Origin of the sequence: Vulcanococcus sp. DEBay_Sum29NL08_54, assembly GCF_017859255.1 — a bacterium.
Classification (GTDB): domain Bacteria; phylum Cyanobacteriota; class Cyanobacteriia; order PCC-6307; family Cyanobiaceae; genus Vulcanococcus.
Window position 1 is genome coordinate 1 of sequence record NZ_JAFMNJ010000005.1, and the last position, 54005, is coordinate 54005.

General features: G+C 65.8%; 59 protein-coding genes and 1 tRNA gene (1 of these 60 running past the window's edge). 25 read left to right on the plus strand and 35 right to left on the minus strand.

The features are described from left to right. Window positions 1-395: 395 nt before the first annotated feature. The 4 genes from ald to QZ186_RS02785 are packed head-to-tail and all read right to left on the minus strand — an operon-like array spanning window position 396 to window position 5201. Window positions 396-1529, minus strand: a complete 1134-nt coding sequence (gene ald / locus QZ186_RS02770) for an alanine dehydrogenase (RefSeq protein ID WP_296415692.1) — start codon at window positions 1527-1529, stop codon at window positions 396-398. Window positions 1530-1576: 47 nt separating this feature from the next. Then, a complete protein-coding gene (locus QZ186_RS02775; RefSeq protein ID WP_296415693.1) occupies window positions 1577-3262 on the minus strand; it encodes an NAD+ synthase in 1686 nt (561 codons plus the stop codon). Then, entirely contained in the window at window positions 3262-3846 is a 585-nt protein-coding gene (locus tag QZ186_RS02780) for a nicotinate-nucleotide adenylyltransferase (protein WP_296415695.1), read from the minus strand. The genes QZ186_RS02775 and QZ186_RS02780 overlap by 1 nt, the downstream gene beginning before the upstream one ends. Beyond that, window positions 3843-5201, minus strand: coding sequence for a GTP-binding protein (locus QZ186_RS02785; RefSeq protein WP_247477108.1), 1359 nt, complete (start codon window positions 5199-5201; stop codon window positions 3843-3845). The genes QZ186_RS02780 and QZ186_RS02785 overlap by 4 nt, the downstream gene beginning before the upstream one ends. Before the next feature lie 26 nt (window positions 5202-5227). Between QZ186_RS02785 and QZ186_RS02790 the strand changes: the two genes are divergently transcribed. After that, window positions 5228-6550, plus strand: coding sequence for an aminopeptidase P N-terminal domain-containing protein (locus QZ186_RS02790; protein ID WP_296415699.1), 1323 nt, complete (start codon window positions 5228-5230; stop codon window positions 6548-6550). On the opposite strand, the gene QZ186_RS02795 is transcribed toward QZ186_RS02790, so the two are convergent. Beyond that, a complete protein-coding gene (locus QZ186_RS02795) occupies window positions 6547-7299 on the minus strand; it encodes a TIGR01548 family HAD-type hydrolase (RefSeq protein WP_296415787.1) in 753 nt (250 codons plus the stop codon). The two genes, QZ186_RS02790 and QZ186_RS02795, sit on opposite strands and share 4 nt — an antisense overlap. Before the next feature lie 62 nt (window positions 7300-7361). On the opposite strand from QZ186_RS02795, the gene QZ186_RS02800 reads away from it, so the two are divergent. After that, window positions 7362-7838 (plus strand): 30S ribosomal protein PSRP-3, encoded by a 477-nt coding sequence (locus QZ186_RS02800; RefSeq protein WP_247477117.1) that lies wholly within the window; start codon window positions 7362-7364, stop codon window positions 7836-7838. 56 nt (window positions 7839-7894) lie between these two features. On the opposite strand, the gene QZ186_RS02805 is transcribed toward QZ186_RS02800, so the two are convergent. Genes QZ186_RS02805 through QZ186_RS02830 form a run of 6 tightly spaced genes read right to left on the minus strand, consistent with a single transcriptional unit; the run spans window position 7895 to window position 12972 of the window. Further along, window positions 7895-8809 carry a hypothetical protein gene (locus QZ186_RS02805; protein WP_296415703.1) on the minus strand — a complete coding sequence of 305 codons (915 nt, stop codon included), beginning with the start codon at window positions 8807-8809 and terminating at the stop codon, window positions 7895-7897. Beyond that, window positions 8806-9924: a PP2C family serine/threonine-protein phosphatase gene (locus tag QZ186_RS02810; RefSeq protein WP_296415704.1), complete on the minus strand. Its 1119-nt coding sequence runs from the start codon at window positions 9922-9924 to the stop codon at window positions 8806-8808. Before QZ186_RS02810 ends, QZ186_RS02805 begins: the two co-directional genes overlap by 4 nt. A gap of 32 nt (window positions 9925-9956) precedes the next feature. Further along, the gene (locus tag QZ186_RS02815) at window positions 9957-10688 is read right to left on the minus strand and encodes a VWA domain-containing protein (protein WP_010315348.1); all 732 of its coding nucleotides are present in this window, start codon (window positions 10686-10688) and stop codon (window positions 9957-9959) included. 3 nt (window positions 10689-10691) lie between these two features. Further along, on the minus strand, window positions 10692-12014 hold the full coding sequence (locus tag QZ186_RS02820) for a protein kinase (protein WP_296415705.1): 1323 nt from the start codon (window positions 12012-12014) through the stop codon (window positions 10692-10694). Continuing rightward, entirely contained in the window at window positions 12011-12700 is a 690-nt protein-coding gene (locus tag QZ186_RS02825; RefSeq protein ID WP_296415706.1) for an FHA domain-containing protein, read from the minus strand. Before QZ186_RS02825 ends, QZ186_RS02820 begins: the two co-directional genes overlap by 4 nt. Then, entirely contained in the window at window positions 12697-12972 is a 276-nt protein-coding gene (locus tag QZ186_RS02830; protein ID WP_010315354.1) for a hypothetical protein, read from the minus strand. Before QZ186_RS02830 ends, QZ186_RS02825 begins: the two co-directional genes overlap by 4 nt. Before the next feature lie 73 nt (window positions 12973-13045). Here QZ186_RS02830 and QZ186_RS02835 point away from each other — a divergent pair, with 73 nt between their 5' ends. Further along, window positions 13046-15295, plus strand: coding sequence for a transglycosylase domain-containing protein (locus QZ186_RS02835; RefSeq protein ID WP_296415708.1), 2250 nt, complete (start codon window positions 13046-13048; stop codon window positions 15293-15295). Here the strand turns inward: QZ186_RS02835 and QZ186_RS02840 are convergent. The 3 genes from QZ186_RS02840 to atpD all read right to left on the minus strand — a co-directional run bounded on the left by QZ186_RS02840 (window position 15270) and on the right by atpD (window position 18299). Continuing rightward, a complete protein-coding gene (locus tag QZ186_RS02840) occupies window positions 15270-16337 on the minus strand; it encodes a rhomboid family intramembrane serine protease (protein WP_296415710.1) in 1068 nt (355 codons plus the stop codon). The genes QZ186_RS02835 and QZ186_RS02840 overlap by 26 nt on opposite strands. Before the next feature lie 74 nt (window positions 16338-16411). Continuing rightward, window positions 16412-16822, minus strand: coding sequence for an ATP synthase F1 subunit epsilon (gene atpC / locus QZ186_RS02845; RefSeq protein ID WP_010315359.1), 411 nt, complete (start codon window positions 16820-16822; stop codon window positions 16412-16414). A 16-nt stretch (window positions 16823-16838) separates the two neighbouring features. After that, complete coding sequence (gene atpD / locus QZ186_RS02850; protein WP_296415713.1) at window positions 16839-18299, minus strand: F0F1 ATP synthase subunit beta; 1461 nt, start codon at window positions 18297-18299, stop codon at window positions 16839-16841. A 270-nt stretch (window positions 18300-18569) separates the two neighbouring features. Between atpD and groES the strand changes: the two genes are divergently transcribed. From groES to QZ186_RS02875, 5 genes are all read left to right on the plus strand, one after another. Continuing rightward, the gene (gene groES, locus QZ186_RS02855; protein ID WP_010315361.1) at window positions 18570-18881 is read left to right on the plus strand and encodes a co-chaperone GroES; all 312 of its coding nucleotides are present in this window, start codon (window positions 18570-18572) and stop codon (window positions 18879-18881) included. 47 nt (window positions 18882-18928) lie between these two features. Then, window positions 18929-20563: a chaperonin GroEL gene (groL, locus tag QZ186_RS02860; RefSeq protein ID WP_296415714.1), complete on the plus strand. Its 1635-nt coding sequence runs from the start codon at window positions 18929-18931 to the stop codon at window positions 20561-20563. A gap of 284 nt (window positions 20564-20847) precedes the next feature. Beyond that, window positions 20848-21207 carry a hypothetical protein gene (locus QZ186_RS02865; RefSeq protein ID WP_296415788.1) on the plus strand — a complete coding sequence of 120 codons (360 nt, stop codon included), beginning with the start codon at window positions 20848-20850 and terminating at the stop codon, window positions 21205-21207. A 59-nt stretch (window positions 21208-21266) separates the two neighbouring features. Continuing rightward, window positions 21267-21632 carry an MscL family protein gene (locus tag QZ186_RS02870; RefSeq protein ID WP_247477135.1) on the plus strand — a complete coding sequence of 122 codons (366 nt, stop codon included), beginning with the start codon at window positions 21267-21269 and terminating at the stop codon, window positions 21630-21632. Window positions 21633-21758: 126 nt separating this feature from the next. Then, window positions 21759-23084 carry an ammonium transporter gene (locus QZ186_RS02875; RefSeq protein WP_296415716.1) on the plus strand — a complete coding sequence of 442 codons (1326 nt, stop codon included), beginning with the start codon at window positions 21759-21761 and terminating at the stop codon, window positions 23082-23084. Between the two features lie 60 nt (window positions 23085-23144). Here QZ186_RS02875 and msrB read toward each other — a convergent pair whose 3' ends face one another. Genes msrB through gpmI form a run of 3 tightly spaced genes read right to left on the minus strand, consistent with a single transcriptional unit; the run spans window position 23145 to window position 25448 of the window. Further along, window positions 23145-23615, minus strand: coding sequence for a peptide-methionine (R)-S-oxide reductase MsrB (gene msrB / locus QZ186_RS02880; RefSeq protein WP_296415717.1), 471 nt, complete (start codon window positions 23613-23615; stop codon window positions 23145-23147). Between the two features lie 4 nt (window positions 23616-23619). Next, window positions 23620-23856, minus strand: a complete 237-nt coding sequence (gene secG, locus QZ186_RS02885; RefSeq protein ID WP_010315367.1) for a preprotein translocase subunit SecG — start codon at window positions 23854-23856, stop codon at window positions 23620-23622. Window positions 23857-23876: 20 nt separating this feature from the next. Next, window positions 23877-25448 (minus strand): 2,3-bisphosphoglycerate-independent phosphoglycerate mutase, encoded by a 1572-nt coding sequence (gpmI, locus tag QZ186_RS02890; RefSeq protein WP_296415718.1) that lies wholly within the window; start codon window positions 25446-25448, stop codon window positions 23877-23879. Window positions 25449-25687: 239 nt separating this feature from the next. Between gpmI and pyrR the strand changes: the two genes are divergently transcribed. Then, a complete protein-coding gene (pyrR, locus tag QZ186_RS02895; protein ID WP_010315369.1) occupies window positions 25688-26230 on the plus strand; it encodes a bifunctional pyr operon transcriptional regulator/uracil phosphoribosyltransferase PyrR in 543 nt (180 codons plus the stop codon). A gap of 9 nt (window positions 26231-26239) precedes the next feature. Here pyrR and QZ186_RS02900 read toward each other — a convergent pair whose 3' ends face one another. The 3 genes from QZ186_RS02900 to QZ186_RS02910 form a co-directional block, all read right to left on the minus strand. Continuing rightward, window positions 26240-26461 carry a ferredoxin-thioredoxin reductase variable chain gene (locus QZ186_RS02900; RefSeq protein WP_010315371.1) on the minus strand — a complete coding sequence of 74 codons (222 nt, stop codon included), beginning with the start codon at window positions 26459-26461 and terminating at the stop codon, window positions 26240-26242. 41 nt (window positions 26462-26502) lie between these two features. Then, window positions 26503-27333, minus strand: coding sequence for a hypothetical protein (locus QZ186_RS02905; RefSeq protein WP_247477144.1), 831 nt, complete (start codon window positions 27331-27333; stop codon window positions 26503-26505). Between the two features lie 80 nt (window positions 27334-27413). Continuing rightward, on the minus strand, window positions 27414-28967 hold the full coding sequence (locus tag QZ186_RS02910; RefSeq protein ID WP_296415722.1) for an Hsp70 family protein: 1554 nt from the start codon (window positions 28965-28967) through the stop codon (window positions 27414-27416). A gap of 86 nt (window positions 28968-29053) precedes the next feature. Between QZ186_RS02910 and QZ186_RS02915 the strand changes: the two genes are divergently transcribed. Genes QZ186_RS02915 through QZ186_RS02925 form a run of 3 tightly spaced genes read left to right on the plus strand, consistent with a single transcriptional unit; the run spans window position 29054 to window position 29998 of the window. Then, complete coding sequence (locus tag QZ186_RS02915; RefSeq protein ID WP_010315376.1) at window positions 29054-29359, plus strand: hypothetical protein; 306 nt, start codon at window positions 29054-29056, stop codon at window positions 29357-29359. A gap of 3 nt (window positions 29360-29362) precedes the next feature. Beyond that, the gene (locus tag QZ186_RS02920) at window positions 29363-29593 is read left to right on the plus strand and encodes a DNA-directed RNA polymerase subunit omega (protein ID WP_010315379.1); all 231 of its coding nucleotides are present in this window, start codon (window positions 29363-29365) and stop codon (window positions 29591-29593) included. Between the two features lie 27 nt (window positions 29594-29620). Beyond that, the gene (locus tag QZ186_RS02925; RefSeq protein ID WP_296415725.1) at window positions 29621-29998 is read left to right on the plus strand and encodes a DUF1818 family protein; all 378 of its coding nucleotides are present in this window, start codon (window positions 29621-29623) and stop codon (window positions 29996-29998) included. Here the strand turns inward: QZ186_RS02925 and QZ186_RS02930 are convergent. Beyond that, window positions 29961-30839 carry an NAD(P)-dependent oxidoreductase gene (locus QZ186_RS02930; RefSeq protein ID WP_296415726.1) on the minus strand — a complete coding sequence of 293 codons (879 nt, stop codon included), beginning with the start codon at window positions 30837-30839 and terminating at the stop codon, window positions 29961-29963. The genes QZ186_RS02925 and QZ186_RS02930 overlap by 38 nt on opposite strands. A 358-nt stretch (window positions 30840-31197) precedes the next feature. On the opposite strand from QZ186_RS02930, the gene QZ186_RS02935 reads away from it, so the two are divergent. Further along, complete coding sequence (locus tag QZ186_RS02935) at window positions 31198-31425, plus strand: DUF2811 domain-containing protein (protein WP_010315385.1); 228 nt, start codon at window positions 31198-31200, stop codon at window positions 31423-31425. Here the strand turns inward: QZ186_RS02935 and QZ186_RS02940 are convergent. The 6 genes from QZ186_RS02940 to QZ186_RS02965 all read right to left on the minus strand — a co-directional run bounded on the left by QZ186_RS02940 (window position 31406) and on the right by QZ186_RS02965 (window position 35488). Further along, entirely contained in the window at window positions 31406-32167 is a 762-nt protein-coding gene (locus tag QZ186_RS02940; RefSeq protein WP_296415728.1) for a hypothetical protein, read from the minus strand. The genes QZ186_RS02935 and QZ186_RS02940 overlap by 20 nt on opposite strands. Further along, the gene (locus QZ186_RS02945; protein WP_010315388.1) at window positions 32164-32622 is read right to left on the minus strand and encodes an EVE domain-containing protein; all 459 of its coding nucleotides are present in this window, start codon (window positions 32620-32622) and stop codon (window positions 32164-32166) included. The genes QZ186_RS02940 and QZ186_RS02945 overlap by 4 nt, the downstream gene beginning before the upstream one ends. Before the next feature lie 47 nt (window positions 32623-32669). Continuing rightward, window positions 32670-34049 (minus strand): UDP-N-acetylmuramoyl-L-alanine--D-glutamate ligase, encoded by a 1380-nt coding sequence (gene murD / locus QZ186_RS02950; protein WP_296415730.1) that lies wholly within the window; start codon window positions 34047-34049, stop codon window positions 32670-32672. A 30-nt stretch (window positions 34050-34079) separates the two neighbouring features. Then, window positions 34080-34151, minus strand: a tRNA-Val gene (locus QZ186_RS02955). 40 nt (window positions 34152-34191) lie between these two features. Next, on the minus strand, window positions 34192-34974 hold the full coding sequence (locus QZ186_RS02960; protein WP_296415731.1) for a photosystem II S4 domain protein: 783 nt from the start codon (window positions 34972-34974) through the stop codon (window positions 34192-34194). 10 nt (window positions 34975-34984) lie between these two features. After that, a complete protein-coding gene (locus tag QZ186_RS02965) occupies window positions 34985-35488 on the minus strand; it encodes a hypothetical protein (protein WP_010315393.1) in 504 nt (167 codons plus the stop codon). Between the two features lie 107 nt (window positions 35489-35595). On the opposite strand from QZ186_RS02965, the gene serA reads away from it, so the two are divergent. The 4 genes from serA to QZ186_RS02985 all read left to right on the plus strand — a co-directional run bounded on the left by serA (window position 35596) and on the right by QZ186_RS02985 (window position 39074). After that, window positions 35596-37182, plus strand: coding sequence for a phosphoglycerate dehydrogenase (gene serA, locus QZ186_RS02970; RefSeq protein ID WP_247477158.1), 1587 nt, complete (start codon window positions 35596-35598; stop codon window positions 37180-37182). A gap of 5 nt (window positions 37183-37187) precedes the next feature. Next, window positions 37188-38099 carry a 50S ribosomal protein L11 methyltransferase gene (gene prmA / locus QZ186_RS02975; RefSeq protein WP_296415733.1) on the plus strand — a complete coding sequence of 304 codons (912 nt, stop codon included), beginning with the start codon at window positions 37188-37190 and terminating at the stop codon, window positions 38097-38099. Window positions 38100-38278: 179 nt separating this feature from the next. Continuing rightward, complete coding sequence (locus tag QZ186_RS02980) at window positions 38279-38578, plus strand: ferredoxin (RefSeq protein WP_010310832.1); 300 nt, start codon at window positions 38279-38281, stop codon at window positions 38576-38578. Between the two features lie 133 nt (window positions 38579-38711). After that, window positions 38712-39074 (plus strand): hypothetical protein, encoded by a 363-nt coding sequence (locus QZ186_RS02985; protein WP_296415734.1) that lies wholly within the window; start codon window positions 38712-38714, stop codon window positions 39072-39074. A 65-nt stretch (window positions 39075-39139) separates the two neighbouring features. Here QZ186_RS02985 and psbV read toward each other — a convergent pair whose 3' ends face one another. Further along, window positions 39140-39649: a photosystem II cytochrome c-550 gene (gene psbV / locus QZ186_RS02990; RefSeq protein WP_010315401.1), complete on the minus strand. Its 510-nt coding sequence runs from the start codon at window positions 39647-39649 to the stop codon at window positions 39140-39142. 106 nt (window positions 39650-39755) lie between these two features. Beyond that, on the minus strand, window positions 39756-40706 hold the full coding sequence (gene rnz, locus QZ186_RS02995) for a ribonuclease Z (RefSeq protein WP_296415736.1): 951 nt from the start codon (window positions 40704-40706) through the stop codon (window positions 39756-39758). A 102-nt stretch (window positions 40707-40808) separates the two neighbouring features. On the opposite strand from rnz, the gene QZ186_RS03000 reads away from it, so the two are divergent. Continuing rightward, the gene (locus QZ186_RS03000) at window positions 40809-42116 is read left to right on the plus strand and encodes a SpoIID/LytB domain-containing protein (protein ID WP_296415737.1); all 1308 of its coding nucleotides are present in this window, start codon (window positions 40809-40811) and stop codon (window positions 42114-42116) included. Window positions 42117-42127: 11 nt separating this feature from the next. Continuing rightward, entirely contained in the window at window positions 42128-42868 is a 741-nt protein-coding gene (locus tag QZ186_RS03005) for a glucosamine-6-phosphate deaminase (protein WP_296415738.1), read from the plus strand. On the opposite strand, the gene QZ186_RS03010 is transcribed toward QZ186_RS03005, so the two are convergent. Both QZ186_RS03010 and truB read right to left on the minus strand, forming a co-directional pair. Further along, window positions 42861-43622, minus strand: coding sequence for a YebC/PmpR family DNA-binding transcriptional regulator (locus QZ186_RS03010; protein ID WP_296415739.1), 762 nt, complete (start codon window positions 43620-43622; stop codon window positions 42861-42863). The genes QZ186_RS03005 and QZ186_RS03010 overlap by 8 nt on opposite strands. Window positions 43623-43640: 18 nt before the next feature. Then, window positions 43641-44516, minus strand: a complete 876-nt coding sequence (gene truB / locus QZ186_RS03015) for a tRNA pseudouridine(55) synthase TruB (protein ID WP_296415740.1) — start codon at window positions 44514-44516, stop codon at window positions 43641-43643. A 61-nt stretch (window positions 44517-44577) separates the two neighbouring features. Between truB and QZ186_RS03020 the strand changes: the two genes are divergently transcribed. Together QZ186_RS03020 and QZ186_RS03025 are read left to right on the plus strand one after the other, a co-directional pair. Then, a complete protein-coding gene (locus tag QZ186_RS03020; protein ID WP_247477175.1) occupies window positions 44578-45312 on the plus strand; it encodes a queuosine precursor transporter in 735 nt (244 codons plus the stop codon). A 6-nt stretch (window positions 45313-45318) separates the two neighbouring features. Then, window positions 45319-46065 (plus strand): methyltransferase domain-containing protein, encoded by a 747-nt coding sequence (locus QZ186_RS03025; protein WP_010315414.1) that lies wholly within the window; start codon window positions 45319-45321, stop codon window positions 46063-46065. 60 nt (window positions 46066-46125) lie between these two features. On the opposite strand, the gene rpmA is transcribed toward QZ186_RS03025, so the two are convergent. Then, window positions 46126-46389, minus strand: coding sequence for a 50S ribosomal protein L27 (rpmA, locus tag QZ186_RS03030; protein ID WP_010315415.1), 264 nt, complete (start codon window positions 46387-46389; stop codon window positions 46126-46128). Between the two features lie 41 nt (window positions 46390-46430). Next, window positions 46431-46784: a 50S ribosomal protein L21 gene (gene rplU / locus QZ186_RS03035; protein ID WP_010315416.1), complete on the minus strand. Its 354-nt coding sequence runs from the start codon at window positions 46782-46784 to the stop codon at window positions 46431-46433. A gap of 143 nt (window positions 46785-46927) precedes the next feature. Here rplU and QZ186_RS03040 point away from each other — a divergent pair, with 143 nt between their 5' ends. The 3 genes from QZ186_RS03040 (at window position 46928) to kaiC (ending at window position 49778) form a co-directional block, all read left to right on the plus strand. Further along, entirely contained in the window at window positions 46928-47773 is an 846-nt protein-coding gene (locus QZ186_RS03040; RefSeq protein WP_296415744.1) for a circadian clock protein KaiA, read from the plus strand. Between the two features lie 38 nt (window positions 47774-47811). Then, a complete protein-coding gene (gene kaiB, locus QZ186_RS03045; RefSeq protein WP_010315420.1) occupies window positions 47812-48159 on the plus strand; it encodes a circadian clock protein KaiB in 348 nt (115 codons plus the stop codon). Window positions 48160-48236: 77 nt separating this feature from the next. After that, window positions 48237-49778 carry a circadian clock protein KaiC gene (kaiC, locus tag QZ186_RS03050; protein ID WP_010315422.1) on the plus strand — a complete coding sequence of 514 codons (1542 nt, stop codon included), beginning with the start codon at window positions 48237-48239 and terminating at the stop codon, window positions 49776-49778. Here kaiC and nblS read toward each other — a convergent pair. Together nblS and purD are read right to left on the minus strand one after the other, a co-directional pair. Further along, the gene (gene nblS / locus QZ186_RS03055; protein WP_296415746.1) at window positions 49775-51787 is read right to left on the minus strand and encodes a two-component system sensor histidine kinase NblS; all 2013 of its coding nucleotides are present in this window, start codon (window positions 51785-51787) and stop codon (window positions 49775-49777) included. The two genes, kaiC and nblS, sit on opposite strands and share 4 nt — an antisense overlap. Before the next feature lie 24 nt (window positions 51788-51811). After that, a complete protein-coding gene (gene purD / locus QZ186_RS03060; RefSeq protein WP_296415747.1) occupies window positions 51812-53104 on the minus strand; it encodes a phosphoribosylamine--glycine ligase in 1293 nt (430 codons plus the stop codon). A 79-nt stretch (window positions 53105-53183) separates the two neighbouring features. Between purD and QZ186_RS03065 the strand changes: the two genes are divergently transcribed. Continuing rightward, window positions 53184-54005, plus strand: partial view of a hypothetical protein gene (locus QZ186_RS03065; RefSeq protein WP_296415749.1) — the 5' portion only. It continues 225 nt past the right edge of the window; 822 of the gene's 1047 nt are visible here — the first part of the coding sequence; it begins with the start codon at window positions 53184-53186; the stop codon falls past the right edge of the window.

Here is a 54005-nt window from a genome sequence, read left to right on the forward strand (position 1 = left end):
GTATGGAAGTGATGCACGAGCGCAACGCTCACAACTTCCCCCTCGACCTGGCTGCTGCTGAGTCCACCCCCGTGGCTCTGACCGCACCTGCCATCGGCTGAGGTTGATCCTCAAACCAAACGGTTCAATCTCGGTTGAACCAGAAGCCCCCTCGCAAGAGGGGGCTTTTTGTTGCTTGGTGAATCGGGAAGGCAGCCGTTGAAGCGCGTTTCTCACTCCGGTGCTGTCCTATGAAAAACCCCCCGATCCAAAAGAAGTGCGGGGGGTCGGATTTCAGGCACCCCCCCTTTCGGGGTTGATGTCAGTGTTGCCTTGGTTCAAGCCATCTCGATAGCCCCAAATAGGGACATCTCTCCTTCCAGGAGAGAGCAATAGAGAGTTTGGGAATCCGAGGCCTAGTTCAGGCAGGCCATCGGGTGACGGTTGCCTACTCCCAGGGCTTTGGCCACGCCGGGATGGCAGACGGAGCCGCCGACGGTGTTCAGGCCTGAGACCAGTTCGGGCCGGTCGGTGACCGCTTCGATCAGGCCCCGACCGGCGATCGCCAGGATGTAGGGCAGGGTGACGCTGACCAGGGCTTCGGTGGAGGTGTAGGGCACGGCGCCGGGCATGTTGCCGACGGCGTAGTGCTGCACGCCATGGATGGTCACCACCGGATCGGTGTGGGTCGTCTCCCGGCTGGTGGCGATGCAGCCCCCCTGGTCGATGGCGACATCGACGATCACGGAACCCGGTTGCATCTGCTTCACCAGCTCTTCGCTCACGAGGGTCGGGGCGCGATCGCCCGGACGCAGCACCGCGCCGATGACCAGGTCGGCGCTCGGGATCAACCGCTCCAGGCGGCCAACGCTGCTGACCAGGCTCACCATCCGCCCTTGGCGTGCCGGCTCCAGTTGCCGCAGTCTCTCGGGGGAGAGATCGAGCAGCAGCACCTCCGCATCCATCGCGGCGGCGACCCGGGCGGCGTTCCAGCCGACACTGCCGGCCCCCAGGACCACCACTCGGGCCGGCCGCACCCCGGTGCAGCCGCCCATGAGAACGCCGCGTCCGCCGTGGGGTTTCTCCAGCAGATGGGCTCCCACCTGGGCGGCGAGCCGGCCGGCGATCTCGCTCATGGGCGCCAGCAGCGGCAGGCTGCCGTCGGAGAGCTGAACCGTCTCGTAGGCGATGGCGGTGGTGCCGGCCTCGATCAGGGCTTCGCCGACGGCGGGGTAGGCGGCGAGGTGCAGGTAGGTGAAGAGCACCTGATCAGCGCGCAGAAAGGGGAATTCCTCTGTCTGGGGTTCCTTGACCTTCACGACTAGGTGCGCCCCCCAGGCCTCCTCGCGGCTGACCAGTTCCGCCCCAGCGGCGACATAGGCCGCGTCCTCAATGCCAGCGCCGGCGCCGGCCCGGTGCTCCACCCGCACCGAGAGGCCATGGCTCACCAGCTCGCGCACGGCATCGGGCGTTAGCGCGACCCGCTGCTCATCGGGCTTGATTTCCCGTGGCACGCCGATGCTGGCGATCGGTGCGATGGAGCCGGCCATGGCAGACCTTCGATCACCTCCAAGATGGCGAGCTCAGGCCCCTCTGGCTACTGAGCGGCAGCTGCGATGGGCATTCGCCAACCGCTGCCGAAGGCCCGCTGGCTGAGCTTGAGCACCGGCGGGGCCTGGCGTCGCTTGAACTCCGCCCGGCGCAGCAGCCCCATCACCCGCTCGGCCAGGGCTGGGTCGGTTCCCTGCTGGGCCAACTCCTCGGGGCTTTGGTGCTCCTCCAGCAGGGCCTTCAGCAGCGGATCCAGCACGGCGTAATCCGGCAGGGAGTCGCTGTCTTTTTGATCGGGGCGCAACTCGGCACTGGGGGGCTTGGTGCGAATGGCGGAGCCGATCAATTCCCCCTCCGCCGGTAGGCCCAGCTCCTGGCGCACCGCTTGTGCGGCCTCGGAATCAATCCAGTCGCAGAGGTGAAAGACCGTTGACTTGTAGAGGTCACCGATCACCGCCAGACCCCCATTCATGTCGCCGTAGAGGGTGCAGTAGCCCACGGCCAGCTCGCTCTTGTTGCCGGTGGTGAGCAGCAGCTGTCCCTGTTGGTTGGCCACCGCCATCAACAGGGTGCCCCGGATGCGGGATTGCAGGTTTTCCGCCGTCACCCCCGCCGGCGTGCCCCCCAAGGGAGCGATCAAGGCGGCATCGAATCCACCCATCAAGCCCTCGATCGGCACCGTCTGGGTGCTGATCCCTAGGCGATTGGCGAGCTCCAGGGAGTCGTTGATGGAGCCCTCTGAACTCCAGGGGGAGGGCATCAGCAGCGCCTGCACCTGCTTGGCGCCCAGGGCCGCCGCCGCCAGCACCGCCACCAGGGCGGAATCGATGCCGCCGCTCAGTCCAAGCAGCGCTTTGCCGAAGCCGCATTTGCGCGCGTAGTCCCGTACCCCCAGCACCAGGGCCCTCAGCAGCAGTTCTTCGTCGCAGGGGATCGGTGCTGCAGCGGTGGCGTTGCCGAGTGTCCAGCAGGCCAGATCCGCTTTCCCAAACGCCAGCTGAGCGGCCACCTCGCCGTTTGCTGTGGTGGCGAAACTCCCGCCATCGAAGATCAGCTCGTCATTGCCTCCCGCCTGGTTGACGTAGAGCACGGGAGCCCCCAGGCGCTGGGCGGCACTCTTGGCCAGCTCTCGCCTGAGTTGCGGTTTGCCTTGGCCGAAGGGGGAGGCCGAGAGATTGATCAGCAGGTCAGGCTTCAGCGCCGCCAAGTCCCCCACGGGATCGCCCCCCAGGAGCCGTTGGCTGTGGAGCTGCTCCTCCACCCAGAGGTCCTCGCAGATGGTCAGGCCCAGGCGCCAGCGGCGTCCCTTCCGCTCGAGCTCCAGCAGGCAGGGCTCTTCGGCCGGGCGGAAGTAACGCCGTTCATCGAAGACGTCGTAGCTGGGGAGCAGACGTTTGCGGGCCACGATCCGCCAGGCGCCCTTCTCCACCAGGGCCACGCTGTTGAACAGATCGGGCTGCTGGCCATCGCTGACCGTCTCACTCACCCCCAGCAAGAGGCTCTGGCCGGTTGGCAGGTCACGGGCTAGCCCGTCCAGCACCGCGTCTTGTTTGTGCCGCAGGGACGGGCGCAGCAGCAGGTCCCGCGGGGGGTAGCCCCAGAGCGCCAGTTCTGATGAGACCACCAGGTCGGCACCGCCCTCTGCGGCGTGGCGGCAGGCCTCAAGCAGTTGAGCCCCGTTGCCGCTCAGGTCCCCCACCAGGGGATTGATCTGGGCCAGGGCGACGCGCATTAGGGGGCGAGCTTGGAGGTGAGGCCATAGAGATTGTGCTTGAGCAGTTCGGGCCAGAGCACTTCGGGAATCGAGCTGTTCTCTTGCCCGCCGCGAATGGCTGAGCTGGCGGTTGCTGGCACAGGCAGCTCCAGCAGCTCCACTTGGGCCCCCAGATCCCGCAGCCTCTCCAGGGCACCTGCCGCCATCGGGTGGCCCTGGCGCGGCACCACCGTCAGGCGGCAGCGCTGCAGCAGATCTGCCGCCCGATACCAACTGGGGATTTGAGCGGCGAGATCGCCCCCGACGACAAACACCAGCTGCCGATCCGGCCAGCGGATGGCGGCGCGATCGAGGGTCTCGATCGCTTTGGGACTGCTGAGGTCCTGCGCCAGCTGCACCTGGTCGTTGCCCAGGCTCTCGATCAAGGTCCCCAGGAGCTGGGCGCGGAGCTCCAGCGGTGCCCCGTGCTGCTTGAAGGGGTTGTCGCTGGCCCAGGCCGCCACCTGGCCGTAGCGCTGGGCCAGGCCAAGCAGCAGGGCCTGATGCCCTTCGGTCGGAGGGTCGGCGCTGGTGCCGAACAGGGCCAGTTCGCGGCTGCTCACGGCAACAGCTGGCCCGAGGGGATGGGGCCTCCACCCATGCGCTGCCACTGCTGCAGCCAGTCACGCACCTGGGGGTCTTGGCCGGCCAGGCGCCGCAGCAGCGAGGCGGGCCGAAAGCGCCCCCGCTGGGCGCTGCGCAGTAGCTCCGCCGCCGCCAGGCGTCCGGTCAGGCGGGTGCTGTAGACGGCCAGGGCCGCCTGGGCCATGGCCACCGGAGCCGCCGGCGCCAGGCTCAAGCCGCCACTCAGGGGGGCGGCCAGCAGCAGCACCTGCCGCAGTCCCCCGAGCAGCAGTTGGATGCCCAGTTGGGTTCCCCCCAGCAGGGCGTTTTGCGCCGAGAGTCGCGTCAACAGGGCCCGGGCGCCGCTGCTGCTCATCTCCAGGTCGTAGAGCTTGCAGAGCTGCAGCACCAGGGCGGTGTCGATCGCAAAGCCGCCGGCGAGATCCAGCAGCAGCAGCGGATTGGCGGCGACGCCGGTGGCTTTCATCGCCGCATAGCGGCCGATCAGCCCTTGGGCGGCGGCCTTGCCGCGTTTCAGGCGCCAGGCATGCAGGCTCTGGCTGAAACGATCCGCCGCCCGCAGTCCATTGAGGCCCAGCAGCAGGGAGCCCTGGTCCTGGAGCAGCTCCAGCAGGGCCCTGCGCAGTGGTGCGATCTGCGCTGGCTGGGGTTCGCTGCGCACGCGGCCCCCCTCCAGCAGCACCGCCCGCCGCGGGGCGGCGGCCACCGGCAGGATCTCCAGGTGCTGCGCCTGGCGGGGGAGGCGCGAGCGGATGCTCTCGATCAGCGCCGAGCGCTCGCCGCTCGGCCAGTTGTCGATGCGATTGAGCACCAGCAGCAGCGGTTTCCCGGCGCCCAGTAGCTGCTCGATCGCCTCGGCCTCCGGGGTCGTCAGGTCGCTGTCGAGCACCAGCAGGACCAGGTCGGCCCCCAGGGCGACCCGGGCCGCCAGGCGATGGCGGGCCCGGGCGGCAATCTCATCAATGCCCGGGGTGTCCACCAGCTCGATCTGGCTGAGATCGGGCACCTGGACCCCCCAGGTCTCGCGCTGCTGCTTGCGGGTGCAGCCGTGGGCCACGTCCGTGGCGAAGGCCGGCTTCTCCAGCAGGGCATTCAGCAGGCTGGATTTGCCCACGCCCACCCGGCCAAAGACCGCCACCCGCAGCCGCCGCTGCTTCAGCGCCAGCAACTGTTGATCCAGGGTGCGCAGCTCCGGCTCCAGCACCGAGCGCTCCCGATCGCTCAGGCGCAGGTCTCCCCGCCATTGCGAGAGCAACAGGGCGCAGCGTTCAGCGGTGGAGGGCTGAGGCAAGGGCAGGGGCCTGGTCGCCACGTATTGAAGCGGTTGTGCCATCGTCGCGCTCAGCACCGCTCGCTTCCATGTCGCTCGCTCCGGACGTCTTTGCCCAGCGCCGTGCTCGTTTCTTTCAGGCCCTTGGCGGCGCTGCTGCGGTGATTCCCGCGGCTCCGCTGGTGACGCATCACGCCGACTGCGAGTGGCCTTTTCGCCAGAACAGTGACTTCTGGTACCTGACGGGTTTCGATGAGCCCGACGCGGTTGCGCTGTTTCTGCCCCATCGGCCCGAGGGGGAGCGGTTTGTTCTCTTTGTGCAGCCCAAGGAACCCAGCGCCGAGGTCTGGATGGGCTTCCGGTGGGGCTGTGAGGGGGCCGTGGAGCGCTTTGGCGCAGACCTGGCCCACCCCCGCGAGGAGCTGGCGGAACGGTTGGCCGATTATTTGCGCGGTGCCGAAGGCATCGCCTTCCGGGTGGGCAAGCACCCCGAGGTGGAGCCCCATGTACTGCAGGCCTGGGCTGGTCAGCTCGACCGTGCCCCCCGCAGCGGTACGGCGGCCCTGGGCCTGGTGGCGCCCTGTCCGCTCCTGCATGCCCTGCGGCTGCGCAAGAGCCCCGAAGAAATCGCGCGGATGCGCGAAGCGGCCCGCATCTCCGCCGAGGCCCATGAACTGGCCCGCCAGGTGGTCCGCCCAGGGCTGAACGAGCGCCAGGTTCAGGGGGTGATCGAGCAGCACTTCCTCGAGCAGGGGGCCCGCGGCCCGGCCTACGGCTCGATCGTCGCCGGTGGGGACAACGCCTGCGTGCTGCACTACACGGCGAACAATGCGTTGCTGAAGGACGGCGATCTGCTCTTGATCGACGCCGGTTGCTCTCTGAACGACTACTACAACGGAGACATCACCCGCACCTTCCCAATCAACGGCCGCTTCAGCGCCGAGCAGCGCGCCCTCTATGACCTCGTGCTCGCGGCCCAGGAGGCGGCCGTGGCCGTCGTTGCTCCGGGGCAGACCGCTGAAGGCGTCCATGACACCGCCGTGCGCGTGCTGGTGGAGGGCTTGGTGGACCTGGGTCTGCTGCGGGGCGAGGTGGACGGGATCATCGAGCAGGGGGCCTACCGGCACCTCTACATGCATCGCACCGGCCATTGGTTGGGCCTGGACGTCCATGACGTCGGTGCCTATCGCCTGGGTGAGCACCATGTGGCCCTGGAGACCGGCATGGTGCTGACGGTTGAGCCAGGTCTCTACGTCAGCGATCGGCTGCCGGTCCCCGAGGGGCAGCCTGAGATCGAGGCGCGCTGGAAGGGGATTGGCATTCGGATTGAGGACGACGTGGCGGTGACCGACCACGGCCACGAGAACCTCACCGCCGCCGCCCTCAAGGCTCCGGCGGCCTTGGAGCGCTAGGCGATCGCCTGCTCCAACGCCGCCAACACAGCGGTGGTGTTGGCGATGACCGCATCAGCACCGGCGGCCCGCAGCTGCTCCTCATAGGCCCCGCGGCGCGGGCTGTTCTGGAGGTGCGGCGGGGCCACCGCCAGGCTGATGAAGCGTTGAGCGGGGCGCTCTTGGCGTGCCCGCACCACGGTGGTGACGTCAGCCACGGTGTCCCCCAGGTAGGCCACCGGCACGGTTGCCGCTGCCAGGGAGCCCGCCAGCCGCAGGAAGCCGCTGGGGTCCGGTTTGTCGGGGGCCTCCCCCATGGCGATGAGCGGCGGCTGCCTCAGGCCAAGGCGGGTCTCCAGCACGAAGCGGGCCGAGGGGGGCTCGGCGCCACTGACAAATCCCCAGGCCACATCCGCCGCTGAGAGAGAGGCAAAGAACGTGGGATCCACCAGCAACGGCTCGTTGCGGATGAAGCCCGCCCAAGCCGCTGGGTCACCCTCTGGATCACCACCGAAATAGAAGCTGTTGAAGACCTCTACCAGTGCCTCAAAGGCCGGGAGGTCTTGCTGACCCTGCCGGCGCAGCAACTCCAGGGAGGCCTCCCAGTCGTTGTTCCAGCAGCCCTCGGCCTTCAGGGCATCGATGCTCTCGGGGCTGGGCCGCTGGCCGCTGTAGTGATGCACCGTCTCCACGATGGCCTTGCGGTAGCTGCCTCCCACATCGCGGATCACGCCGTCGATGTCGAACAGGAGAACAGCGCGCGGGCTCAGGGGACTGGAGAACAGCGGCTGGTAGGTTAGTTGTTTGTCATTAAGCCTTGAGCGCGGACACCATGAGCACCGAGAGCGCTGAGAGCGCCGCGGCGACTGCTGCTACGACTGCCTCGACAGAAGCTCCGGCAACGGAGACCACTGAGGCTCGTCCGGTGCTGAGTGGTGCCAGCGCTGCCCTGGCGACCGCCACCATCGACGAGAACGGCGTTCCCTCCGGCCGTACCCCGAAGGCCGATGAGGGCCGCTTCCTGGTGAAGATCCTCTGGCTGCCCGACAACGTGGCCCTGGCCGTCGACCAGATCGTCGGTGGCGGCCCCAGCCCCCTGACCTCCTACTTCTTCTGGCCCCGTGAGGACGCCTGGGAAACCCTGAAGACGGAGCTGGAAGGCAAGAGCTGGATCACCGATAACGAGCGCGTTGAAGTCCTCAACAAGGCCACCGAGGTGATCAACTACTGGCAAGAGGAAGGCAAGGGCAAGAGCCTGGAAGAGGCCAAGCTCAAGTTCCCCGACGTCACCTTCTGCGGTACCGCCTGATTTGCGGTTCCCCCGTTTCCTTGGCCCCCGCAGAGCGGGGGCTTTTTTGTGCCTGCTCAGCGGCGCGGGCTGACCACTTGATCAAAGCTGCTGGCGGTGATCAGTCCCGGTTGGCTGGCGGTGTCCACGGTGAAGGAACGTGATTCCGCCTGGCTGGTGCCATCCGGATAGACGAAGGTCACGACCCCCTGCAGGGTGACCTTGCTGCCATCGCGGCTGATTTCCTGGAGGTTGTCGACGGCCACCCGTTGGAACTGGCTGAAGAAGGCGGGGTCGAACTGATCGGCGGCTTGGGGGCTGAAGAGTTGCTTGGCGGCAGCGGTGTTCCCCAGGGAGATGTCGTCGTACAGCTGGCGGACGGTCTCGATGGCCTGGTTCAACTGCAGTTGGGCTGGATCCAACTTGGGTTCGCTGGTGGCCGGCTCCGGTTCGGTTTGGGTGGGTTCGGGCTCGCTCACCAGGGCCGGCGCCGTTGCCGTGGAGGGCGTCATGGAGCGGTTGAGCAGCACCAGCCAGGTGAGGGCACCAACAACGCCCACCACCAGCACGCCAGCGATGAAGCTCAGCACTGCGACGACACCGCTGTTGGAGTGAACGGGGGTATCCACCACGGCGGTGGGCTCGTCCGGGAGGTCGCTGGGGATGGCCTGCCCATCGGGGGCCAGGCCCAGCAGGCCCCGCAGGACTTCGGCCATCCGCAGGCACAGGGCCGGGGCGAAGAGGGCGTCGAGCTCCTGCTGCAGCCGCAGGTTGAGTTGGGTTTCGCTGGGTAGGGGCGGCCGCTCGGCCACGGCCTCCTGGAAGGCGGCGGTTTGCACCAGGTGCTTCAGGGCCGGCAGCAGCAGCAGTTCGTTGTCTCCGCAAAAATCGCTGAGCAGCGCCTGGTAGCGGCGCACATCACTGCTGATCCCCCGCTCAAAGTCCGCCAGGATTTGGCGCCGCAGCTTCACGCCGAGCTGGTAGTCGTTCATGGTCGCGCCGGGGCGCGGGATGGCCCTTGAGTCTCGCTCGCCGCCTCCCATTGCGCCCGCAGGGCTTGCTCCAGGGCTGGGCAGATCTTCGGCTCCGCCTTGGCCCCAGGCGCGCTGCTGGCAATTAGGGCGCCCAGGGGATCTCGCTCGGGATGATCCAGCAGCGCCTGGGCTTGGGCGGGACTGCTCTTGAAGGCCAGGAATTGCTGGCGCCGTTGCTTGAGGCTGGCCTCAATCCGCTCGGGGTGCTGGCAGAGCTGTTGGATCTCGAGGGCCAGCGGATCAGGGGCCTTGGGCCACCACCAGAGGCCCCCCGCGATCAGGGCTGCGGCAGCGCCCAGGGCGGTGAGGACCCCCGCCTTCCCGCGCCGGGCTGGTTCGCTGCGCTGGGCGATGGCAACGGAGACATCGTCACCGCTGCCTTGGGCCGTGATTTCCTCCAATCCCTGGACCAAGGCCTCCCCCTGGATCTCCAGCATCTGCTGGCAGAGCTGCAGGAAGTCCCCATCGGTGGCGCAGGACTTGCGCACCCCATCGGTGCAGAGCACCAGGGCGGTTGTGGGGAGGGCGGACTGGAGTTGGACCCGCGATGACCAGGCATCCAGGGCTTCGCTTTGGCAGAGGCTCAAGGTGGCCTCTCCTGTGGCGTTGCTCAGTTGCTCCTGGTTCACCAGACGGGCGTCCCCATCGGCGTGGATCTCCACGAGGTCCCAATCGCCGATGCCGGTGCAGCCCCACCAGTCGGGGCTCAGCAGGACCAATCCCAGGGTGCAGCCGTAGAGCGCGCTGGAGAAGGCTTCGTCCGCTGAAGCGGCCTGGCTGCTCCAGTGCTCCTCGATCGCCCGGAGCCAGCGCTGCTGAATCGCGGTGGGCAGCTCCTGCGCGAGCTGCCGGCGCCAGCCGTCTTGATCCTGGAGGGAGAGCGTCCTGGCCAGCGCCGCGACCGACTCCTCTGCCGCAGCGCAGGCCAGCTGGCTACCCACATCGCTGAGGCGATAGCGGCTGCCGCCATGGCCATCGGAGACCAGCAGCAGTTGCAGCTCAGGGCCGACTTGGCAGACCCGGGAGGCGTCTTGGCAGGGTTTGCCCTGCCGCCGGTGGGCGGCGCCGATCACGCTGCAATGGCGTGCGCCAGTCCAGGCGGGTCTCACCACACCAGTGGACCGACGTCGTCGACGGGGTCCAGCAGGGTCGGCGGCAGATCCGGCAGGGGAATGTTGCCTGCGTCCTGCGGCGTGTCATCCAGCCGGCTGGCGGGCATGGAGGCCGCTCCGACCACGGCGGTCGAGGCCCATTGGATGTACTGCGCCAGGGTTGTGGCATTGCTGGCCTGCAGCGGTCGCCGCGGCGACTTGCCGCCACCGCTGGGCTCAGGACCAATGAACTGCTGCAGCACCTCGAGGTCGGCGTCATGGCCCATGGCAATCGCCAGGCGCACGGCCTTCTGGGCCCAGGGCTGACGCATCAGCTGGCTCAGCCCCGCATCGAAGTCGTCGGTGGGTTGGCCATCGGAGATCAGCACCAAGACCGGGGGCAGAGCCCGCTCCTCCATCGGCGGGGACTGCAGCACGCCGGCCACCAGCTCCAGCGCTTCCCCCATGGCGGTGATGCCACCGGCCTCGAGATCACGCCACTGCAGCTCCTGCACGGGTGTGGGCTCGGCCAGATGCCAGGCGGCGCCATCGGCAAAACGCACGGCCCGCACCAGCACCCGGGCTTCAGGGTTTTGCTCGGCCACCTCCGCCATGCCCGGCAGGGACTGCCGGATCGCCTGATTCAGGGCCTGCATCTTGCCCTGGGCGGCCATGGAGCCGGAGCAATCGCAGAGGTAGATGAAGTGCAGCGGGCGGTTGCTGAGGCGAACGTTGGGGAAGGGCATGGCTTATCTGCGGATCGGGGTGATCGGCCCGGCCTGGGTGCTGAGCTGCTGCAGGGCCGCGACATTACAGGTTTTGCCCGGCTCCACCTCGAGCAGCTGGCCGTTGCTCAACTGGCCTTGCCAGGCCGTTGCTCCGAGGTTCCTGAGACCGACAACGCTTGGGTCCGTGGGGTGGCCGACCAGTTGCGCCAGGGGCTGATCGAGCCGCTCGCTGTCGCGTCCATCGAAGTGATGGGGGTAGAGGTCATTGCCTGGGCAGGCCGCCACCTGTCCTCGGGGGAGCTGCAGTTGCAGGACTGCCGGGTTGGTGTGACCGCAGCTCCAGCAGGGTCCGCTGTGGAAGAGCTCTTCGCCGCAGTGCTGACAGAGGCGGCGTTGGTCCAGGCAGCGCGCGAGCACCTGTTTCCACTGCCCGGTCAGGGGGCGCATGCCGGGTTGCCGAAGCCCCGCGCCAAAGCTCGTCTCAAACAGCTGCTGCAGGCTCCGCGGGTAGATCGGCCAGGTCAGCAAGGCCGCGGCGTGTTCCTCCGGATCAGGCCGGTTCGCGGGGTTCTCTGGATCAAAGATGAACAGGGCCTCCTCGCCGTAGAGCCGGCGCCGGGCCGGTTCATCGAGGCAGCGGATCGCCAGTTCCTGTCGCCCGCGGAAGGGGTCGTGGCGGGTGAGCAGCCGAAAGAGCAGCACGGCCAGGCTGAATTGATCCGTGCTGGCACTGGGCTTGGCTGCCCCCAGCAGCACCTCCGGGGCCATGAATCCTGGGGTCCCGAGCACGCTGCCGGCGCCCTGGCCGTCGATCGCGACGTTGTCGTTGTCGCAGATCAGGATCGCGCCATCGCCCGGCCTGAGGAAGAGGTTTCCCAGGGAGATGTCCTTGTAACAGAGCCCCTTGAGGTGGAGTTCGTGGAAGGCATCGGCCAGATGAAAGCAGGCCCGCAGGATGTTCTGCAGGCTGATCTCCATCCGCCCGCCGGCATGGAGATGGGCCCCCTGAAAACCACTGGGACGCAGGGGCATCAAGTAGCCAAAGCCTGGCTCTTGGCAGCGGATCAGGGGCCGACTCTCGGCGCTGGGCTCCAGCAGTGCCATGGGCCAGAGAAAGGCGCCGTTGGGAGCCCCCAGGCGAATGCTTTGCTGCAGGCGCTGCCGCAGCAGTGGGTCGCGGGCGATGCAACTGGGGAAGTACCACTTCAGGGCGAGCTCCTCCGCACCGCAGCGCACGGCGTAGACCTGCCCCTGGGTTCCGCCCCCCAGGAGGCGCGTGAGTTCAAGGGGTTGATCGAGGCCGTCGAACGGCAGGCGTGTCCCCAGCGGCAGCAGGCTGTTCATCGGCCCTGGCTGGCGAGGGCCTTGCGGATGCCGTTGCGATGGGCCAGGGCCGTGCGGCGGTTGGCAAAGCCATGGCGTAGGGCACGGCCATCCCGCAGCACCACCACCAGGCTGTGGTCCTTGCGGGAGCCCAGCACGATCCAGCCGCCCAGGGCGCCGAGTTCTAAAGGCCAGAAGATCAGGGGGAAGGGCAGCAACAGCAGCCCCCCGAGGCAGAGCAGTAACCACCAGCTGAAGACATGGGGATGGCGCGGCAGGCTTTGCACCCCGGCCGAGAGGATCTCAGCCAGCTCCACTGTTTCCCCATCCACATCGATCCGGCGGGTAGTGGCTGCGGGTTTGGAGACGGGGGCAGCGGGTTTGGCGATCGGCGCGGTGATCAGCTCGAACTGCAGCACGGGGCCCTGGAGTCCCAGCCGGATCTCATCGCCGTCCTCGAGCTGGCGGCACTGCTGAATCCGTTGCCCTTCGAGGAAGGTGCCGTCGTTGCTCTGCCACTCGCAGATCAACCAGCCCTGTGTTTGCGAGAACCGGACGACGGCGTGGTGATCGGAGACCCCGGTTTGGCTGGCGAGGCAGAGCCGATTGCTCGCCGCCTTGCCGATCGTCAGGGGCTGTTTGGGATCGAGGGGCGCGGCTTTGCTGGGATCGCTGGCGAGCAGCAAACGCGCTTTGGGGGCGCTCATCGCTCTCCTCGCCGGCGGGCCCACCAGAGTCTCCAGTCATCGCGCAGGTCGTTCCAGAGGCCGCCATCCCCCTCGCGATAGGGCACGACACGCCCGGGGAAGAGGACCGCTTTGCTGGCCAGCGCCAGCGCCACGAGCACCATCAACAGCAGGATCCAGCCCGGGATCGCACCCACCCAGGTGAAGGCAAAGAAGGCCCGCAGGGCATAGAGCCCGATCGTGATCGCCAACCAGAGGCGGAAGGGCTCCCAGGGGTCCCGTTGACGCTGCACCGAAGGGGGGCGGAGGTGGGCTGGTCTTAGCCTATGGCTGGACTGCAACACCCGCCTGAGCACCTCCTCTCGCTTGGATCGTCTTGCCTCACCGGCCGTTCGGGAGGCTTGGAAAGACTTTGCCCGTGCAGCCCTTCGCGGACCTTGGCGAGAGCGGCCCGAGGCGGTGCGGAGCACCCTGCCTGCATTGCTGGAACACCAGGCGCGCCTGGAGCTCTGGGGGAAGGACGGGAAGATCCAGGAGCTCGAGCTTGAGCCCAGGCGTTATCGCCTGGGCCGTGATCCGGCCTGCGAGCTGCCGTTGAGCGATCCGAGTCTCAGCCGGGTGCACGCGATCCTTGAGAAGGAGCGTCCCAGCGACCGGGACTTTGCCTTGGAGGACTTTGGTTCCTCCAATGGCCTGTTCCATCGGGATCGTCGGATCCGCTGGATTCAGCTGCGGGATGGGGATGCGGTGCAGCTGGGCTCGCCCCTCAAGGGCCAGGCGCCTGAGCTGCGCTACGTCCATCCCCGCAGCCCCCTGGAGCAGGCGATTCGCCTGGTGGGCATCACGGCCTTGGCGGGCTCAGCCCTGTTGGTGAGTGGCATGCTGCTGGCCGCCAGCATTGGCGGCGGCTCCCGGATCCGCAGCATCGACGGTCCGGTCAAGATCTTTGCGGCCGATGGTCAGCAGGTGGATGCCAAGGAGGGGGCCTCCACGGCGCTGCCGTCCTTGCAGTCCTATCCGCTGCACCTGCGCCAGGCCCTGCTGGCCTCCGAGGAGGCCCGCTTTGGTTGGAACAGCGGCATCGACCTGTTCGGCACCCTGCGCTCCGCTGTGTTGGGGAGCGGCGGCGGCAGCGGCCTCACCCAACAGGTGGCGCGCATGGTCTACCCGGAGGTGGGGCGCGACCTAAGCCTGACCCGCAAGCTGCGCGAGCTATGGGTGGCCCTGCAGCTGGAGGTGGGCTTCAGCAAGAACCAGATCCTCAAGCTCTATCTCGATCGCGCCTACCTGGGCCTGGGGACCGAAGGCTTTGAGCAGGCGGCCCAGCTCTACTTCCGCAAGTCCGCCAGCGATCTGGACGTCGGCCAGTCGGCCTTTTTGGTGGGACTGCTTCCCAGCCCGAACGGCTACAGCCCCTGCAACCTCGAGGACCCAGGTGCGGGCCTGGAGCGCCGCAACCTGGTGCTGAAGCTGATGCACGAGCAGGGTTGGTTGAGCGATCAGGGCCTGATCGATGCCCAGCGGCGGCCCCTGAACATCGATCCCTCGGCCTGCCGGGAGTCGAGCTTCAGCAGTTACCCCTTCTTCAGCGACTACGTCATTGGTGAGCTCGAGGGCACCCGCTTTGGTTTGAACCTCAGGGGCGGTGATGGGGCTGGCAATTACGCGGTGGAGAGCACGATCAACCCCAAGCTGCAGCAGTTGGCCCAGGAGCAGCTGAAGCGTTTTTTGGAGGGGCCCGCGGCCGCGGCGGGGCTGACCCAGGGGGCGCTGATCAGCCTGAATACCGAGACCGGCGACATCCTGGCCTACGTCGGCGGTGGCGATTACAGCCGCTCGAGTTTTGATCGGGTTCAGGCCCTGCGCCAGCCCGGCTCGACCTTCAAGTTGTTCCCCTTCCTGGCGGCCTTGGCCGCCGGCGTCTCACCGTCCGAGTCCATCTCCTGTGCCCCACTGGACTATGTGGGGGGCTGCCGTCAGTCCGCCGGAGCGATCAGCGTGGCCGCGGGTCTGGCGGGTTCGGAGAACGTGGTTGCCCTGCGGCTGGCGGAGCGGGCGGGGTTCTCCCAGGTGCTCAAGCTGGCGCGACGGCTGGGCATTTCGACGCCCCTGGACGCGGACTACAACACCATGCTGGGCGGCCGGGAGACCTATCTCTACGAGATGGCCCGGGCCTATGCCGTGGTCGCGAACGGGGGGAGATCGGTGCCCGTGCACGGGGTCAGCCGCATCTATGACCTGGGCATCTGCCGATCGCTGAAAAGCCTGGACCGCTGTCCGGCCCGGGGTGTGACGACCCCGATTGGAGAGCGATCTCGCCAGTTGATCCGGCCGGAGGTGGCTGCGGCGATGGATCAGATGTTGGCTGGGGTGGTCCAGGGCGGAACGGGCAGAGCGGCGGCGGTGGTCCCGGATGCTCGCGGCAAGACCGGCACCACCAACAACGGCGTGGATGCCCTGTTCATCGGCTACTCCCCCTCGCTGAAGGTTCTGACGGCGATTTGGATGGGGAACGACGACAACCGTCCCGCCTCAGGAGCGAGCGGTGGCTTGGTGGCGCAGCTTTGGGGGCGCTACATGCAGCAGGCCGCTAGAGCCCTGCCTGCAGCCGGCTGATCAGGGCCCAGACCAGGCCGAGGATCAGTCCCCAACTGCAGCTGGAGGCCAGCAGGCGTTGCAGGGCCGTGCTGCGTTCCTCGGGTTGCTGGCGAGGGAGCTGCCAGCCCAGTTGCAGGGCCCCCACCAACAGCAGCAGTACCCAAGCCGGGATGCTCAGCCCCAGGGGACGAAAGACCAAGAGCTTCCAGTGCAGCAGGCTGGAGCCGGCCGCCAGGCCGATCAAGGCACAGACCGGCCCGGCGGATCCGCTCCAGGTTCGTTGGACGCTCCAGCGTTGGGCGCAGAGTGCGGCCAGGCCCAGGCAGGCCAGGGCCGTCAGGCTGTAGCGCAGGATCACCTGGCCGAGGGGCAGGGGCGAGTTCCCCAGGACGATCAGCAGCACGGCCAGATTCACCGCGGCTTCGAGACCGCTGCCATGGACCCAGGGGGAACTGATCCAGCGCCAGACCTGCCGCGGTTGTGAGGCCTGCTCGCTGCTCAGACTCCAGCGTCGCCTCAGGCTGCTGCGCCACGGTCCGACGGCCAGGCCGGCCAGGCTCAGCACCAGCACCAGACCCCCGCTCCAGCCCCAGCCATCAAAGATCAGCCGGTCCAGTTCCTGGCCGAACCAGCTCAGCACCAAGGCGCCGCAGGCTGAGAGGGCCAGCCCTGGGGCGAGTGGTTCCAGACCCTTGAGGGCCGTTGCGGCAGGAGCGGCCGCAACGCTCTGGCGCGGTGGGGCGGTTGCAGGCTCGGGCTTGCTTGTCCCGCAGGCGGCGTCGAGCAGATCCTGAAGCTCGCTTTGGACCTCGGCGGAGTAGGTCTGTCGAATGTGTGCCCCCAGGCTGGCGCGGGCACTGGTTTGGCTGGCGCCGCTGCCATGGAGCAGCTGCAGCAGCAGGGGTTGGTTGGCAAGGTCGCGAATCGGACCCTTCAGCGCGTCCTCCGCGCCGAGGGCATCGATGAGGCGATTGGCGATCGCCCGTCCGCTTTGCAGCGCCTCAGGGTTCTGGATCTGCCATTGGCGCAGCTGCCTGCCGAGAGTCGTGCCGAGGCCCATGGCTTGGGATCTGTGGGCTGAGCATAAAAAAGCGCCCCATTTGGGGCGCTGGTGCGTGCAACTGAAGGCAGCGCTCAGTTGTTCAGGGTTGCCGCTTGAACCCGAGCGCGGGCACGGGAGACGGCTTGTTGGGCCTTGAGCTTCTCGGTGCTGGCGGCCTGACCTTCGAACTGGTTGGCAGCAGCGGTGGCGGCTTCCAGTTCTTTGTTGGCTTCGTCAGCGTTGATAGCGCTACCGAGTTCAGCGGTGTTCACCAGGACGGTGACTTCATCCGCTTCGATCTCGGCAAAACCACCCTGGAGGGCGATGGCTTTCCAGTCGTTGTTCTCGCGCACACGCAGCACCCCGTAGTCGAGGGCGGTGAGCAGGGAGACGTGACCGGGAAGAATGCCCAGTTGGCCCGTGGTGGAGGGAAGGATCACTTCGTCGGCAGGGCCGTCGAAGACGCTCTGGTCTGGAGCCAGAACGCGGAGGGTGAGAGACATCAGCTAACGCTCCGGATCAGCCTTTGGCGTCGGCTTGGATCTTGGCCGCCTTGGCCTTCACTTCGTCGACGTTGCCCACCAGATAGAAGGCAGCCTCGGGCAGGTGATCCAGTTCACCGGAGAGAACCATGTTGAAGCCCTTGATGGTGTCCTCGAGCTTCACGTACTTACCGGGCATGCCGGTGAAGATCTCAGCCACGAAGAAGGGCTGGGAGAGGAACTTCTCGATCTTGCGAGCGCGGTCCACGGTGCGACGGTCGTCTTCGGACAGTTCGTCCAGACCCAGAATCGCAATGATGTCCTGGAGCTCCTTGTAGCGCTGCAGGGTGGACTGCACGGCGCGGGCGGTGCGGTAGTGCTCGTCACCCACAACGGAGGGCTGGAGCATGGTGCTGGTGGAATCCAGGGGATCCACAGCGGGGTAGATGCCCTTGGAAGCCAGGCCGCGGCTCAGCACGGTGGTGGCGTCCAGGTGAGCAAAGGTGGTAGCCGGTGCGGGGTCGGTCAGGTCGTCCGCAGGCACGTACACAGCCTGAATCGAGGTGATGGAGCCCTCGAGGGTGGAGGTGATGCGCTCCTGCAGTTGACCGACGTCGGTGCCCAGGGTGGGCTGGTAGCCCACAGCGGAAGGCATGCGGCCCAGCAGTGCGGAGACTTCGGAGCCGGCCTGAACGAAGCGGAAGATGTTGTCGACGAACAGCAGCACGTCCTGCTTGTTCACGTCGCGGAAGTGCTCAGCCATGGTCAGAGCCGAGAGACCGACGCGCATGCGGGCGCCGGGGGGCTCGTTCATCTGGCCGTAGCAGAGGGCCACCTTCGACTTGGAGAGGTCCTCGGCGTTGATCACGCCGGATTCCTTGAATTCCTCGTAGAGGTCGTTGCCCTCGCGGGTGCGCTCACCCACGCCACCGAACACGGACACACCGCCGTGCTCTTTAGCGATGTTGTTGATCAGCTCCTGGATCAACACGGTCTTGCCCACGCCGGCACCGCCAAAGAGGCCGATCTTTCCGCCCTGGCGGTAGGGAGCCAGCAGGTCGATCACCTTGATGCCGGTCTCGAACACCTTGGGCTTGGTCTCGAGGTCGGTCAGCTTGGGAGCTTCGCGGTGGATGGGGGCGGTGGTGGTGGTCTTCACCGGACCCTGCTCGTCAACGGGCTCACCGAGCACGTTGAAGATGCGGCCGAGGGTGGCCTCACCCACGGGCACGGAAATCGGAGCACCGGTGTCCAGGGCGCCCATGCCGCGGACCAGGCCGTCGGTGCCGCTCATGGCGACGGCGCGGACGCGGTGGTCGCCGAGCAGCTGTTGAACCTCAGCGGTCAGAGCAACGTCTTGACCAGCCGAGTTTTTGCCCTCAATGCGGAGAGCGTTATAGATCTTTGGCAGCTTGCCGGCCGGGAATTCAACGTCGATCACCGGTCCGATCACCTGCCGGACGATGCCTTTGGTGCCGGTGGCAGTAGCAGCAGCCATTTAAAGGAGAAGTCGCAGGACGCACAGCGGGACGCAGCCCGCCTGAAGCGGCGCAAACATACCACCGCGCCCCTGCACCCCGTCACCCCTCCCCTGCCCTGTTCGGTCACCCGCCCCGCGGGGTGGTTGTGGACTCGGGAAGCGCGCCCATAACTTGGCACTCAGGGGATGTGAGTGCTAACTCGCGTTCCTAGGCGTTTTTACGCCGCGACCCTGGCAGCGTCTCTGGCGCCATGCCAATGGTTTCGCCAACCAACCCGAATTCCATCCATGGCTGCTGTTTCCCTCAGCGTTTCCACCGTCAAGCCCCTGGGCGATCGCATCTTCATCAAGGTCTCTGAGTCCGAAGAGAAGACTGCCGGTGGCATCCTTCTGCCCGACACCGCCAAAGAAAAGCCCCAGGTGGGCGAGGTGGTTCAGGTGGGCCCCGGCAAGCGCAACGACGACGGTTCCCGTCAGGCTCCTGAAGTGAGCGTTGGCGACAAGGTGCTCTACAGCAAGTACGCCGGCACCGACATCAAGCTCGGCAGCGACGAGTACGTGCTCCTCTCCGAGAAGGACATCCTGGCTGTCGTCAACTGAGCCTCAACACCGTCTTCTAACCACCCCTACCGCGAGATTCGCCTCCCATGGCTAAGCGCATTATTTACAACGAGCAGGCCCGCCGCGCCCTCGAAAAAGGCATCGACATCCTGGCTGAGGCGGTTGCCGTGACCCTCGGTCCTAAGGGCCGCAACGTCGTCCTCGAGAAGAAGTTCGGCGCTCCTCAGATCATCAACGACGGCGTCACGATCGCCAAGGAGATCGAGCTCGAGGATCACATCGAGAACACCGGTGTCGCCCTGATCCGTCAGGCCGCCTCCAAGACCAACGACGCCGCCGGTGACGGCACCACCACCGCGACCGTCCTGGCCCACGCCATGGTCAAGTCCGGTCTGCGCAACGTTGCTGCTGGCGCCAACGCCATCACCCTGAAGAAGGGCATCGATAAGGCCGCTGAATTCCTGGTCGAGAAGATCAAGGAGAACGCCAAGCCCATCAGCGACTCCAACGCCATCGCCCAGGTCGGCACCATCTCCGCCGGCAACGACGAGGAAGTCGGCCGCATGATTGCCGACGCCATGGACAAGGTCGGCAAAGAGGGTGTGATCTCCCTCGAGGAAGGCAAGTCGATGACCACCGAGCTGGAGGTCACCGAAGGCATGCGCTTCGACAAGGGCTACATCTCCCCTTACTTCGCCACCGACACCGAGCGGATGGAAGCGGTTCTGGAGGAGCCCTACATCCTGCTGACCGACAAGAAGATCGGTCTGGTGCAGGACCTGGTGCCCGTGCTCGAGCAGATCGCTCGCACCGGCAAGCCTCTGCTGATCATCGCTGAGGACATCGAGAAGGAAGCCCTGGCCACCCTGGTGGTCAACCGTCTGCGTGGCGTCCTGAACGTGGCGGCTGTGAAGGCCCCTGGCTTCGGCGATCGCCGTAAGGCCATGCTCGAGGACATCGCTGTTCTGACCAACGGTCAGCTGATCACCGAGGACGCCGGCCTCAAGCTGGAGAACGCCAAGCTGGAGATGCTGGGCACCGCCCGCCGCATCACCATCAACAAGGACACCACCACCATCGTGGCCGAAGGCAACGAGGTGGCTGTGAAGGCCCGCTGCGAGCAGATCCGCAAGCAGATGGATGAGACCGACTCCACCTACGACAAGGAAAAGCTGCAGGAGCGTCTGGCCAAGCTGAGCGGCGGTGTGGCCGTGGTCAAGGTGGGTGCCGCCACCGAGACCGAGATGAAGGACAAGAAGCTGCGCCTGGAAGACGCCATCAACGCCACCAAGGCGGCCGTTGAAGAGGGCATCGTTCCTGGCGGTGGCACCACCCTGGCTCACCTGGCTCCCGCCCTCGAGGATTGGGCCAAGGCCAACCTGTCCGGCGAAGAGCTGATCGGCGCCACCATCGTGGCTTCCGCTCTGACCGCTCCCCTCAAGCGCATCGCTGAGAACGCCGGTGTGAACGGCTCCGTCGTGGCCGAGCACGTCAAGAACAAGCCCTTCAACGAGGGCTACAACGCCGCCGTTGGTGAGTACGTCGACATGCTGGCTGCCGGCATCGTGGACCCCGCCAAGGTGACCCGCTCCGGTCTGCAGAACGCTGCCTCGATTGCAGGCATGGTTCTGACCACCGAGTGCATCGTGGCTGACATGCCCGAGAAGAAGGAAGCAGCTCCTGCCGGCGGCGGCATGGGCGGCGGCGACTTCGACTATTGAGGCCGGTCGGGGAGAGGGTGACCCCTCCCCGATGAACCTTCAGTCATTGCAATGCATCTGGGGCACATTCGTGCCCCTTTTTTGTGCCTATCGCTCGGCGTCGATCAGGGCGATCCAAGTCCTGCCAGTAACACTTATCTAGGCGCTGCAATGCAGAGCTATGCCACAGGGTTGCTTTTGTCTTGGCGCGAGGGCGAGCTGGTGCGGGTGCAGTTGCTCGCCATTGAGCAGGGGAATGGGCGTGAAGAGGCGGACGTATTGTTTCGGCTATATGAGTCTTGGCTGTGCCGCGTCCTGGTGCTTTTGCTGCGAACTTCAGGCCTGAGGTTCTCGATCGCTTTCGGGAGCTCTGCCGGCGGCAGGGCAGGCAGTACACCAAGGTTCTTGAGCGCCTTGCGGAGGTGTATCTAGAGACGGAGGGTGCTGTTCTAGATGGAGCGGTCTCCGCTGGACCGGCGGACCCCGATCGGAAGAAGCGGCTGGTCCAGGTGGAGTCACTTCAGAACAAGCTGCTGGAGGACCTCTTGAAGCGAGTGGAGCTTCTCGAGAAGCAGAAGGTGAAGACGGACTATGAGATCGAGCGTGTTCAGAAGAGCGTTGCTTTTCTGCGCTCCGGTCTTCAAGAGCCCGACTCCAAGGGCTGAAGACTTAGGGGCTTTGAGTCACCCGTGTTCGAATGAAGGCCTGCTTTCCCAGGTCTTTCATGCTCGCTTTTCGTCGCTGGTTGAAGGAATTCACGGAGTTCTTCTTTCAGAAGGGCAATGCCCTGAACCTGGCCATTGCGGTGGTGGTGGGCACCCAGTTTCAGCAGATCGTCGATGCGCTCACGAAAGACCTGTTGATGCCATTGGTGAATCCCCTGATTCGCAATGGCGGCTGGGAAAAGTGGGAGATTCCCTATGCCGGTGGGCAGCTCCTGATTGGACAGGCCCTGAATGTGCTGCTCAATTCCCTGATTGTGGGCTGGGTGCTGTTCTTCATTGTTAAGGCGATCAACCGGTCCCAGCGCATGGCCTCGGCGGGGATGGATCGCCTGCGTGCTGCCCAGGGCGGGGAAGCCGAGGTCTGAGCGGACACCGATCGTCCAGGACCCATGAAAGTGTTCGCAGCGAACAGTCCGTCTCCTGCGTTGTCTGAAACGGTAGCCGTCATCACCGAATGAGTTCGCGTGCCGTTTCTTTCGCGACAGCGCCGATTGCTGATCGCTGCTTTCACCGTTCCTGCGCTGCAGTTCCTGCTGGGTGCTTTCTTGCCAGCCCAGGCGGCAGAAGCCTCGCTGGATAGCTCCGACAACACATTGCTGCTGATCTCGGCAGCAATGGTTCTGTTGATGACCCCTGGTCTGGCCTTCTTCTACGGCGGCTTTGTTCAGGGGCGCAATGTCCTCAACACGATGGCGATGAGCTTCGTGATGATGGGCATCGCCACCTTGGTCTGGGCCAGCTTTGGTTTCAGCTTGGCCTTCGCCGATGGCGGTGCGGCCCAGGCGGTGGTGGGGAACCCCTTCACCTTTGCCCTGCTCGAGCGTCTGCCGGAGGTCTGGGATGGTCTTGCGGTTCCCGGTCTGACCTTTGCCCTGTTCCAGGGCATGTTCGCGATCATCACGCCGGCCCTGATCTCCGGTGCCCTGGTGGAGCGCATCAGCTTCCGCTTCTGGTGCCTGTTCACGCCGATCTGGCTGTTGCTGGTCTATTCCCCGCTGGCCCACATGGTCTGGGGCGGCGGCTTCCTGGGCAAAGATCTCGATTTCGCCGGTGGCACCGTCGTGCACATCAGCTCCGGTGTGACCGCACTGGTGCTGGCCGGTCTGATCGGTGCGCGCCGTCAGTGGCCCAAGGCGATCCGTCCTCCCCATGACGTGACCCAGATCCTGCTGGGTACCGGGTTGCTCTGGTTTGGTTGGTTCGGCTTCAACGGCGGCAGCCAGCTGGCCGTTGGCGGCGCCGAGATTCCCTTCACCACCACCCACGTCGCTGCTGCTGCGGGTCTGGTGGCCTGGTCGGTGGTGGAGACCTGGCGCGACGGCAAGCCCACCGCCGTTGGCATGGCCACCGGGGCTGTGGCTGGCTTGGTGGGCGTGACCCCCGCCGCTGGTTTTGTGACCATCGGCTCGGGCATGGCCATCGGTGCGATCACCGCCGTCCTCTGCTACATCTCGGTCCAGGTCAAGGTGAAGCTGCGCTTTGACGATTCCCTCGACACCTATGCCGTCCATGGCGTCGGCGGTACCGCGGGTGCCCTGCTCACCGGCGTCTTTGCCAACGCTGAGTTGATCGCCTCCCACCCCGCCGGCCAGGTCCTGGCGGAACAGGGCCGTGGAGCCCTGGTGCTGGGTCAGCTGCAGGCGGTGCTGGTGGCCTATGGCCTGGCTGCCCTTGGCACCTTCTTGATTGCCGGTGTCTTGCGGGGTCTTGGTGTTCAGTTCCGTGTCGGCGAAAACGCTGAAAACCTCGGCGTTGATGTGGCTGAACACGGCGAAGAGGCCTACGCCGAGCGCGTCGGTTCGCCTCAGCTGTTCTGAGCACAGCATCCACAAGCAAGCCCGGGGTGCAGCGCATCCCGGGCTTTTTGCTGTCTTGTCTTAGGCGTTGGGCGTAAAGCTCAGCGCCACCCCGTTGTTGCAGTAGCGCTTGCCGGTCGGGCGAGGACCGTCACCGAAGACGTGACCTTGATGGCCGCCGCAGCGGCGGCAGTGGTATTCGGTCCGGGGGACGATCAATTTGAAGTCCACCTTGGTCTCGATCGCATTGGCCAGGGGCTCCCAGAAGCTGGGCCAGCCGGTGCCGCTGTCGTACTTCGCCTTGGAGCTGAACAGCGGTAGATCACAACCGGCGCAGTGGAAGATGCCGGCGCGTTTCTCGTTGTTCAGGGGGCTGGAGAAAGGGCGCTCGGTCCCCTCCTGACGCAGGACCTGGTACGCCGCTGGAGACAGGCGTGCCTTCCACTGGGCATCCGTGAGTTGCCACTGCGGATCAGCTGCCTTGCTGGCAGCATCCGCCGATTTGCCGCCCACCAGCAGGGCCAAGGAGGCGAGCAATCCCCGTCGTGTCATCGCGTTAGAGACCTTTGAACCAGCCGGCGCTGAGGGCCGTGGCCAGTCCCATGAAGATGGCGAGCAGGGTCCAGGTGATGCGGTTCAGGGTCGCCTCGGCGCTGCGGGCGCTGCTGAACATCGAGCTGCCGCTGGAGGCGATGCCACCCATGCCATCCCCCTTGGGGCTGTGCAGGAGAACGGTGATCACCAGCAGTGCACCACTGCTGAGCCAGATCCAGGTGAGGGTGGTTTGAATCATCGATGCAGCCTAGGCAGTGACTAGACGCCGAGGGTCTGAGGGATGCGGCTCGGTTGGCTTGGGCTGCCCAGGGGCGTGATCAGGGAGGCGCCAGTCATACGGCTCGGCTGCTCCAGGCCCAGGATCTCCAGCAGGGTCGGGGCCACATCCGCCAGGCCACCACCACTGCGCAGTTCGACGGCGGTGCCGTGGCCGGGGATCTTGCGCTTTTCTCCCTCCACAAGGATCAAGGGGACGGGGTTGGTGGTGTGGGCGGTCCAGGGCAGGCCATCGGGGCCTTCCATCAGCTCGGCGTTGCCGTGGTCGGCGGTGACGATCAGGGTGCCGCCCATGCGGTTGGTGGCCTCCAGCAGGCGGCCCACGCTCCGGTCGACTGCGCCGATGGCTTCAACGGTGGCTTCCATCGCCCCGGTGTGCCCCACCATGTCGGGGTTGGCGTAGTTGATCACCACCAGGGAGTAAATCCCTTTGTTGACCGCGGAGATGCAGTTGTCGGTCAGCTGCTCGGCGGACATCGCTGGAGCCTGGTCGTAGGTGGCGACGCGAGGGGAGGGGACCAGGTGACGGTCCTCGCCGGGGTAGGGCTGCTCGATGCCCCCATTCATGAAGTAGGTGACGTGGGGGTACTTCTCGGTTTCTGCAGTGCGGAACTGCCGCAGCCCGGCTTCGGAGACCACCTGACCCAGCAGACCATCAAGGGACTCAGGGGGGAAGGCCACGCTCACCGGCAGGCCGGCTTCGTATTGGGTGAAGGTAACGACGTTGAGGTCGGGGATGAACGTCCGCTCAAAGCCATCGAAGCCTTCCACCACAAGCGCTTTGACCAGCTGACGGACGCGGTCAGGGCGGAAGTTGAACAGCACCACACCGTCCCCGGATTCGATCGCGCCGGGAGCCAGTCGGGTGGGCTCGAGGAATTCGTCGTAGATCTCCTCGCCGTAGGACGCCTTCAGGACCTCCTGGGGCGAGAGTTCGCTGATCGTTCCCTCTTCGGTGAGCAGGCGGTAGGCCTTTTCGGTGCGCTCCCAGCGGTTGTCACGATCCATCGCCCAGTAGCGCCCGCAGAGGGTGCTGATCCGGCCGATTCCTGCCTTCTCGATCTGGGCTTCGATCGTGTTGAGGAAAGGCTCGGCGCTTTGCGGCGGGGTGTCACGGCCATCGGTGATGGCGTGGATGCAGACCTCCTTGAGGCCGCGGGCCTTGGCCCATTGCAGCAGGCCCCCCAGGTGGTCGATGTGGCTATGGACGCCACCGTCGGAGCAGAGGCCGATCAGATGCAGCGTCTTGCCACTAGCCCGGAGTTGATCGGCCAGGGCGTTGAGTTCTGCGTTCTCAGCGATGCTGCCGTCGCGCACGGCCTGGCTGATGCGCACCAGTTCCTGGCGAATGATGCGGCCGGCGCCGATGGTCAGGTGACCGACTTCCGAGTTGCCCATCTGATCGTCCGGGAGGCCGACATCGGCGCCGCTGGCTTCGATCAGGGTGTGGGGATAGGCATGCCAAAGGGCATCCATCACCGGGGTTTGGGCCGCCCGGATGGCGTTATGGCTGTCGTCGTGGCGGTAGCCCCATCCATCCAGGATGCAGAGCACAACAGGCGCAATCGCTCCGTTCTGGGAGGACTGCGAAGGACCTGCTGCGGTCCCCGCGTTGTGCGAGCTCGATTCGGTGGACGGTATGGCTGTCACCCGATAAAACCCCGCCTTTCCCTGCACGACCAGATGGGTCCAACCTACCTCTTGCCTTGCGCTGAGCCAGTCCTCAGCATGGTTGCGTCAGCTTTTGGCTACACCATGGGTTCCCACGCCCATCGCGCTCCCTTCTGAGACCCATGGCCGTTGATCGCGTTGAAATCCTGTCAGCGGTTGAGTTGGGACGGACCCTGAACCGCTTGGCCTCCCAGGTGCTGGAGAGCGTCGATGACAGCCGCGATCTGGTCTTGCTGGGTATCCCAACCCGAGGGGTTGCCTTGGCCGAGGTTTTGGCTCAGTTGCTGGAGCAGCTCTCGGGGCATCCGGTGGACTGCGGCAGCGTCGATCCCACCTTTCACCGCGATGACCTGGATCGCGTCGGTACACGCCTGGTGACGCCGACCTCCTTGCCGTCGAGCCTCGATGGCAAGGAGGTGGTGCTGGTGGATGACGTGATTTTCACGGGGCGCACCGTGCGCGCTGCCCTTGAGGCTCTGCAGGCCTGGGGCCGTCCCAAGCGGGTTTCGCTGCTGGCGATGGTGGACCGCGGCCACCGGGAGCTGCCGATTCAGCCGGACTTCTGTGGTCGCGTGGTGCCAACGAACCGCCAGGAGCTGATCGCCCTCTGCCTCAAGGGGATCGACGGCGAAGAGGGGGTGTTCCTCTTAAAAGGTGAGCCCTAGGGCTGGCCCTCAGGCCACCGCCTCAAGTTCATCGGCGCGGAAGTGGGCGCGGAACTTTCCGAAGGCCACGATCACCGGCATGGTCGGGCTGATGGTGCGGCCCTTGTAGTCGTTCAGGACCTGGAAGACCTCCCCCTGCTGGCCCTTGAGATCGAAGGCCTGGCCGCGGTGCTGCGGGTGGTGGAAGACCACAACGCTCTGGCTGACCGTGACTTGATCTCCCGCCTGCATGAAGGATCGCCCTGAAGTGGTGGCCATCCTGTCACGCGTGATTAACGCCTGCAGGCTGTCTCGGGCCCATCCTCGATGACCTGTCCCCCCAGTTCGGCGCAGGCTTGGCTGAAGGCTTGCCAGTCATCCAGCCCTTGGCTGAGCTTCTGGCTGACGAGTCGGCTGAGCTGGGCCTCGGGGACGTTGGAGCCCAGGCCTCCATGGGAGTCGTGCTCGCCGTGGTCGCGCTTGCGCAGCCCCTCGATTCCCCCCTCGACCTGTTGGCGTAGGGCTTGGGTGTGTTGTTTCCACCAGGGATGTTCGATGCGATTGAGGGCATCGAGGGCTTCCCACCAGCGCTCTTGGGGGATCAGCCGGGCAGCGCGCTCCTTTTGAAACCGGTTTCGGCTCCAGTCCTCACGGAGTTGATCGCCCAGGGCAGTGCCTTGGGGGTTTTGGTCGGCATTCAGGCTCTTGAGCACCGCCAAGGCCCGATCCAGTTGTCCGCGGCGGTAGAGGGACAGGGCTTCGGTCTCCAGTTGCTGTTGCCAAGTCAGCAGGCGCTGTTGGTCCTCCGGGGTGCTGTTGCCGGAGTTGACGAGCAGACGCTGCAGTTGCAGAGCCTGGGCTGGTTGTTGGGCCAGCCAGAGCTGTTCGGCTTTCAGCCGGCGGCAGCGGCTGAGTTCCAAGGGGGCTTGGCCCCCGAGCCAGCGCAGGGCTGAGAGCTGTTCGCCAAAGAGCAGGCAGTCATCCAGTCGCCCGGCTTTGGCCGCTTGATCGAGCCGAGTGGGAAGTTGTTTCTCCCACCAGTAGGCCGCGCCAACCCCCGATGCCACCAAGCCCAAGGTGAGCACCAGCCAAAAACGCGGAAGCCGGTGTCGGCGGATGGCCAAGTGGCGGGTCTGGAGTCCAGCTCCGTTCTATGCAGCGACCTTCCAGTGATCACGCGGCCAGGGGCAGAGTTCGAGCCGGCCTAGCGGACCGCCCCCAAATCGATCGTGCTTTGGCGGATTTGGGTCTGTAGATCCAAAGGCTCAACCTGCAGGTGGCAGGCCGAATCGATCCAAAACCGCAGCTCGATGCGGTCCTCGCCGGGACTGCCGCAGGGGCTCAGGGGAATCTGGACAGGAGCCTGCGGCCAGGCCTGGACCCGGGCGGATCCGGCGCTGTTGCGGCGCAGGACCGGCAGGCCATCGACAAAGACGACTTCGCTGCGCTCCTCGGCTTGGGGTTCGCCCAGCACCAGTTCCAGGGCGCTCTGCTCGGCCTGGCTGCAGGACAGGCGGATGGTCAGGGGTTGCTCGATCGGCCAGCTCTGGCCCGCCACGAACAGCGGATGCCAGCGATGTTCAGCGCTGCGCTGATCCCAGCAACGCAGGGAGACCCCTTGGCTGAGCACATCTTTGATGCGAACACCGGGGGTCAGGCTCAAGGCGCCCAGGGCCACGGCTTCCACGGGGCGGCTCCCCCGCAGGGGGATGCCCGGGAGCCGTTGCTGGATCCAGTCGCGAATCAAGGGGATCTGGGCGCTTCCCCCCACGGGCAGAACCGCATCAATGTCCTCGGCTTGCACGCCCGCGGCCCGCGCTGCCGCCAGAACGGTCTCCAGCAAGTCGTCCAACAGGCTCAGCAGCCCCCGCTCCTCGAGCAGTTGCTGGAGCTCCGCCCGCTGCAGCCGCAGCGGGATGGCGCCGGCGTCCTGGGGCGTCCAGAGCGCCAGCGCCTCCTCCGCTTCGCTCAATTCGCACTTGAGCCTTTCGCAGACCTCGAGCAGTCCCCGCGGCGGGCTGGTCCAATCCGGGCAGAGATGGGCCGCAATCCAGCGGTCGAGATCGCGGCCGCCGATGGCCAGTCCGGCCTTCCCCAGGACCTCGGCGGTCCGCAGGGTTTGCTGGCTGTTGTTGAGGGTCCGGCCGCCAAAGCGCAGCAGTTGGGCGATGGGTGCTGCCCGGCCCTCGCCGCCCGGCAGCGCCACCAGCGACAGGTCGGTGGTGCCCCCGCCCACGTCGACCACCAGCACACGGCTGCCCGGGGGGAGGCCTGCGCCGATGGCCGCAGCGGTGGGCTCATCCACCAGGGCCACATCAGGGACGTCCATGGCCTCGACGGCCTCCAGCAGCCACTGTCGGTAGCCCCGGTAGCCATCGATCGGTGCGGTCAGCACCAGCCGATCCGGTGCAAGGGCCTCCGGTAGATGGGACCAGATCTGCTCCAGCAGCAGGCGCCCGCTTTGTTCTGGGCTCAGCCAGCTGGCACTGGTCTCGCTGCTGGGTTGACCGATCAGACGTTTGAAGTCCCGCTGCAGCTGGGGCCCGTCCTGCTCCAGGAGTCCCCCTTCGACGACCTGCCGTCCAATCAGCGGTTGGCGGGTCTCCCGATCCGCCAGCCAGATCAGGCTGGGGATGACGACAGGATCGGCACTGCTGAAGGGCGGCAGCGGCAGCAGGCAGGCGCTCTGATCGCCGGCGCCTTGATGGGCCACCACCGTGGTGGTGCTGCCGAGGTCAATGGCAAGGGTGCCGGCCATTGGCCAAAGCTGAAGGGAAACTGCCGTCTAAGAGGGTGACGCAAAACCAGACTTCATGGTGAGACAAGCGGGACTTGTCTTGGGTCATGGAGCGGGTTGCTGTTGCCCTGTGGTCGTTCTATCGGGAGGACCCCGAGCAGGCGCGTCGCCTGGATCCTCTCCTGGCCGCGCGGCTGTCCCGCGGTTGGGGCTCCTTGCGGATCGAGTGCAGGGATCTCGCCCACCGCGCCATGGTCTGTGGCGTGATCGATCTACTGAGGCCGCCGCTGGAGGCGCTTCAGCTGGCCCGCGAGATTCGTCTGGTGGTGGCTGGGGAGGAGCCGATGGTCTTCCCCGTCAGCGTTCCCTTATCCAGCAGTCTGCTGACCTACGATGAGTCGATCGGCGAATAGTGCATGTATCTCGGCGTCAACGTCAGCCCCAAAGAGCTCGCGCAGCGCGCTGAGAATCTCGTTCGGCAGTCCAGCAACCGCTACCTGACCACCGTCCGCATCGCCTTCCGCGCCAAGCAGCGTCGTTTCGATGACTTCGACGGTCTGCTGGAGGATTCGATGGTGAAGCCCGTGCAGCGCGCCATCATCGAGCTGAGCGACGAGCAGGACCAGCCCGATCTGCTTCCTGGTTGAGCCTCAACGGATGCGGTTCGCTCCCGGGTGACCGTGATTGAACGCGAAGGAGAAGGGTGGCGGTTGGCATGGGATGCCGGCCGTCACCCTTTTTCTGTGTTGATCGGTGGGGATGGCTGGGCGGTGGAGCTCAGTGAGGCCGAAGCCTGCAGCCTCCGCGATGGCCTGGGCGCGCTCATCGACCAGCACCGTCAGCTGATCGATCAACTGATGGCCGAAGAAGCGATCGAGCTTGAGCTCGAACGGGAGGGCTGGTGGATGGCCCTCGATGGCGACCGCCAGGGCTGGGCGTTGCGGGTGATGCTCACCCCTGGGCCGGGGCAGCGGGCGATCGAGGGCAGCTGGAGCCGGGAGGCAGCCGCTGGCTTTACCGCGGCGCTCTCTCAGCTCCATGGCCAGCCGTGAGGGCGTGCAGGGCGCAGTAATCCAGCCCATCGAGGCCCGCTGCAGTGGAGCCTTGCAGCAGGTGCAGGAGTCCTTCGAGCCCGTCGCCATTCAGTCCTGCGGCTTGCGTGGCCTCGAGGAAGAGGGCGAGGTCCTTGCGCAGGTGGGCCGTAGGGAAGTTGGGGTTGCCGTAGTCGCCCGCGAGTTCCCGCTCCAGTTTCTTGTCGAAGGTGGGGGCGTAGAGGGCACTTCCGCGCAGGATCTCCATGAAGGCCTCCACCTCCACCCCGCTGCGCTGCACCAGATGCAGCGAGAGGCTGAAGGCATGGGTGAGGCTGGCGATGAGCTGGTTGAGGGCCAGCTTGCAGGCCATGGCGCTGCCCACGGCCCCAAGCCGCCTGGGGGCTTCGCTGAGTTGGGTCAGGATCGGTTGGGCCGCGGCAAAGACCGCAGGCTCGCCTCCCGCCATCAGTTGCAGCCGGCCGAGGAGGGCTTCCGGTTTGCTGCCCAGGACCGGAGCTTCCAGGTAGCGCCCTCCGCGCGCTGCCACACCATCGGCCAGGGCCTGGCTTTCCTCGGGGCCGATCGTGGCGATTTGGATCACGGTGCGGCCGTCGAGCTGCTGATCCAGGTCCCCGAGAAGCAGTGCCGAGGTGCTGGGTCCATCGCTCAGCACGGTGATCAGCCAGTCCGCCTGCTCGGCCACCTCCCGGGCCGTGGCGGCGCTGCGGGCTCCCGCCTGGATCAAGTCTTGGCAGCGCTCCGGCGAGCGGTTCCAGACCCAGAGCTCCTGCTCACCCTCGAGGAGCCGCCGGGCGATCGCACCCCCCAGCAGGCCGGTTCCAAACAGGGCGATGGCCATGGCGGCAGGGGTGAGATTGCTGATGAGATCATCGCTCTGATCAGGACTGCTGATCTCCGTTTTTCTCCCAGCCGAGCGCGCCTCTTCCCCAGGGTTTTGCACTGGTTTTCCACAGCCTGAGGGCACCAGCGGGCAGTCGCCGCAGTCGCCTGGGGAGAACGGCCATCAATTCGGCAAGCCCTGTTGACAAGCCCTGGGGGCCTGACAGGGGTGCTGGCTCGCTCCCCGCTGCGGGGTGCAAACCCGCTCGGGCTGCTGTGATCTAGCCCTGAGATCCCCTGGGAATGGCTCGATCAGGGCGGTGTTGACCGTTCCCTCGCGTTGTGGGGAACTAGTGCTCATCGACCGCAGGAACGGCATGGAAGCAACTGGCACGGTGAGCATGTGCGCTGAGGTTCCCGAGCCCCTGCTTCAGTCCATGCAGGGCTTCATTGAGGCCCACCCCAACTGGGACCAATACCGCCTCTTCCAGGCGGCCCTGGCCGGCTTTCTGGTCCAGAACGGCGTGCAGACCCGTGAGATCACCCGTTGCTATCTGGCAAACCTCTTCCCGCAGCAATCGCGCTTCAGCGAGCCCCTCGCCTGATCCGGCGCCATTGGACATAGCTGTTGGTCACGGTCGTGGCCATCAGGCAGAGGGATGGCACCACCACCGCGCAGGTGATCAGCAGGCCCGAGCCATCCCAGAGCAGTTCACTCAGGAGGCCCAGGATGAAGGGCAGGCCTGTGATGGCCAGCAGCACCGCCGAGAGAGCCAGCAGCCCCGGCCCTTGCTGCTCCAGCAGCACAAAGCCTGCCCGGAAGGCTTGGGTCGCTCCGAGGCCTTCCGCCACCACTAGGCAGGCGTTGAAGAGCTGACTGAGGGCGAGTCCCCCCCCGAGGACGACGCCAACCACCAGGGGCAGGGGCGCCAGAGGCTCAGCAATCAGCAGCAGCAGGGACCAGCTCAGAAAGCTCGTCAACACGATCAAGCTGAGGGCGGCGGTGAGGCGCAGGACCCCCCGGGTGAGGTGCCAGCTGCAGGCACCGTGCCAGCGGTAGAGGGCGTCGGCCTTGGGGGCCAGGCCGCGACTGAGATCCAATCCCGCTCGGGTGAGGCCATCGATCAACCAGATCAGGCTGATGGCATACAGCGCAATCCCGATCAGCCGGATCAGTAGGGAGAGTCCAGCGTTGCTGATGGCTTCCCCCAGGCCGAACAAGACCCAACCCAACAGATGCAGGCCAAACAGGCTGGCGGTAAATCCCAGAACAATCCGCGGGTGGGCCCTCAGTTGGCTGAGGCTGTCGAGCAAGGCTCGCCCCGGCTTGATCTGGGCTTGCTTCAAAGGGGTCCGAGGAGGGCAAGGAGCCGCTCAGCGCTGGCATCAGGGACCGGCAGGATCGAAAGACGATTGCCGTTGCGCACCACCGGCAGCTCCTCGACGCTGAACTGCTCCCGCAGGGCATCAAGGCTCAGCATGGCGCCAAAGGTGCCGACGTACTTCAGGCGAACACAGTCCCAGCGGGGTGCTTCCGGTTTGGATTTGGGGTCGAAGTATTTGTTCTCTGAATCGAATTGAGAGGGGTCAGTGATCCCGGTCTCGATCACTTCCATCATCCCGACAATGCCCGGTGGTTTGGCGTTGGAGTGATAGAAGAAAGCGCGATCGCCGATCGACATCGAGCGCATGAAATTGCGCGCTTGATAGTTGCGAATGCCATCCCACAGCGTTGTGCCCTCGCGCTGGAGATGCTGGATGCCATAGACATCCGGCTCACTCTTCATCAGCCAGTAGGCCAAGGCTGCTCGTCCCGTTGGCCGCGAGTGTAAGGCGGTTGTTCAGGCCCCTAGAGGCCCTCGGTCAGGGAGCGGAAATGCTCGCCTCGCGCTTCAAAGTCGCGGTATTGATCGAAGCTGGCGCAGGCCGGTGAGAGCAGGACAGCTCGGCAGTGTTCCCGTTGGCTGAGCTGTCGTGCCGCAGCCACCGCTTCAGGGAGCGCGTCGCAGCACTGGATCACGCCGGTGTACCCGCCGGAGAGCAGCAGCTCTTGGAAGTGGGATTGGGCGGCACCGAAGAGCACAACGGCCTTGGCGCTGCGTTGAAGCGCCGCGATCCAGGCGCTGGCATCGCCCTGCTTGGCCTCCCCGCCGGCCAGGGCCACAAGGGGACCTTCGACGGCCCGCAGGGCCACTTCGGCGGCGTCGTAGTTGGTGGCTTTGCTGTCGTTGATCCAGTCGACCCCATCGAGGCTGCGGATCAGCTCGAGTCGGTGGGGGACGCCGGGGAAGGCCCGCAGGGCCGCTTCCATCGCCGGGCCGCTGAGGCCCAGCTCCAATCCCACGGCCAGGGCCATCAGCATGTTCTGGCGGTTATGGGCCCCCGGCATGGCCAGGGCGTTGGCTGGGAGTAGGGCGCCGCTGCGCTGCATGACCTGATTCCCCTCGATCCAAAGCCAGGGGTCGATTCCTTTGGCCAGGGCCGCCTCCCGGGATGCCGCGGTGATCCAGCGGGCGTTCGGCCAGGTGGCGGCGTGCGCGCAGAGGTCAGGGTCATCCCCATTCAGCACTTGGATCGCAGAGCGCTCCAGCAGTCCCCGTTTGATGGCTCTGTAGTTCTCGAGCGTTCCGTGCCGCTCCAGATGATCCGGAGTCAGCGTGGTCCAGAGGCCGATGGCCGGAGCCAGCTCCGGGGCGGATTCGATTTGATAGCTGCTCAGTTCCACCACCAGGGCCTGGGGGCGGGTCTGCCTGTCAGAGAAACGTTCGAGGGCTAACTCCGCGGCGGAGTGGCCGACATTGCCGCACATCGGCGCGTCGATGCCCCCCTGCTTGAGCAGGTGAGCGACCAGATGGGTGACCGTGGTCTTGCCGTTGGTCCCGGTGATGCCAATCCAAGGGGTCGAACCGCTGGCTTCCCAGGCGGTGCTGATCTCACCGTTGGTGGGGATTCCTTGCTGCCGCAGCCAGATCAAGGTCGGGTGATCCCAACGGATGCCCGGGCTGACGATCACCCGTTCACAGTCCCCCAGGAGCGGCTCAAAACTTTCTGGTGCCAGGGGCTTGCCCAGCTCCACCGCGATCCCTTCGCCGCGGAGCTTCTCGGCCTTGCGCTGATGCTCAGCCCCCTGGCCGCTTTCCAGCACCAGAACGTTGGCTCCCTGCCGTGCCAGTAAGCGTGCGGCCCCAAGACCCGATCGGCCCAGCCCGAGAACCACGGTCACTGGCATGGCCTTGATGCTCGGGAGCGAATTAAAAAGTGGGCGATACTGGAATCGAACCAGTGACTCCTACCGTGTCAAGGTAGTGCTCTACCTCTGAGCTAATCGCCCTCAGAAGCCTTTCGGCTTGAGGAACCTAGCAGTCGGTGGATCAGCGTCTTTGCATCACCAGGCGCCAGCGTTCCCGTTTGGTGGGCTGAATCTCGAGGATCTCCAGCTCCCCTCGGCCATCGAGGCGGACCCGGTCGCCCTGCTTGAGCTCTCGGCTGGGGCTGGTGATGACGGACCAATTCACCCGAACGGCCCCCGCCCGGATCCAGTCGGCCATCTTGCTGCGGGACACCCCAAGCCCCGCAGAGGCCACGGCATCCAGGCGCAGTGAGGCTTCGACGCTGCTGAGTTGCTTCGGGGTGCGGCTGGCGGGGAGTTGCAGGGCGCTGACGGCCACGGCCTCAGTGCTGATCTCCACGCTGCGCACCAGAGCTGTTCGTCCCCCCCAGGCCTCTGCGACTTCCTGCCGCAGGATCAGTTGGGCGCCGCGGTCACCCCGCATCCAGATGTCGCCGAGGTCCCCCGCTTGGGCTCCGGCCTGGATCAGGCCTTGGCGCACATCCAAGGGTTCGGCTGGATCAAACAGGAAGTTCCCCGTGATCACGAGCCCCTGCAGGGGGGCTTCTGGTCGTTCGCCGTCGCTGATCTCGACGCGCCGCAACAGCAACCTGCGGCGCTCCGCCTGGGGCCAGCCGCCGTCGCTGGAGAGGGTCAGCTCGGTCAGGCTGCCGAGCCGCTCTTGCGCCTCCTCGAGGAGGTCAGCGGCGAGGAAGTCACTCCAAACGGGTTCCCAGGTGCGCAGGGCCTGCTCCGCCAGGCCGATGAGCGCCCCCATGGCCTCGGGGTTGCGACAGCCCTGCAGCAGTTGATCACGGGGCAGCATCGGCGCGCTCCTAGTTGTCGCCGAGCCGCACCACGCTCTGGGGATTGGCCTCCTTGAGCCGGGTCCAGGGCACCTCGACGCCGGTGGCGGTTTCCAGCAGTAGCAGCCAGTTGCCCTCCTCGAGGCGATTGCGCAGGGCGCGGATGCGGTCGTCGCTGTCGGAGCTCACGCTGGCCGCCGCGGCGTAGCTCCCCATCAGGCCTGAGCCCAAACCCAGCAGGCCGCCGATCAGATGGGAGCCCACCTCTCCGGCAAAGGCAAAGGTGTCGAGGTCCGTCATGAAGGTGAAGGTCACGCCGGCGAAGAAACCAAAGGGCATCAGCCAGGTGGCCATCCCTTTTTGGCGCCGTTTGCGGGCGATCGAGGGGTTCAGCTCATCCACCTCGGCCATCGCGGTTTCTCCAGTCCCCACGGCGACGAGACGCACCGGGGCAGGGCTGAGGGAGGCCAACTGTTCCTTGAGTTGGTGCAGTCGCTTTCGCGACGAGAGCACCACCACCACGCTGCTGCCCACGGAGTCACGCTTCAGACCAGCCGATTCTCCATGCTGCGGCCGGCCGTTGTGGCGGCTTCAAGGTCCCTCTCTACACTTCACCTCCGGCCGCTCCACCCCGCCGGGTCATGACGAAGGTTCTGGTATCCGATCCCATCGATCAAACAGGGATCGACATCCTCTCTCAGGTGGCCCAGGTGGATGTGCGAACGGGCCTGCCGCCTGAAGAGCTGAAGTCGATCATTGGCGACTACGACGCCTTGATGATTCGTTCGGGCACCACGGTGACCGCGGACATCATCGAGGCCGCCTCCAAGCTGCGGATCATTGGCCGGGCCGGTGTGGGGGTCGACAACGTCGATGTCCCGGCGGCCACCAAGCGCGGCGTGATCGTCGTGAACTCTCCCGAGGGCAACACCATTGCGGCCGCCGAGCATGCACTGGCACTGATGCTCTCGCTCTCCCGGCACGTGCCCCACGCCCACGGCAGCACCATGGCCGGTGGCTGGGACCGCAAGAAGTACGTCGGAAACGAGCTCTATAAGAAAAAGCTGGGCGTGGTTGGCCTGGGCAAGATCGGCTCCCACGTTGCCCGGGTCGCGAAGGCGATGGGGATGGACGTGATGGCCTACGACCCCTTCGTCTCGGCGGAGCGGGCCCAGCAGATGCAGGTGCGTCTGCAGGAGCTGCCGGCCCTGTTCGCTGAAGCCGATTACGTCAGCCTCCACCTCCCCCGCACCCCGGACACCGAAAACCTGGTGAACGCGGAACTGCTGCGGACGATGAAGCCCACCGCGCGCATCGTGAACTGCGCCCGGGGCGGAATCATCGATGAAGCGGCCCTGGCTGAGGCGGTCGAGAACGGCGTCATCGCCGGTGCAGCACTGGACGTCTACGCCAAGGAGCCCCTGGCCGCCGATAGCCCCCTGCGCAAGGTGAGCGAGCGGCTGATCCTGACCCCCCACCTGGGGGCATCCACCGAAGAGGCCCAGGAGAACGTGGCGGTGGATGTGGCGGAGCAGATCCGCGATGTCCTGCTCGGTCTTCCCGCCCGCAGTGCCGTGAACATCCCCGGCTTGAACGCCGAGGTGATGGAGCGCCTGAAGCCCCACCTGCAGCTGGCCGAGATCCTGGGTCAGTTGGTGAGCCAGCTGGCCGGCGGCCAGATCAGTGAGTTGGAGGTGCGTCTCCAGGGCGAATTCGCCAACCACCCCGCCCAGCCCCTGGTGATTGCCTCCCAGAAGGGCCTGCTCTCCACCGCCCTGGGGGATTCGATCAACTTTGTGAATGCCGGCCTGGAGGCCAAGGAGCGCGGCATCCACGTGGTCGAGGTCAAAGATGACGCCGCCCGCGACTTCGCCGGTGGTTCGCTGCAGCTCACCGCCAAGGGCGCCAACGGCAGCCATGTCGTCACCGGTGCGGTCTTCGCCGATGGCGAGCTGCGGGTGACCACGATCGATGAGTTCCCGGTGAGCGTGACCCCGAGCAAGCACATGCTCTTCACCCGTCACCGCGACATGCCCGGAATCATTGGCCACATCGGCTCGGTCCTGGGCGAGCACAACGTCAACATCGCCTCGATGCAGGTGGGCCGCCGGATCGTGCGCGGTGATGCCGTGATGGTCCTGAGCCTGGATGACCCCCTGCCTGCCGATCTCCTGGCGGGGATCCATGCCATTGAGGGCATTCAGCAGGCGCACCCCGTCACCCTCTGACCCCGATGGCCTTGGCTTGGTGGCGGCTTGAGCTGCTCGCGCTTCCGGAACTCGAGGAATCGCTGACCTGGAAGCTCAACGCCCTGGGGATTCCCAGGGTGGCTCTGCGCCATAGCCCCGACCAGCCCCAGGACCGGAAGTTGGTGGCCTGGCTGCCCGCGTCCGATTGGCCGGAGAGTGAACGGCAGCAGCTGGAGCAGGCCCTGCAGCCCCTGGCCGAGACCTTTGGCTTGACCCTGCCGACCATCCACTGGTTTGAGCAGGACGACGAGGACTGGAGCCTGAGCTGGAAGCAGCACTGGGAACCCGATCCCGTCGGTGAGCGCCTGTTGATCCTTCCCGCCTGGCTGGAGCTGCCTCCCGAGCACGCCCACCGCCAGGTCATCCGGATGGACCCCGGCAGTGCCTTTGGCACCGGCAGCCATCCCACAACAAGGCTCTGCCTCGAGGCGATCGAGCAGCTGGCGGATGAGCGCGGCGGAAGCTTGGGGCCCATTCGTGTGGCTGACCTGGGCTGCGGCAGCGGGATCTTGGGCATTGCCTCCCTGCTCGAGGGCGCCGGCAGCGTGGCTGCAGCCGACACGGACTCGCTGGCGGTGCGCGCCACCCGAGACAACGCCGTGGTGAGTGGGTTTGCCGAGCAGTTCCAGGTGGACCTGGGCTCAATTGAACGCCTGGCGGAGCTGCTGGAGGGGCGTCCTGCTGACCTGCTGCTCTGCAACATCCTGGCCCCGGTGATCGAGGCCCTCTGTCCAGCCTTTGACACCGTTCTGGCCCCCGAGGGCCTGGGCCTGCTCAGTGGACTGCTGGTCAGTCAGGCCCCCCGCTTGCAGCAGGTTCTGGCGGAGCAGGGCTGGAGCGCTGAGCTCAGCGCCCAGCAGAGTCAGTGGGGACTGATGACCATCAGGCGCTCCTGACAAAAATCCGAAACCGTGGCTTGTTGCATAAGTCACGCTGATGTGTGCCCATGCTTCCCATTGGGCTTCGCCTTGAGATCCCCTCGAAACCCCAGGAACTGCCCTTGTCGGATGTAGGAAGGGTCCGTCCTACAGGGCCTGGGTGTTTTGTCCAGGAGCCTGTGAGCCCCATTCCTTTCATGGCTTCCTACAAGGTCACCCTCATCAGCGAGGCAGAGGGCCTCAACAAGACCATCGAGGTTCCCGACGACCAGTACATCCTCGACGCCGCTGAAGAGCAGGGCATCGATCTCCCCTACTCCTGCCGTGCTGGTGCTTGCAGCACCTGCGCCGGCAAGATCACCGCTGGCACCGTCGACCAGTCCGACCAGAGCTTCCTCGACGACGACCAGATCGAAGCTGGCTTCGTTCTGACCTGCGTGGCTTACCCCACCAGCGACTGCACCATCAAGACCCACGCCGAAGAAGAGCTGTACTGAGCTCGACCCGGGGCGTGCCCGTTCACGCCCCGTCTCTTTGTGCTTTCAGAACCACCCCCCGGGGTGGTTTTTTTGTCTTTAGTCCCCGCCTGCCGTTGTGACTGCCTCAGCCTCGGGTTCAACCCTTCCTCAGGTGCAAGAGGTGTATGCGCCAGGTAGCGAGCACACCAGTCCTGGTGCGCAGTACAGCTTTCGGGTGGTTGGCCCCTGCTGCCGGCTGTTTGACCGTGAGGAGCTGCCCTGGCCCTGCTGCCGGCTCTCCTGGCGCAGCAAGGAGCCCAGCTGGCGTCGTGTGGGCAAGCGCTTCGTCCCTGACCTGGCGGCCCGCCGGTGCCCCTCCTATGCGGTGGAGCTGCTGCAGCCGGGTTCCAGGCCCACTCAGACCGTGCTGACGCTTTTCTCCCAGCGCCTCAGTGCGCCCCTGCAGGAGTGGTGGTACAGCAAGCAGCCCACCTCCTTCGATCCCAGCAACCTCACGCCGCCGGAGGCGGCCTGATCTGGGGCATAAAAAAAGCCCCGCCGTGATGGCGGGGCTTTGCAGTCGTTGAGGTTGAAGCGAGATCAGAAGTAGATCTTGCCGCCGCCCCACTGGGGACCAAGCACTTTGGGAGCGGTCAGGATGAAGCCGGCCATCAGGCGCAGGTCTTCGTCGTTCATGTTCCGCATCTGCACGAAGACGTCGCTGCTGCGGATGCTGGGGTGCACGTCGGCAATGCTGTATTCGCCGTCGTAGCTGGTCGGGTCCTTCATGTAGTCGACCAGGGCCTCAACGTTGTCACGGGCCGGGGTGGCCAGGGCCAGGGTCTCGGGGTCGAGGCCAACGTTGTGGTTGGTCTTGGTGATGCCGCCGGCGTGGCAGACGCCGCAGCTGTTGTTGAAGGTCTTACGACCTGCGTTGACTTCCTGCTCGCTGAAGGTCACGGTTGTGCCTGCGGCATCAGCGGGCACGGTGAGCTGCTCAGCAGTCCACTGGGCGGCCTGGGCAGGGCCGGCAAGACCCACCAGCAGAGCCAGGGGCAGAAGCATCAGCCGGGCCAAGGACCGGAGTGCAGAGGAGAAAACAGAGGCCATCGAAAAAGCCGGCGACGTGGCGTTTAAAACGCGCCTGAGTTCTTGTATCACGGCTGACGGGCCCGCTGGTTGACCGCGGCCAAGGCACTCACGAACTGTTGCAGGCCTAGGGCTCCTGGGCGGCGACCTCGAGGGTTAGGAAATCCTTCGCCAGCAGCGTGTTGGGGAAGATCGCCTGGGCCTCCGCCAAGAGGTCATCTGGGGTGACGGGATTGCCGGGCACGTAGCGCGGGCTGAGGTGGGTCAGGGCGAGCTGCTTGACCCCAGCCGCCAGGGCGGTTTGGGCGGCCATGGTGCTGGTGGAGTGCTGTTTGGCGAAGGCCATTTCGGCCTCGGCATGGGCGAAGGTGCTCTCGTGGATCAGCAGGTCGGCGCCGGCGGCCAGCTCCACGGCCGCTTCGCTGAAGACGGTGTCGGTGCAGTAGACGACGCTGCAACCCGGACGGTCGGGGCCGCAGAGGGCTTCCCCGTTGATGATCCGGCCGTCCTCCAGGGTGACGCTGCGGCCGGCCTTGAGCTCGGCGTAGATCGGCCCAGGGGGGATTCCCAGGGCTTTGGCCTGTTCCACGTCAAAGCGTCCAGGGCGGGGCTTCTGCTCCACCCGGTAGGCGAAGGCCGGCACCCGGTGGATCAGCGCGGTGCAGCGCACGGTGATGTCGTCGTCATCCAGCAGCAGCGCTCCAGTGCGGGCTGCCTCTTTGACCCGATGGCTGCGCAGGGGATAGCCAATGCGCATGGAGGAGGTGCGCATCACCCCCTCGAGGTAGTCCCGCAGGGGATCCGGTCCGTAGAGGTCGATGCCGTTGCAGGTCCCGGCCAGCCCGAGGCTGGCCAGCAGGCCCGGCAGGCCAAAGGTGTGGTCGCCGTGCATGTGGGTGATGAACACCCGACGCAGCTGGCTGACCCGCAGCTCACTGCGCAGGAACTGATGCTGGGTGCCCTCGCCGCAATCAAACAGCCAGATCTCCGCCCGCTGCGGCAGGCGCAGGGCCACCGCTGACACATTGCGGGCTCGCGTAGGGACTCCCGAGCTGGTGCCGAGGAAGGTGACCTGCACGGCCGGTGTTCTCCCCGGTCTCTCTGGATTGATCGTGCCACGGCGGGGCTGGCAGGGCTCGCCCGGGCTGGTCACAATGGCCTGCCTTTCCCCTTGGGGTCGATGCCGCGGCGCACCCATCCCCAACTCGCCGCCCTGGTTGCGGGGATCTGCATGGCGATGGCCGTGGCCCCATTGCGCGCGGCGGAGCCCTGGTTGCGGGTGTTGGTGCTGGAGGCCCCCAGCCTGCGCCTTAGGGCCGCTTCACCCTCGGGTGGCCTGCGGGTCCTGGATGAGCGCGGTCAGCAGCTGGGACTGGAGCCGTCCGGGGCTGAGCTGCGTTTTGAGGCGCAGCGCCAGCAGAAGGAGCTGTGGTTCGAGGCGGTGCCTGAAGCCCAGGGGCCGGATCGTGATCCAGGCCTCTGGCTTGGAGCGCGTCACTACCGCGGCCGCCTGCAGCTGCGGCGTCAGGGGGGCCAGCTGCAGGTGGTCAACCACGTGCCCGTGGAGACCTATCTCCCCAGCGTGGTCGGCAGTGAGATGCCAGCCAGTTGGCCCGAGGCGGCCCTGAAGGCCCAGGCGGTGGCAGCCCGCACCTACGCCCTGAAGGCGCGCAAGCCGGCTGCGGCCTTCGACCTCAAGGCCACCGTGGCCAGCCAGGTCTACAAGGGGGTGGAGGCGGAAACCGCCAGCACCTGGGGGGCGGTCAACCAGACCCGCGGTCTGGTCCTGACCTTTGGCGACGCCCTGATTGATGCGGTCTTCCACAGCAGCAGCGGTGGAGCAACCGAGAGCAGCGGGGACCTCTGGACCCGCCATCTGCCCTATCTGGTCAGTGTCCCCGACTTCGACCATGCCTCGCCGGTGCACCAGTGGAGCAAGCCCCTCGATGGGCCCCTGTTGCGCCGGGCGTTCCCCGAGCTCGATCAGGTCCTGGCGATTGAGGTCCTGTCCAGAACGCCCACCGGCCGGGTCAAGCAGGCGCGTGCGGTCGGTCGCGGCGGCCAGCAGGTGCTGCTGAGCGGTGCCCAACTCCGGAGCCGCCTGGGCCTGCGCAGCACCTGGGTTCGCTTTGAGTTGGCCCCGACCAAGACCTCCAGCGTTGAGCCGTTCGGCTTGACGGCCAGTCATGCCCCCCTGGGTTGGCCGGCACCACCGCCGCCGCTGCCGGCCTTCTCCCTGCCCCAGGCCCGTCCACTGCCGGGGGCGGCTGTTCAGCTGGTGGCCGTCGGCCGCGGCTATGGCCACGGCATCGGCATGAGCCAGTGGGGGGCCCTGGCTTTGGCCCAGCGGGGCGAGAGTTTTGAGGCGATCCTGCGCCACTACTACCGCGGCGTGCAGCTGGAGTCCTATGGGGCCCTGGCGCAACGGGCCAGACCTCAGCCAGGCTTAAAGCCGGAGGCATGGCAGGCGATGGCCCCCCGTTTGTGAGCACTCAGCTGATGACCCTGACGCGGGCTGCCGATGGCGGCGCCGTGGCGGAGTTGGTGGCTAGTCGTCTGCTGGAGGCACTGCGCTCCGGGGGCAACCTGGGCCTGGCCACGGGCCGGACGATGCGGCCGGTCTACGGCGCCTTGGTGCGGCAGTGGCGCCAGTTACCCGCCGAGGAGCGTCAGCGGCTCCTGGCGGGATGGTGCAGCTTCAACCTCGATGAATACGTCGGCCTGGGTGCGCAGGACCCGCGCTCCTTTGCCGCGTTTATGCAGGCTCAGCTGGGGGCACCGCTGCAGCTCCCCCCTGGTGCCCTGCGGATTCCCAATGGTCTGGCGGCTGATCCGCAGCAGGAGGCCCGGCGATACCGCCAGGAGCTCCAGGGGGCCGGGGGCATTGGGCTGCAACTGCTGGGCCTCGGCAGCAATGGTCATGTGGGCTTCAACGAGCCCCCCTGCGGCCCAGAGCAGCCCTGCCGGGCCTTGGCCTTGAGCCAGGCCACCCGGGAGCAGAACGCCGCGGACTTCGGCGGAGACCCGGCATCCGTCCCCGATCAAGCCATCACCCTGGGGACGGCTGAGATCCTCGGGGCCCGTTCCCTGCTGTTGGTGGTGACCGGCGCGGCCAAGGCCGAGATCCTGCGGCGCTCCCTGCAGGAGCCGCCCTGCGAGCAGGTTCCCGCCAGTTGGTTGCAGCGCCATCCCCAGTTGGAGGTGGTGGCGGACCCGGAGGCGGCCTCTGCCCTCAGCTGAGGGCGGCGTCCATCAGGGCTTCGTCCGCCTCCAGGTTGGAGGTGACCGTCCGTACGTCGTCCAGCTCTTCGAGGGCATCGAGCAGCTTCAGGCAGCCGGCGAGGGTCTCGGGATCCTCCAGCTGGCAGGGGGTTTGGGCAATCCAACGGTGCTCCCAGCCGCTCACGGGCAGGCCGGCACTGCGCAGGCTGTCCTGCAGCGATTCCAGTTGTTCAAAGGCGCCGAGGATGTCTGCGCCGTCGGCATCGATCTCGTAGCTCAGCACCGGCTCCTCAAGGTTGAGCAGCTGCTCCAGCAGGACCTCGTCCTGCAGGCCGGCTTGGCTGAGGCGCACGACGCTGCGGTGCTCGAAGAGGTACCCGACGCAGCCGGTCTCCCCGAGGTTGCCGCCGTTTTTGTTGAAGGCCAGCCGAATCTCCGCCGCCGAGCGGTTGCGGTTGTCCGTGAGCGATTCGATCAGCACCGCCACGCCCCCGGGCCCATAGCCCTCGTAGCGCACCTCTTCAAATTGATCGGCCCCGCTTCCCCCCTGCCCGGAGCCCTTGGCGATGGCCCGCTCGATGTTGGCGTTGGGCACCCGCGCCGCCTTGGCCTTCTCAATGGCGGTGCGCAGTTGGAAATTGCCCGCGGGGTCTGCGCCGGCCCGGGCCGCCACCATGATTTCCCGTCCCAGCCGCGTGAAGACCGCTCCGCGCTTGGCATCCACCACGGCCTTGGTGCGTTTGATTTGGGCCCATCGGCTGTGGCCGGCCATGCGTGATTTCCGAGTGAACTAGCCCGCGGCGTCGAGCACGAGCTTGGGTTGGAGTTGCCCAGGGGAGGCGACCCGGGCCATGCCCGCCAGGTTGCCATCTGGATTCACGACCACAACGGCGTCCTCGAGTGCCCAACTGGGGTCACAGTCCTGCAGGCGCCCGCAGCGCCAGCCCGCGAGCCCCTCCTCGTCCAGCCGGTGTTGGGGGAGGTGGCGCAGGACCTCCAGGGGGTTGAGCAGTGCGGGAGGTTCCCCCTCCAGTTGCTCCAGGGTGACGCTTTGCGCCAGGTCAAAGCCCAGGGCTTGGGTCCGCCGCAGGCGCGCCAGGCTGCCACCGCAGCCCAGGGCCTCGCCGAGGTCTCGGGCCAGGGAGCGGATGTAGGTGCCAGAGCTGCAGTGCACCTCCAGGTCGATCTGCCCTTGGGTTGGATCCCAGCCCAGCAGCTCCAAGCGGTGAATCGTCACCGGGCGGGGAGGCAGCTCAGGGCACTGGCCGGCGCGGGCCAATTTGTAGGCGCGCTCTCCATTGACGTGGACCGCTGAGACCGCCGGAGGTCGCTGTTGAATCGCCCCGCGAAATGGGGCGAGCGCCTCGCCGATGGCCTCTGGGCTGAGGTTGGGCAGGGGGCGCTGCTCCAGGACCTGGCCCTCCAGGTCATCGCTGTCGGTTGTGACCCCCAGTTGGATGACCCCCCGATAGGTCTTGTCGCTCTCCAGATAGGGGAGCAGCCGGGTGGCGGGCCCCAGGGCAATGGGCAGCACGCCGGTGACCGCGGGATCCAACGTTCCTCCATGCCCCACCCGTTTGAGCCCGTAGGCCCTGCGAATCCTTGAGACACAGCTGTGGGAGCTCATCCCTGCGGGCTTGTCCAGTACGAGAAAGCCGCAGGTCAACGCTGGATTGAGGCGAGCACGCCGCAATGGTGCCACCGTGTGGCACAGCTGATGCCCCCCAATGCCCGTGGATGAGGCGCTGCAACAGCGCCGGGAGCTGGCCTTTCTCGTCCTCTCGGGTCTGTTCCTTGGAACGATGGGGATGTTGAACATCCTTGGCCTGACCCGCTTCCTGCAGCTCGGTCAGATCGGCTCATGGCCGGTGGTGGTGGCGGTTGGAGCCCTCCCCTATCCGGTGACCTTCCTCTGCACGGACCTGATCAGTGAGATCTGGGGCGAGCAGCGGGCCAATCAGTTGGTCTGGGTGGGCTTGCTGTTGAACGGTTGGATCGTCCTGGTGCTCTGGCTCGGCGGTGTGTTGCCGGGTCTGCCGGGGGCGCCGGAGGAGACGTTTTTTGCCGTTCAGGGCTTGGCCTTTGGCGCGATCGGAGCGTCAATGGCGGCCTACATGGCGGCCCAGTTCACCGATGTCCGCCTGTTTCATTTCTGGAAGCGGCGCACCGGTGGTCGGGCGCTTTGGTTGCGCAACAACGGCTCGACCCTGGTCAGCCAGTTGGTGGATACGACGGCGGTGGTGCTGATCAGCCACTACGCCGCCCACGTCCTTCCGGTGCGCGCGGATCTTCCGGTGGCGCCTCAACTGCTGAGCTTCATTGCCAGTGGCTACCTGTTCAAGGCCCTGGCGGCCTTACTGGACACCCTGCCCTTCTATTGGCTGACGGCCTGGCTGCGCCGCTGGTTGATGGTTCCCGGGGCTGGGGCGGAGTTGGGACCTGAGCAGCGACCTCTACGGTGATCAGCCATGACCGTCACCGCCGCTCTCTCCCTCGATCACTTTCTCTCCGGGGGATTTGATCTACGCCAGCATCTGGCGTCCCATCTCCAGCTCACGGCAGCGGAGCTGGAGCAGCAGTTGCCGATGGCGACCGAGGCCCTGGCCGCTGCCCACCCTGGGGCCTTTGATCCCGAGCAGGCGGGGAGCTTCTACGAGAACGAGGTGGGCCATGCCCATCTGCTGGAGCTCGCGGCTTGGCACCTGAGCAGTGCGGATTACATCGCGGACACCCTGCGCTTGCAGGCCATGTTTGCCAAGGGGCAGGTCCTCGACTTCGGCGGCGGGATTGGCACCCATGCCCTGGCGGCGGCGGCCCTGCCTGAGGTCGAGTCGGTCTGGTTCGTCGACCTCAACCCCGCCAATCGCGCTTTCGTGACGGAGCGGGCGGAGCGCTTTGGCTTGGCCCACAAGCTGCGTTGTTTCCGCGACCTCGGCGACGCCGCCCTGCCCGAGCGGTTTGACACGGTGGTGTGCCTGGACGTCCTTGAGCACCTCAACGATCCCTCGGCGCAGCTCGAGCAGTTCGCTCAGCGGATGGGGCCGGAGGCGATCGCCCTCCTGAATTGGTATTTCTTCCAGGGGTTCAACGGCGAGTATCCCTTCCACTTCGATGATCCGGCCCTGGTGGAGCGCTTCTTCCGCACCCTCCAGGCCCGCTTCCTGGAGGTGTTCCATCCCTATCTGATCACCACCCGCGCCTACCGCCTGGCCTGAGGCCCGGCCACAAAAAAGCCGGCACCTGGGTGCCGGCTCAATCAACCGTGGTGCTGGGCTTCAGCCGAGGGCCACGTTGATGCGCTTGCGGGTGCGCAGACCGCGCTTGATGGTGTCGAAGCTGACCACACCGTCGACCAGGGCGAAGAGGGTGTCGTCAGCACCGCGGCCGACGTTGTTGCCGGGGAGCACAGAGGTGCCGCGCTGGCGGATCAGGATCGAACCGGCGCTGACGGATTCACCGCCGTAGCGCTTCACGCCAAGACGCTTGGCGTTGGAGTCGCGGCCGTTACGGGTGGAGCCGGTGCCTTTCTTGTGGGCCATGGGGGAGGAAGCTCAGGAGTTCAGGAGAAGGATCTGGAGGTTCAGGCCAGTGCTTTGCCGCCGACGCTGATGGACTTGACCATCACGCGGGTGAGCTCCTGACGGTGACCGTTCTTACGGCGGGTCTTCTTCTTAGGGCGCATCTTGTAGACGATGACCTTCTGGCCGCGGCGGTGAGCCATCACCTGCAGCTCAACGGTGGCCCCTTTGACGTAGGGCTGACCCACGTTGGCGGCCTTGCCGTCGTTCACCAGCAGCACGTTCTCGAGGGTGAGGGTGCTGTCGACCTCGGCGTGGATCCGGTTGAGGTCGTAGTAGCGGTTGGGCTGAACCCAGACCTGGGTACCCGAGGTCTCAACGATGGCGTAGGGGCCGGTTTGCGAATCAGTACTCATGACAGAAGGGGCGTGGTCAGGCTGACGGAAGGACGCCGTCATTGCGGCCTGCCACGGCAATTGGAAGACAAACAACGAGTTTCACCGCTCGAGGGCACTCCCGTCAACACTGAGGTCACTTGCCAGGGCTCCAACTCAGGGCCATGACCCAGCCGGCGCTCACTATTGCTTCGCTGTTGTCGGACCCTCGTCTGGTCAAGGCTGCCACCAGCTGGCTGAAGGGTGAGCGCTACTGCCTGGAGGACCTGGGCTCCCTTCCCGATCCGATCGCTGAATTGCTGCAGCGGCGGGATGCCTTTGATGTGGTGCTGCTGCAGCAGGGTGTCACGCCCCCAGAGGCCCTCCAAGGGTTGCGTCAGCAAGGGGTGCTTCTGCCGGCGGTTGTGGTGGGGGAAGTCAACGGCCGCGTCGATTATCACGAGGCGGAGGTGCATCTGCCCCAGGACCAGCTTGAGCAGGTTGTCTACAGCCTGGATGCTGCGGTTTCGCGCTTCCTGCGCAAGGGACTGTCTGCCCAATCGGAGTCGGGCAGTGAGTCGGCCTCGACACCGCTGTCCTGGCGGCTACCCAATCGACTTCAGGGGCGCCTGGGCTACCTGGGGGTCTTCTACAAGCGGGATCCGTCCCTGTTTTTGCGCAATCTCCCGGAGCCTGACCACGGCGAGTTGCGCCAGTCGTTGCAGCGGGGCTACCGCGACATCCTGATCAGTTACTTCAAGGATCCTGCGGCGGCCAACCAGGCGATCGAGAGCTTTGTCCACAGCGCCTTCTTTTGCGATCTCCCGGTCAACAGCGTTGTTGAGATCCACGTGGATCTGATGGATTCCTTCTGGAAGCAACTGCGGCTTGAAGGCCATAAAAACGATTTTCTTCAGGATTACCGCCTTGCGCTTTTGGATGTGATGGCCCATTTGTGTGAGATGTACCGGCGTTCCATTCCCCCGGATCTCCCCTTGGCGGAACCACCGCCTGGTGAGGCCGTTGGTTAGTTCTTACTCGTTCCATTTGTCTTAAGGAGGTGATTCCGATGAGTCCACGCAAGACCTACATCCTGAAGCTCTATGTGGCGGGAAACACGCCCAACTCGATGCGCGCATTGAAGACCCTGCGGAATATCCTTGATACGGAATTTCAGGGTGTGTACGCCCTGAAAGTGATTGATGTTCTGAAGAACCCTCAGCTCGCTGAAGAAGACAAGATCCTGGCGACGCCCACCCTCGCCAAGATCCTCCCGCCACCGGTGCGTCGAATCATTGGTGATCTCTCAGACCGGGAGAGGGTTTTGATTGGTTTGGATCTCTTGTTTGAGGAGCTCAGCGATGAGGCCTTGTCCGAGTCCTTGTTGGACCAGGATGCGGTGGGTGATCTTGTGTGAAAACCAACGTTTCCTTCACAAGAGTGGCTGCCATAGCCATGAAAACGAACTAGATTTCTGACAGGACCATCCTCCCCATGCAGGACCCCAGCCCACAGTCCAATCATCTCGCCTCGGTCCAGAAGCTGCCGACGGGGATTGAGGGGTTTGACGACGTTTGCCAGGGCGGTCTCCCCATTGGGCGCTCCACCCTGATCAGTGGGACATCGGGCACGGGTAAAACCGTGTTCTCGCTGAACTTTCTCTACAACGGAATTCGTCAGTTTGACGAGCCCGGGATTTTCGTCACCTTTGAAGAGTCGCCGCTCGATATTCTCCGCAATGCGGCCAGCTTTGGCTGGAATCTCCAGGAAATGGTGGAGCAGGACAAGCTGTTCCTGTTGGATGCTTCCCCTGATCCGGAAGGGCAAGATGTCGCTGGCAGCTTCGATCTGTCAGGTCTGATCGAGCGAATTAACTACGCGATCCGTAAGTACAAGGCTCGGCGTGTGGCGATCGATTCGATCACGGCCGTTTTTCAGCAGTACGACGCGGTCTCGGTCGTGCGCCGGGAGATCTTCCGCTTGATTGCCCGCCTGAAGGAGATCGGCGTCACCACGGTGATGACCACCGAGCGGATTGATGAATACGGTCCCATCGCCCGCTACGGGGTGGAGGAATTCGTCAGCGACAACGTGGTGATCCTCCGCAATGTCTTGGAGGGGGAGCGCCGCAGGCGGACGGTGGAAATCCTGAAGTTGCGCGGTACCACCCACATGAAAGGGGAGTTCCCCTTCACCATGGGCTCCCACGGCATCAGCATCTTCCCGCTGGGGGCCATGCGCCTGACCCAGCGCAGCTCCAATGTCCGCGTGAGCTCGGGTGTCCCCCGTCTCGATGAGATGTGCGGCGGCGGCTTCTTCAAGGATTCGATCATCCTGGCCACCGGTGCGACAGGGACGGGTAAGACCCTGCTGGTCAGCAAGTTTGTGGAGAACGCCTGCGCCAACAAGGAGCGGGCCATCCTCTTTGCCTATGAGGAATCCCGGGCCCAGCTGCTGCGCAATGCCACCAGTTGGGGGTTGGATTTCGAGGAGATGGAGCGCCAGGGGCTGCTCAAAATTATTTGTGCCTATCCCGAATCAACGGGCCTAGAGGATCACCTCCAAATCATCAAGACCGAAATCAGCCAGTTCAAGCCATCGCGGATGGCGATCGACTCCCTCTCGGCCCTGGCGCGGGGCGTGAGCCATAACGCCTTCCGCCAGTTTGTGATCGGCGTGACCGGTTACGCCAAGCAGGAAGAAATCGCGGGCTTCTTTACGAATACCTCCGAGGAATTCATGGGAAGTCACTCGATTACCGACTCCCATATCTCGACGATTACCGACACGATCCTGCTGCTTCAGTACGTCGAGATCCGTGGTGAGATGGCCCGCGCTCTGAACGTCTTCAAGATGCGTGGCTCGTGGCATGACAAGGGAATTCGTGAATACATCATTACGAGCAACGGCCCTGAAATTAAGGACTCCTTCTCCAACTTCGAGCGGATTATTAGTGGTGTGCCGCACCGCATTGACCACGATGAGCGCAGCGAGCTCTCACGCATCGTGAAGGGGGTTGGCGAGGGCCAGTTCTAGATCCCGTCACCCAAATTGCTGCTGCTTCGCCGTTCGGCCTGCAGGCGCAGTTCCGTGTCGTCAGCGTCTTCGAGGGGCAGGTCAAACCAGAAGGTGGTGCCCACATTGAGTTCGCTCACCATGCGAACGGTGGCCCCGTGCTTCTCCAGGATGCCCCGCACGATGGAAAGCCCCAGACCAGTTCCCACTTCGGTGTGAACAGCGTTCTCGACCCGGTAGAAGCGATCAAAGATCTTCTCCTGGTCTTCGCGGGAGATGCCTGAACCGGTATCGGAGATTTCCACCCGTAGCTTCGGCAGCGGCGCGGTCAGCTCGCAGGCGGGGTTGTCCGGGTTGGCCGCCGTGCTGGGGTCAATCCTGCAGATGTCAGGCCAGGGGTAGGCCCGCAGGCTCAGGCGGCCCCCGGCGGCGGTGAACTTCAGGCCGTTGCCCACCAGGTTGTCGAGCACCTGCAGCAGCAGGTCCCAGTTGCCGCGAACCCGGGGCAGCTCGTCGGTGACATGAAGGTCGAGCTCGACGCCTTTTTCCTTGGCGTTCAGCTTGTAATTGCGCAGGGTTTGCTCCATCGCCGGGCCCAGCTCCACCGCTTCCATCGACCAGGCCCGATCGCTCTCCAGTCGGGAGAGATCGAGGACGTCATTGACGAGGCGGGTGAGGCGGTCGGTCTCGGAGTTGGCGATCGCCAGAAAGTCCCTCCGGTCCTCCTCGCTGAGCTGCTCGCCCATGTCGTGGAGGGTCTCGACGTAGCTCTTGATGTTGAAGAGCGGCGTGCGCAGCTCATGGGAGACGTTGCTGATGAAACGGCTCTGGGCGGCGTTGAGTTCCACCTCGCGGGTGAGGTCTTGGACGGTGACGGCGATGCCCTTCAGGGTTTCGCCGCTGGCATCGCGCACGGACTGCAGAACGATGCGCAGGGTGCGCGGCGGTTCGCCAAAGCTGCAGCGCACATCGCTGCTCTCCTTGTCGTTCTCCAGCAGGCTCTCAAGGGGGGTCTGCAACTCGAGGTTCAGTCCCTCGGGCAGTTCGTCCATCAGCCGCGTGCCCTCCAGATTGCGGCCCTCCCAGCGGAACAGGCGCCTGGCGGTGGGGTTAACCAGCACCACCCGCCCTTCGGAATCCAGCAGCAAGGCCCCATCGGCCATGGTCGCGATCAGCGATTGCTGCTTCACCTGGGCGGCGGTGAGCTCTTCGATGTTGGCCTCGTTGTAGGCCTCGAGCTGGGAGGCCATGTCGTTGAAGCCGTCCAGCAGTTCCCCCAGTTCACCGCCAACGGGCAGGGCAATGCGCGCCTCGAAGTCGCCCCCTGCGATCGAGCGCACCCCCCGCAGCAGCTCCTTGACCGGCTGGGTGATGGTCAGGGCGTTGAAGACGGCCCCCAGGATCACCAAGATCCAGATCGAGATGAACACCGCCACCGTCACCTCGCGGCTCAGGGCGGCACTGGCCAGGGCGGCTTCGTTGGGGTTGATCCCCAGGGCCAGCACACCCATGTAGCGCCCATCGGCAACCAGGGGCACGAAGACATCGGTGACCTGACCATCGGGGGTCAGGTGTTGCCGGATCAGTGGGTTCTGCGGACGTTTGGAGAGTTCGGCGGGCAGTTCCAACTTGCGGCTGAGCAGCAGCTCACTGCTGCCGCTGGTGCCGCTGATGGGGATCCCCAGGTAGATGATCCCGTCGGGATCGGCGAAGAAGATGTAGCGAAGGCTGCGGCTGGATTTCCAGAAGCGTTCGGCGACGGCCGCCAGCTCCCGGTCGTTGCCCTGGGCCACCAGCGGAGTGACGTTGGCGGAGAGCAGCAGGCCCAGGTCGCGGGCAAAGCGGGTGTCGCTCATGCGCACATCCGCCTGGATGCCGTTGAGCGCAAAGAAGGTGATGGCCGTCATCACCAGGCTGACCACCAGGGTGGCGGCCGCCAGCAGCTTGGTTTGGAGGCTGAATTCCGCCCACCAGCGCACCAGGCTCTGCCACCAGCGGCGAGGGGCAAGCGGTGTGGAGCTGCTGGTCAAGGTGCTGGGATCGGCGGCGGAAGCTTAGTGGCTGCGGACCTGGTGGCCGATGTCGCGGCGATAGGTCATGCCTTCAAAGTGCACCTGCTGGAGGCCTTCGTAGGCCTTGGCGAAGGCGGCGTCAAAGTCGCCTGCTTGGGCCACCATCGCCAGCACCCGGCCCCCGTTGGTGTGGCAGACCCCGGCTTCATCCCGGCGAGTTCCGGCATGGAACAGCTGCAGATCGGCGCCGTTCTCCACGGAGCTCGAGATGGGGTCTCCCTTGCGGATCTCCCCGGGATAGCCCTGGGCTGCGGCAATCACGCAGGCACTGCACTGTTCGTGAATGGTCAGGGCTGGGGCGGTGTCGAGTTGGCCGGTGGCGCAGGCCAGAAGGACCGCCGCAAACTCCGGCCCCATCAGGGGCATCAGGGTCTCGCATTCGGGGTCCCCGAAACGGCAGTTGAACTCGATCACGCTCGGACCGGTTTCGGTGAGCATGAGGCCCGCGTAGATGACCCCCCGGTAGCTGATCCCCCGGGCCTGCAGGGCCGCCAGGGTGGGATCGAGCACGAGCCGTTTGACCTCCTCGAGACCGGCTTGATCCAGCAGTGGGGCCGGGGCATAGGCCCCCATGCCGCCGGTGTTGGGGCCCACATCCCCTTCGCCAATGCGTTTGTGGTCCTGGGCGGGGGGCAGCAGCACCATGCGCTGGCCGTCACTGAGGGCAAAGACCGAGACCTCGGGGCCGTGGGTGCGCTCCTCCAGCACCAGGGAGGCTTCGCCTCCAAACCGTCCAGCAAAGATCTCTTCAATGGCGGCGCGGGCTTCGTCCACGCTCTCGGCCACGGTCACCCCCTTGCCGGCGGCCAGTCCGTCAGCCTTCACCACCAGGGGCTTGCCCTGGGCGTCGAGGGCACGGAGGGCTTCCTCTTTGCTGTTGGCTTTCCAGTAGCCCGCCGTGGGGATGCCGGCCTCCACCATCAGCGCCTTGGCCCACTGTTTACTGGCCTCCAGCTGGGCGCCGTCCGCTCCAGGGCCGAAGACGGCAAAGCCAGCCTGGCGCAGGCGATCGCCGAGGCCCGCGGCCAGGGGGGCTTCGGGACCCACCACGACCAGGTCAATCGTTTCGTCTTGGCAGGTCTTCAGCAGGGCGTCCTGATCGCCCTCGCTGATGGCCAGCTGGATGCAGCCCTCGAGTTCAGCGGTGCCGCCGTTGCCTGGGGCCACCCAGACCTGCTTGACGCCAGCGCTGCGGGCCAGGGCCCAGGCCAGGGCGTTCTCCCGTCCGCCTCCTCCGACGACCAGCACGTGTTGCGGGGCAGCGGGCGCGGTCATGGAGGGCAGGAGGCGGGTGGTTCGTTCGGTGATCACAGCGGTGAGCTCCCCTAGGTTGTCCCCCAGAAGACCGCTGCCGGTGCCTTTCCTTCTTTACTCGCCGGTGGGGGCGCGCCGGCGGCAGCCGTGGGCTTGGGGCTTGGCGCTGCTTCCCTTGGTGCTGGCTGCGGCCCTGCCCGCCGAGGCCAAGTTGCCCTTCATTGGCGATCTGTTTCGCGGTCAGCCGAAGCCCAAGGTCCAGGGACCCTCGGCCCCAGAACTCGAAGGGAGCACCCCGGAAGCGGAGTTTCAGGAGCTACTGAAAACCGGGGACCTACGGGCCCTCAACCTGGCCTGCCAGGAGGCCGCCAGCTTTGACTTTGTGACCCGTTTGCAGCTGCTCCAGCAGCGGTTGTTGACCGTGGCCCCACCGCCCCAGCCCTTCCCGGTGGTGTTGGTGAATGCCAATGCTCTGCTCAGCTGCCGGGCCCCCGATGCGGCCCTGGAGGTGCTGAACCGCTTTGGTCCGGCTCCCGGTCTCGAGCGCGAGCAGTGGTTGGTGCAGCGCTGGCGCGCCGCCATGGCTGGTCTGCATCACGACTTGGCGGCGCGCCTGTTGGAGCAGTTGACCGCGGCTGATCCCGAGCGCCTGGAGACCCTGGCCCTTCCTGTCCGGGTGAATGAGGACGGCACCGTGCTGACGCGGCCTGCCCTGGATCTCTACGTCGAACACCTGATCGTTCTGGAGCGCCACCAGGAGGCGGCGGCGCTGCTCTTGGCCGGACGACGACCGGGTCAGGTGGCGGCGGAGCGCCTCAGCCAAGCGGTCGCTCTGCTTGCGCAACTTCCCTTGGCCGAACGCGATCAGCTGATGGAGCGCGCCCTGGATCAGGCGGCGGCGGCCCAGGCCTGGGGCCTGGCC

What these genes read in the sequence shown, in the direction of transcription:
- rpmA (WP_010315415.1), bottom strand. Translation starts at nt 46,389, where the DNA reads ATGGCCCACAAGAAAGGCACCGGCTCCACCCGTAACGGCCGCGACTCC.
- msrB (WP_296415717.1), bottom strand. Translation starts at nt 23,615, where the DNA reads ATGACACGACGGGGATTGCTCGCCTCCTTGGCCCTGCTGGTGGGCGGC.
- QZ186_RS02840 (WP_296415710.1), bottom strand. Translation starts at nt 16,337, where the DNA reads ATGGGCCTCGGCACGACTCTCGGCAGGCAGCTGCGCCAATGGCAGATC.
- groES (WP_010315361.1), top strand. Translation starts at nt 18,570, where the DNA reads ATGGCTGCTGTTTCCCTCAGCGTTTCCACCGTCAAGCCCCTGGGCGAT.
- QZ186_RS02870 (WP_247477135.1), top strand. Translation starts at nt 21,267, where the DNA reads ATGCTCGCTTTTCGTCGCTGGTTGAAGGAATTCACGGAGTTCTTCTTT.
- QZ186_RS03025 (WP_010315414.1), top strand. Translation starts at nt 45,319, where the DNA reads ATGACCGTCACCGCCGCTCTCTCCCTCGATCACTTTCTCTCCGGGGGA.
- QZ186_RS02790 (WP_296415699.1), top strand. Translation starts at nt 5,228, where the DNA reads ATGTCGCTCGCTCCGGACGTCTTTGCCCAGCGCCGTGCTCGTTTCTTT.
- QZ186_RS02935 (WP_010315385.1), top strand. Translation starts at nt 31,198, where the DNA reads ATGGAAGCAACTGGCACGGTGAGCATGTGCGCTGAGGTTCCCGAGCCC.
- QZ186_RS02805 (WP_296415703.1), bottom strand. Translation starts at nt 8,809, where the DNA reads ATGAACGACTACCAGCTCGGCGTGAAGCTGCGGCGCCAAATCCTGGCG.
- QZ186_RS02815 (WP_010315348.1), bottom strand. Translation starts at nt 10,688, where the DNA reads ATGCCCTTCCCCAACGTTCGCCTCAGCAACCGCCCGCTGCACTTCATC.
- serA (WP_247477158.1), top strand. Translation starts at nt 35,596, where the DNA reads ATGACGAAGGTTCTGGTATCCGATCCCATCGATCAAACAGGGATCGAC.
- QZ186_RS03005 (WP_296415738.1), top strand. Translation starts at nt 42,128, where the DNA reads ATGACCCTGACGCGGGCTGCCGATGGCGGCGCCGTGGCGGAGTTGGTG.
- QZ186_RS03040 (WP_296415744.1), top strand. Translation starts at nt 46,928, where the DNA reads ATGACCCAGCCGGCGCTCACTATTGCTTCGCTGTTGTCGGACCCTCGT.
- QZ186_RS02930 (WP_296415726.1), bottom strand. Translation starts at nt 30,839, where the DNA reads ATGGCCATCGCCCTGTTTGGAACCGGCCTGCTGGGGGGTGCGATCGCC.
- QZ186_RS03010 (WP_296415739.1), bottom strand. Translation starts at nt 43,622, where the DNA reads ATGGCCGGCCACAGCCGATGGGCCCAAATCAAACGCACCAAGGCCGTG.
- rplU (WP_010315416.1), bottom strand. Translation starts at nt 46,784, where the DNA reads ATGAGTACTGATTCGCAAACCGGCCCCTACGCCATCGTTGAGACCTCG.
- QZ186_RS02910 (WP_296415722.1), bottom strand. Translation starts at nt 28,967, where the DNA reads ATGGCCGGCACCCTTGCCATTGACCTCGGCAGCACCACCACGGTGGTG.
- prmA (WP_296415733.1), top strand. Translation starts at nt 37,188, where the DNA reads ATGGCCTTGGCTTGGTGGCGGCTTGAGCTGCTCGCGCTTCCGGAACTC.
- murD (WP_296415730.1), bottom strand. Translation starts at nt 34,049, where the DNA reads ATGCCAGTGACCGTGGTTCTCGGGCTGGGCCGATCGGGTCTTGGGGCC.
- QZ186_RS02920 (WP_010315379.1), top strand. Translation starts at nt 29,363, where the DNA reads ATGTATCTCGGCGTCAACGTCAGCCCCAAAGAGCTCGCGCAGCGCGCT.
- atpC (WP_010315359.1), bottom strand. Translation starts at nt 16,822, where the DNA reads ATGTCTCTCACCCTCCGCGTTCTGGCTCCAGACCAGAGCGTCTTCGAC.
- kaiB (WP_010315420.1), top strand. Translation starts at nt 47,812, where the DNA reads ATGAGTCCACGCAAGACCTACATCCTGAAGCTCTATGTGGCGGGAAAC.
- QZ186_RS02980 (WP_010310832.1), top strand. Translation starts at nt 38,279, where the DNA reads ATGGCTTCCTACAAGGTCACCCTCATCAGCGAGGCAGAGGGCCTCAAC.
- secG (WP_010315367.1), bottom strand. Translation starts at nt 23,856, where the DNA reads ATGATTCAAACCACCCTCACCTGGATCTGGCTCAGCAGTGGTGCACTG.
- QZ186_RS02915 (WP_010315376.1), top strand. Translation starts at nt 29,054, where the DNA reads ATGGAGCGGGTTGCTGTTGCCCTGTGGTCGTTCTATCGGGAGGACCCC.
- psbV (WP_010315401.1), bottom strand. Translation starts at nt 39,649, where the DNA reads ATGGCCTCTGTTTTCTCCTCTGCACTCCGGTCCTTGGCCCGGCTGATG.
- QZ186_RS03020 (WP_247477175.1), top strand. Translation starts at nt 44,578, where the DNA reads ATGCCCGTGGATGAGGCGCTGCAACAGCGCCGGGAGCTGGCCTTTCTC.
- QZ186_RS02900 (WP_010315371.1), bottom strand. Translation starts at nt 26,461, where the DNA reads ATGCAGGCGGGAGATCAAGTCACGGTCAGCCAGAGCGTTGTGGTCTTC.
- QZ186_RS02960 (WP_296415731.1), bottom strand. Translation starts at nt 34,974, where the DNA reads ATGCTGCCCCGTGATCAACTGCTGCAGGGCTGTCGCAACCCCGAGGCC.
- kaiC (WP_010315422.1), top strand. Translation starts at nt 48,237, where the DNA reads ATGCAGGACCCCAGCCCACAGTCCAATCATCTCGCCTCGGTCCAGAAG.
- QZ186_RS02820 (WP_296415705.1), bottom strand. Translation starts at nt 12,014, where the DNA reads ATGAACAGCCTGCTGCCGCTGGGGACACGCCTGCCGTTCGACGGCCTC.
- pyrR (WP_010315369.1), top strand. Translation starts at nt 25,688, where the DNA reads ATGGCCGTTGATCGCGTTGAAATCCTGTCAGCGGTTGAGTTGGGACGG.
- ald (WP_296415692.1), bottom strand. Translation starts at nt 1,529, where the DNA reads ATGGCCGGCTCCATCGCACCGATCGCCAGCATCGGCGTGCCACGGGAA.
- QZ186_RS02775 (WP_296415693.1), bottom strand. Translation starts at nt 3,262, where the DNA reads ATGCGCGTCGCCCTGGCCCAGATCAATCCCCTGGTGGGGGACCTGAGC.
- purD (WP_296415747.1), bottom strand. Translation starts at nt 53,104, where the DNA reads ATGACCGCGCCCGCTGCCCCGCAACACGTGCTGGTCGTCGGAGGAGGC.
- QZ186_RS02825 (WP_296415706.1), bottom strand. Translation starts at nt 12,700, where the DNA reads ATGAGCGCCCCCAAAGCGCGTTTGCTGCTCGCCAGCGATCCCAGCAAA.
- atpD (WP_296415713.1), bottom strand. Translation starts at nt 18,299, where the DNA reads ATGGCTGCTGCTACTGCCACCGGCACCAAAGGCATCGTCCGGCAGGTG.
- QZ186_RS03000 (WP_296415737.1), top strand. Translation starts at nt 40,809, where the DNA reads ATGCCGCGGCGCACCCATCCCCAACTCGCCGCCCTGGTTGCGGGGATC.
- QZ186_RS02800 (WP_247477117.1), top strand. Translation starts at nt 7,362, where the DNA reads ATGAGCACCGAGAGCGCTGAGAGCGCCGCGGCGACTGCTGCTACGACT.
- QZ186_RS02785 (WP_247477108.1), bottom strand. Translation starts at nt 5,201, where the DNA reads ATGGCACAACCGCTTCAATACGTGGCGACCAGGCCCCTGCCCTTGCCT.
- groL (WP_296415714.1), top strand. Translation starts at nt 18,929, where the DNA reads ATGGCTAAGCGCATTATTTACAACGAGCAGGCCCGCCGCGCCCTCGAA.